This window comes from Pseudonocardia sp. (assembly GCF_035305885.1).
Lineage (GTDB): Bacteria > Actinomycetota > Actinomycetes > Mycobacteriales > Pseudonocardiaceae > Pseudonocardia.
In genome coordinates, this window is sequence record NZ_DATGOP010000086.1 from 1 (window position 1) to 51,819 (window position 51,819).

Consider the following 51,819-nt stretch of genomic DNA (forward strand, 5'->3'; position numbering starts at 1 on the left):
GCCGCCGCTCGTAGAACGAGTTCAGATACGTCCCCGGCATCGCGTGCGGCTCCCCCTCATCGAGGTTGCCCCGCAGCCCGATGTGCCCGTTGGACAGCGCGAACACCGACTCGACCTGACCCATCCGGTCCAGGTCCAACCACGGCTCCCGCACGACCCACGGCTCGACCGCGAAGACGCGGCCTGGATCGGGGCTCATGAGGTGCCCTCCAGCAGCTCGGCGAGGTCGGTGACGACGACGTCGGCGCCGTGCTCCTTCAGCGCCTCGGCCTGCCCGAGCCGGTCGACCCCGACCACGAAGCCGAACCCGCCCGCCCGGCCGGCGGCGACGCCGGCCAGGGCGTCCTCGAACACGACGGCCTCGTCCTTGCCCACCCCGAGGTCCTGGGCGGCGGCGAGGAACGTGTCGGGGGCGGGCTTGCCGGGCAGCCCGCGCTCCTTCGCCGTGATCCCGTCGACGCGGTGGTCGATGAGGTCGGCGAGCCCCGCGACCTCGAGCACCTGCTTCGCGTTCGCCGAGGACGACACGACGGCCGTGGCCAGCCCGGCCTCCTTGACCGCGCGCAGGTAGCGCACCGATCCGGGGTAGACCTCGACCCCGACGGTGACGATCTTCTCCTGGACCAGCGCGTTCTTGCGGGTGGCGAGCGCGTACACGGTCTCGGCGTCCGGGGGGTCGTCCGGGCCGCCCGCGGGCAGCTCGATGCCGCGGGAGCGCAGGAACGAGTCCGTGCCCTCCAGCCGGGGCTTGCCGTCGACGTAGGCGGCGTAGTCGGTGGCGATGTCGAAGGGCCGGAACTCGGTGCCCTCACGTTCGGCGCGGGCCCGCAGGTACTCGTCGAACATCTGCTTCCACGCCGCGGCGTGCACGCTCGCGGTGTCGGTCAGCACGCCGTCGAGGTCGAAGAGGCACGCGCGGGTGCCGTCGGGAAGGCCCAGCATGTGGGCACGGTACCGAGCCCGCGATCACTCGGGGAGCCGGAGCCGGCGACTCGTCCGGCGGATCGCGGCGACCCGGCGGCTACGCGGGCAGCCGGATCGTCCGGGCGGTCGCCGCGCCGCCGGTCACCCGCACCTCGCACCCGCCCTCGACGGGCCGGGCGGCGAGGGTGAGCAGGCCGCCCTCGGGCCGCGGTTCGATGTCGCGCTGCACGACCTCGCGCACCGCGGCGAGGATCTGCATCGGGGTCACCGGGATCGGGTGCAGGGTGGGCTCGACGTCCACCGCCACCTGCAGCCGCCTGCCGAACCGGGCCTGTTCCAGCTGCAGGTACCCGTGCACGGCGGCGAGCTCGTCGCCGAGCGTGCTGCCGCCCACCCGGTCCGCGGCCCGCGACAGGTCGGCGAACCCGATCAGCAGGTCCCGCGCCCGCCCGGGGTCGGTGCGGATCAGCGCGGCGATGGTGTTCAGCGAGTTGTAGACGAAGTGCTGCTCCAGCCGCCGCGTCATCCCCGCCTCCTCGGCGGGCGGCTCTGGCGCCGGCTCCTCCTCGACCGGGGCGGACGGCTCGTCGGCGGCCGCGGGTGGCTCCTCGGGCGCGGGTGGCGCCTGGGGCGCCTCGGCCGGGGCGCTCGGCGGCTGTTCGGCCGCGGGCGCGGGCTCCGGGGGGTTCGCCCACCGGTCGTCGCGGACCTCGGCGGGGTCGACCAGCCCGCGCCAGAACGGGCGGCGCATGCGGCCGCCGCCGATCCAGCCGGAGAACTCGGCGAGGCCCACCAGCTCCGGGCGGGCCCACCGGGCGTGGCGGGCTGCCGCGGGTGGCACCGCGTCGAGGAACGCAGGCGCCTGCTGCTCCCGTTCGGCCAGCGCCTCGGCGAGCCGGCGCCGCTCCCCCAGCGACACCCCGACACGACCCACGTAGTGCAGCGCGCCGGGACGCTCCTGCACCGGCGCGCCGAGCAGGAGTGTGCCCACCGTCTCGGGCCGGTGCGGGTCGGCGGGCGTCCAGCCGCCGACGAGCACCTGCCGGGTGCGGGTGACGGGCACGCGCAGCCAGAACCGCGACCGCCCGCCCGGGTGGTAGCGGCCCCGCAGGTGCCGGGCGTGCAGCCCGTCGGCGCCCTTCTGCTCGGCGATGGCGAGCATCGTGTCGATCTCGGTGGCCGGCAGCGGCGAGGTGGTCCACACCGGCGGGCTGGGGAAACCGAGCCCGTCGAGCAGGGCGCGGCGCTCGGCGTAGGGCAGCTGGGTGGTGCTGTGGCCGTCGAGCCACAGCAGGTCGGCGACCTGGTAGTCGACGGGGATGCGCCGGATCGTGGCCTCGGTCGGGCGGTGGCGGGCGCTGCGGCGGGCGATCAGCCGCGGCCGCACGGCGTGCTCCTCGCCGCGGGCGACGAGCGTGCCGTCGAGGACCATGCCGCCGGGCGGCGAGCGGCGCAGCAGCGGCTCGGCGAGCTCGGGGTAGGCCGACGTCATCGAGTTGTCGGCACCGGAGAGCAGCCGCACCCGCCGCCGCCCCGGCTCCACGTAGGCGATGCAGCGGTGGCCCGTCCACGCCACCTCGACCACCCAGTCGGAACCGCTGGGCGGGTCGCCGGTGACGGTGGCCGGCTGCATCGGTGGGACGAGGGCGGGCACGCCGCTGCGAGTCCCCCGCTCCGTCACGGACTCACCGTAGCCGCCCCTCGACTGCACGTCGCCGGGCACGTGGGGGACGATCGAAGCATCATGACCCTCACCGACCGGCTTCCGCCCACCGCCGACCCCGACGCCCTCGTCGAGGCGTTCACCGACTGGGCGTTCTCCGAGCGCGGCCTGTCGCTCTACCCGGCGCAGGAGGAGGCGCTGCTCGAGCTGGTGACCGGGGGGAACGTGATCCTCTCGACGCCCACCGGGTCGGGGAAGTCCCTCGTCGCGGTCGGCGCGCACGCCGCGGCCCTCGCCCGCGGGGAGCGCACGTTCTACACCGCGCCGATCAAGGCGCTGGTCAGCGAGAAGTTCTTCCAGCTCATCGACGTCTTCGGCGCCGAGAAGGTCGGCATGCTCACCGGGGACGCCGCCGTCAACGAGAAGGCCCCGATCATCTGCTGCACGGCGGAGGTCCTGGCCAACATCGCGCTGCGCTCCGGACCCCGCGCCGACATCGGCTCGGTGGTCATGGACGAGTTCCACTTCTACGCCGACCCGGACCGCGGCTGGGCGTGGCAGGTGCCGCTCATCGAGCTGCCGCAGGCGCAGTTCCTGCTGATGAGCGCCACGCTCGGGGACGTGTCGTTCTTCCGCGACGACCTCACCCGGCGCACCGGCCGCGACACCGCGGTGATCACGTCGGCCGAGCGGCCCGTGCCGCTGCACTTCCGGTACGTCCTCACCCCGCTGCACGAGACGATCGCCGAGCTGCTCGCGGGCGACGAGGCCCCGATCTACGTCGTGCACTTCACCCAGGCCGCGGCCGTCGAGCGGGCGCAGGCGCTGATGAGCGTCAACGTCTCCTCCAGGGAGGACAAGCAGGCCATCGCCGAGCTGATCGGCCGGTTCCGGTTCACCGCGGGCTTCGGCAAGACGCTGTCGCGGCTCGTGCGCCACGGCATCGGCGTGCACCACGCCGGGATGCTCCCCCGCTACCGCAGGCTCGTCGAGACGCTCGCCCAGGCCGGGCTGCTCAAGGTCATCTGCGGCACCGACACCCTCGGCGTGGGGATCAACGTGCCGATCCGCACGGTGCTGTTCACGGCGCTGTCGAAGTTCGACGGCAAGCGCACCCGCCTGCTCAAGGCGCGGGAGTTCCACCAGATCGCGGGCCGAGCGGGCCGCGCGGGGTTCGACACCGTCGGCACGGTCGTCGCCGAGGCGCCCGAGCACGAGGTGGAGAACGCCCGCCTGCTCGCCAAGGCGGGCGACGACCCCAAGAAGCGCCGCCGCGTGGTGCGCAAGCAGCCGCCGGAGGGGTTCGTCGGCTGGTCGCAGACGAGCTTCGAGAAGCTGCAGAAGGCCCAGCCCGAGCCGCTCACCAGCCACTTCCAGGTCACGCACGCGATGCTGCTCAACGTGATCTCCCGCCCGGGCGACGCGTTCGCGGCGATGCGCCACCTGCTGGAGGACAACCACGAGCCGCGGGCCCGCCAGCGCAAGCACATCCTGCGCGCGATCGCGATCTACCGGGCCCTGCGCGCGGCCGGGGTGGTCGAGGAGCTGCCCGAGCCCGACGAGGAGGGCCGCCGCGTCCGGCTCGTCGGCGACCTGCAGCTGGACTTCGCGCTCAACCAGCCGCTGTCGCCGTTCGCGCTGGCCGCGATCGAGCTGCTCGACCGGGACTCGCCCGAGTACGCGATGGACGTGCTGTCGGTGATCGAGGCGACGCTCGACGACCCGCGCCCGGTCCTGCAGGCGCAGGAGAAGAAGGCGCGCGGCGAGGCCGTCGCGGCGATGAAGGCCGAGGGCATCGAGTACGAGGAGCGCATGGCGCTGCTCGAGGACGTCACCTACCCGAAGCCGCTCGACGAGATGCTGCACGCGGCGCTCGAGACCTACCGCCGCGGCCACCCGTGGGTGGCGGACGCGCACCTGTCGCCGAAGTCGGTGGCACGCGACATGTACGAGAAGTCGATGACGTTCGTCGAGTACATCGGGCACTACGGCCTCGCCCGCTCGGAGGGCCTCGTGCTGCGCTACCTCGCCGACGCCTACCGCGCGTTGCGCCAGACCGTCCCGGACGAGGCCAAGACCGAGGAGCTCGTCGACGTCGAGGAGTGGCTCGGCGAGCTGGTGCGCCAGACCGACTCCAGCCTGCTCGACGAGTGGTCCGCGCTCGCCGCCGGCGCGGGTGCGGGCGAGGAGCCCGAGCCGGAGGCGCTCGACGAGACCCCCACCGCGGTCACCGAGAACAAGCGCGCCTTCCGCGTGCTGGTCCGCAACGCGATGTTCCGCCGGGTCGAGCTCGCCGCCCTGCACCGGTTCGACGAGCTGGGCGAGCTCGACGCCGAGGCGGGTTGGGACGCCGAGGCCTGGCGCACGGCGCTCGAGCCGTTCTTCGCCGAGTACGGCGACGACGGCATCGGCACCGGGCCCGACGCCCGCGGACCCCAGCTGTTCTCCGTGGTCGAGGAGCCGGAGCGCTGGATCGTCCGGCAGGTGCTCGACGACCCGGAGGGCCATCGCGACTGGGCCATCACCGCGGAGATCGACCTGGCCGGCTCCGACGAGGTCGGCGAGCCCGTCGTCTGGGTCACCGCCGTCGCGCCGTTCGGCGCCTGACCCCGCTCCCCGACGCCTGCCTCCCCGCGCCCGCCCCGGCGCTTCAGGAATGTGGCTTTCCTGAAGCGCAGCGTCATGAATGTGGCTTTCCTGACGGCGGCCTGACGCCCGGGCCGCCGTCGGGGCGGGCTCGGCCGCGACACGCCGTCCATGATCGGTTGACGATTCGTAAGCGTCAATGAATGATTGACGGTGTGAACTACGAGGAAGCGGTGCGTTGGCTCGACCGGGTGGACCCGGTGGTCGCACGGCCCGACCGGTCGATCACCGCGCGGCTGGACCGGCTCAAGGAGCTGTCCAAGGACGGCGGGCTCACCCGCGACGCCGCGGCCGCGTGGTACGCGCTCGTCGGGGAGATGCGCAGGCTCGCCGACTACTACGAGCGCGACCTCATCCGCAGGCTCCGCGCCGACGGGCTCACCTGGGCGCAGGTCGCCGACGCGGTGCAGGCGCAGCTGTCGAGCCGGCAGGCCGCCCAGGCGAAGTGGAAGCGGCTGCTCGACCCCGGCCGCCGCACCACCACCGGCAACATGCGCCGGGGCGGCCGGCGCAAGCAGACCTCAACCGATCCCCGGCCGTGAACGGCGCGGAGCGGTAGGCTCCGCGCCAAGATCGCCCAGTTCCGGGGCGGTCCTTGACGAGCGGGAGCGCGGGCCATGGGCGAGGAAGCGCGGGCGCTCGGCGCCGCGTGGGCCGCCGCCGTGCAGGCGGCGGGCTTCGTGCCGCTCCCGCGTCCGGCGCTGCACGCCGCGCTCGTCGACCGGGCCGAGCGGATGCTCCACGCCGCCTCCGCGGACGGCGACCCGGCCACCGCGCGGGCCGTCGGGCGCTGGCTGGTCGACACCCACTTCACCAACCCGGCCGCGCTGGAACGCACGATCGGCGTCCTCGGCCCGGCGCTGGCGCGCATCGACCCCGACCGCGGGGCCACCGCGCTCGCCGCGCTCGCCGCCGGGTACTCCGCCGCGCTGCAGGAGCGCACGCGCGCCGAGCAGGAACGGATCACCACGGCCGCGTTCGCCGCCCGCGCCGCCGCCGAGCAGGCGCGCTGGGCGAGCGAGGCCCGCTTCGGCGCGCTCTTCGCCGACGCGGCCATCGGCATCGCGATCGCCACCGCCGACGGCGAGATCGTGGAGGTCAACCGCGCGCTCTGCGAGATGTTCGGCCGCGCGCCCGGCGACATCCTGCACCGCGACATGCACGAGTACGTCTCGGAGGACGACGGCGAGCTGCTGCAGGTGGTGCGCGCGATGCAGTCGGGCGAGCGCGAGCACGCCCGGCTCGAACGGCCCTTCCCGCACGCCGACGGCACCACGATCTGGACCGAGCTCGTCCTGTCGCTGGTCCGCGCGCCCGACGGGGCACCCCGCTTCGTCGTCGCCATGGTCGCCGACGACACCGAGCGCCACCGGCTCGAGACCTCCCTGCGCCACCAGGCCCTGCACGACCCGCTGACCGGCCTGCCCAACCGGACCCTGTTCTTCGAGCGGCTCGAGGCCGCGCTCGACGCCGGCAGGCGGGTCGGCGTCTGCTACCTCGACCTCGACGACCTCAAGGCGGTCAACGACACCCTCGGCCACGAGGTCGGCGACCAGGTGCTGCAGGCCGTGGCGCACCGGCTCGCCACCGAGATCGGCGAGGACAGCGGCGTCGGCGCGGGGCGGAGCCTGGTCGCCCGGATGGCGGGCGACGAGTTCGTGGTCCTCGTCGAGGGGCCCGAGGCCGAGCCGCTGCGCGTGGCCGAGCGGGCCCTCGACGTCGTGCGGCGCCCGGTCGTGTCCGGCCCGCACCGCATCGTGGTGTCGGCGAGCATCGGCGTCGTCGAGCGCGCCGACAGCGGGTCGGGCAAGGGCGAGCTGGTCGGGGCCGCCGACCTCATGCGCGCGGCCGACACCACCCTCCAGTGGGCCAAGCAGGACGGGCGCAACCGGGTCGCGGAGTTCGACGCCGAGCGCCACCGGGCCGCCGTGGCCCGCTTCGAGCTGTCGGCCCGCCTCCCGGAGGCGCTCGACGCCGGCGAGTTCGTGGTGGAGTACCAGCCGCTCGTACGCCTGTCCGACCAGCGGCTGGTCGGGGTGGAGGCGCTGGTGCGCTGGCAGCCGCCCGGCGGCGACCGCATCGGTCCGGACGCCTTCATCCCGGTCGCGGAGGAGACCGGGCTGATCGTGCCGCTCGGGCGCTGGGTGCTCGGCGAGGCCTGCCGGCAGGCCGCCCGCTGGCGCGACGAGAACCCGGACACCCAGCTTTTCGTCAGCGTCAACGTGGCGGCCCGCCAGGTCCGCGAGCCCGGCATCGTCGCCGACGTCACGCGCATCCTCGCCGAGTCCGGCTGGCCGGCGCACGCGCTGCAGCTGGAGCTCACCGAGGGCGACCTCATGGGCACCACCGGGGAGCCGCTCGACGCGCTGCGCGACCTCGCCGCGATCGGCGTGCGCATCGCGATCGACGACTTCGGCACCGGCTACTCGAACCTCGCCTACCTGCGCACGCTGCCCGTGCACGCGCTCAAGCTCGCCGGGCCGTTCCTCACGCGACCGTTCTGCACCGGCGGGGACCAGGAGGACGACTGCGACGAGACCGACCTCGAGGTGCTCGAGCTGCTCATCGAGCTCGCCCACACGCTCGGGCTGTCGGTCACCGCCGAGGTCGTGGAGACCGAGGCCCAACTGGAGCGGCTGCGCAAGCTCGGCTGCGACACGGGGCAGGGCTGGTACTTCGCCCCGCCCGTGCCCCCGTCGGCCGTGCCCCCCATGCTCCGCGGGCCGCTCGGACCGGCCTGATCGTCCCGCCGCCTGATCGTCCCGCCGTCAGAGGCGCTTGAGGCCGCTCAGGACGCGGCGCATCAGCTCCAGGTCGGGCCCCTCGACGCCGGTGCTGCGGTGGACGGCCACGCTGCCCCCGGCCGCGAGGTCGCCGACGAGCACCCGCGCCACCCCGAGCGGCACGCCGACGTGGGCGGCGATCTCCGCCACCGAGCGCGGCTCCTGGCACAGCCCCAGCACGGCGTGGTGCTCGCCGGTGAGGCCGGCCGGCGCCGCGTGCGGGACCGCGGACACGAGCGTCTCGATCGACAGCTCGTAGGCCGCGCGCGTGCGGCCGCGGGTGAACACGTACGGGCGCACGAACGCCGACCCGCCCGCGACCGGCTCGTCCTCGGCCGGCTCCTCCTGCGGCGCGGGCCGCGGGACCGGCGAGGGCGCCGGTCGCGGCGTGGGCCTGGGCGGGGGCGGCGGGGCCTCCGGGCGGGAGGCCGCGGGGTCCGGGCGGCGTTTGCGCCTGCGGGCGCCGCCGAAGCGGGCCCCGGTCAGCCCGACCACGGGCCCGTCCGGCTCCTCGGCCGCCGGTCGGTCGTCCGCCGGCGCGGGCTCCGCCGCGGGGGCGCCGTGCTGGCGCGCTCCGGCGTGGTGGGCCGGTGGGTCGGCCGCCGGCACGACCGGGAGGGCGGCGGTGTCGGCCTCCGCCTCCTTCTTCTGCCTGGCCGCGCGCTTGCGCCGCTGCGCGCCGCCGAACCGAGCGCCTGTGGTGCCGATCGCGGGCCACGACTCGTCGTCGTCCGCGGGATCGTGCACGGTGTCCACTTCGTGGCCTCCCCCGTTGCTCCGAAGTGGGTCAACCATGTCGACAACGCGTTACGATCACGTTACCCAGCCGTTCCGCCGCCATGACGTTTGGTGATCATCTGATCACGTGCAGTGAGTGACGGCGCCGCCCGCGTGGCGGTGGGACGATCAACGGCATGACGCATCCCATCCGGATCGGTGTCCAGCTGCAGCCTCAGCACGCCGATTACGCGCAGATCCGCGCCGCCGTCGCCGAGGCCGAGGCCGCCGGGGTCGACATCGTGTTCAACTGGGACCACTTCTTCCCGCTGTCCGGCGACCCCGACGGCAAGCACTTCGAGTGCTGGACGATGCTCGGCGCGTGGGCCGAGTCCACGACCCGGGTCGAGTTCGGCGCCCTGGTGAGCTGCAACAGCTACCGCAACCCCGATCTGCTCGCCGACATGGCCCGCACCGTCGACCACATCTCCGGCGGTCGGCTCGTCCTCGGCATCGGCGCGGGCTGGTTCCAGCGCGACTACGACGAGTACGGCTACGAGTTCGGCACCGCCGGCCGCCGGTTGGCCGACCTCGCGCAGGCGCTCCCCCGCATCCGGGCCCGCTGGGCCAGGCTCAACCCCGCCCCCACCCGCGACATCCCCGTGCTGATCGGCGGCGGCGGGGAGCGCAAGACGCTGCGCTACACCGCCGAGCACGCCACCATCTGGCACAGCTTCGGCAACGTCGAGGTGTTCCGGCGCAAGTCGGAGATCCTCGACCGTCACTGCGCCGACGTCGGCCGCGACCCGGGTGAGATCGAACGCTCCGTCGGCGTGTCCCGGCCGCCGCAGGAGGTCGCCGACGACCTCGTCGCGGCGGGGGCGAGCCTGTTCACGATCGGCGTGAGCGGCCCGGACTACGACCTCGGCCTGGTCAAGGAGTGGGTCGCCTGGCGCGACGCCAGGAGCTGACGCGCGCCCGGGCGCGGCGTCGGTGCTCCTAGGCGGGCACCGACGCCCGCTGCTCGGCGTCCCGCTTGGCCACCTCGGCGCGCACCAGCGGGATGACCTCCCGCCCGAACTCCTTGGCGTCCTCCAGCAGGTCGTAGCCGCGCGCCGAGAGGATCCGCACGCCCAGGTCGTAGTAGTCCATCAGCGCGGCCGCCACGGTCTCCGGGGTGCCGACGAGCGCCGTGGAGTTGCCCGCGCCGCCGGTCACCTTCGCCGTGACCGTCCACAGCGCACGGTCGTGCCGCTCCCCCTGCTCGGCGATCGCGAGCAGCCGCTGCGAGCCCGCGTTCTCCGGGTCGGTGAGCTTGTGCCTGCGGGTGAGCTGCACGCCGCCCTTCGTCCGCTCCTGGATGCGGGCCACGGTGGCGTAGGCCTTCTCCCACGCCTCCTCCTCGGTGCGGCCGAGGATCGGGCGGAACGCCACCTGGAACGTCGGCGCGGGCCGCCCGGCCGCCGCGGCGAGCTCGGTGATCGTGCGGATCTGCTCGGCCGTGCCCGCGAGCGGCTCGCCCCACAGGGCGTAGATGTCGGCCTCCTCCGCGCCGACCCGGTACGCCGCCTGCGACGACCCGCCGAACGAGATCCGCGGTCGCGGCTTCTGCAGCGGCTCGACGTCGAGGACGAAATCGGTGAACCGGTAGTGCTCGCCGTGGAAGTCGAACGGCTCGCGCTCCGTCCACGCCTTCTTGAGGATCTGGATGGCCTCGCGCGTGCGGTCGTAGCGGCGGTCCTTGGGCAGTGTGTCGCCCTCGCGCTGCTGCTCGTGGTCGTTGCCGCCGGTGATCACGTGGATGGTGGTGCGGCCGCCGCTGATGGCGTCCAGGGTGGCGATGGTCTTCGCCGCGAACGTCGGGTAGGACACGTTCGGGCGGTGCGCCACGAGCAGCTGCAGCCGCTCGGTGCGGCACGCGATCAGCGCGGCCGCCTGCGCCGGGTCGGGGCTGCCGCTGCCGTACGCGGTGAGGACGCGGTCCCAGCCGTACTCCTCGTGGGCGCGGGCCAGCGCGACGGTGAACTCGGGGTCGAAGGCGGGGCCGGACCGCGGGCGCGTCTCGGTGCCGTCGTTGGTGGCCCCCATGCCGAGGAACTCCACGGGCATGTCGTGCTCCTTGCCGGTGCTGCGGGTGGGCGGGCTGCTGCGTGATCCGGGGCGTCAGGAGCCCGGACACGCCGCCGACCACACCCGACCGAGGTCGACGTGCCGTCGACACACCAGCGGAACGCGGATGGCCACGACCCCACTCCAGCACCCGGGATGCCGGCCGTCAACGGCCTGCGCACTGGTCGCCGCCGCGATCCCGACCTAGAGTCGAGGCGTCGGCGCGACGCGGCGCGAGCCCCCGACCCCCTGCGGAGGACCCGCCTTGAGCTCTGCGATCGCGATCGTCGGCGCGGGCCCGCGCGGCGTCGGGATCCTGGAGCGGCTGGCCGCGAGCGCCCCCGAGCTCGGCCCCGACGGCCTCGACGTGCACCTCGTCGACCCCTTCCCGCCCGGCCCCGGCCGGATCTGGCGCCACGAGCAGTCCCCCCTGCTCGCGATGAACTCGATGGCCGCCGACGTCACGATGTTCACCGACGAGACCGTCGTGTGCGAGGGGCCGATCGCGCCGGGCCCGTCGTTCTGGGACTGGGCGAGAACGCTGCGGGAAAGCGGCGACCCCGACGGCGTTCTCGGCCCCGAGCTCGCCACCGAGCTGCGGCGGGTCACCGCGTCGACGTTCCCCACCCGCAGGCTGCAGAGCGCCTACCTGTCCTGGGTGCTGCGCGAGGTCGTCGCCGGGCTCCCGCCCGGGATGCGCGCGCACCTGCACCGCACGCGCGCCGTCGACCTCACCGAGGACGGCGAGGCCCAGCTCGTCCGGCTGGAGAACGGCCGCGTGCTGCGCGTCGACGCCGTGGTGCTCGCCTCCGGCCACCTCGACGCCCTGCCCACCGACGACGAGCGCGCGCTCGCCGCCCGCGCCGCCGAGGAAGGCCTCGTCTACCTCCCGCCCGAGCAGACCACCGACTCGGACCTGTCGGTGCTCGCGCCGGGCGACACGGTGCTCGTCCGCGGCCTGGGGCTCGCGTTCATCGACCTGCTCGTGCTGCTCTACGAAGGGCGGGGCGGGCGGTTCGAACGCGACGGCCAGGAGCTGCGCTACGTGCCGTCCGGGGCGGAGCCGCGCCTCGTCGCCGGCTCCCCGCGGGGCATGCCCTACCACTGCAAGCCCCACTACGACCTGCGCGCGGGGCGCCCGCCGCTGCCCCGGTTCCTCGGGCCGGCCGCCGTCGACGCGCTGATCGCCTCCGGCGGCCCGGTCGAGCTGCGCACCCAGGTGTGGCCGCTCATGGCGAAGGAGATCGCCTGGGGCTGGTACCACGAGCTGTTCTGCGGCCACCCCGACCGCGTTCGACTGCCGTGGCCGCGGTTCGCCGACCGGTTCGCCGCGCTCGACTGGGGCTCGGACGCGATGACCGAGCTCATCGCCGACGCCGTGCCGGACCCGGTGGACCGCATCGACTTCGCCGCCCTGGACGCGCCGCTCGCCGGGGTCCGCGCCCCCGACCTGGCCGCCCTGCAGCCGCTCGTGCGCGACCGGATCAGCGAGGACCTGCGCCAGCACACCGACCCGGCCCACACCCCGCACCTCGGGGCGTTCGTCGCGATGCTGTCGGTGTACTCCGACGTCACCCGCCTCGCCGGCTCCGGCGTGCTGTCGCCCCGCTCGCGCGCGGTCGACCTGGGCCGGTGGCAGAGCTTCTTCAACGGGGTCGCGAGCGGCCCACCGGGGTTCCGGGTGCGCGAGCTGCTCGCGCTCTCCCGCGCGGGGTACCTCGACTTCCTCGGCGCCGGGATGCGGGTCGACATCGCCGACGGTGGCCCCGGCGGCACCGCGTTCCACGCCACCAGCGCGAGCCTGCCGGACGCCCCGCCGGTCACCGCGCGGGTGCTCGTGGACGCGCGGCTGCCCGAGCCCAGCGTGTCCCGCAGCACCGACCCGTTGATCGCGGCCCTGCACGCCCGCGGCGCGGTCAGCGAGGAGGTCCTGCGCGACACCGACGGCACGCTGCTGCGCAACACCGGGCTCGTCCGTGTCCGGCCCGCCGACGGGGCCCTGATCGACGCCGCGGGGCGGGTGCACCCGCGGCGGTTCGCCGTCGGCCCGCACACCACGGTGAAGGTGGCCGGCGCGTTCACCCGGCCGGGCATGAACTCCCAGAGCCTGCGCTACAACGACGCCGTCGCCCGCGCGGTGCTGCGCAGCATCTCCGGCGCGGACGCCGCGGCGGCCTAGCCCCCGCAGCCGGGCCCGTCGACCGCCGTCGATCACTATCGTGCGATCGACACCGACGTCCGGAGGCACGATGGCCCAGCCGATCTCCCCACACCCGCAGCCGGCGGTGCACCCGCAGATGGCACTGCTGAGCGACGCGGTCACCCGCTCGATCAGCCCGGAGAACCCGACCGGTGCCCCGGGCGCGGGCGGCGGCGCCACCGAGGGCACCGGCGCCACCGCGGCGCGCGAGCTCGGCCGCGGCTGGAAGGTCTCGCCATCCATCGAGGTCCCGGCGGGCACCACCGCCCGCCTCGCCGAGATCGACGGGCCGGGCACGGTGCAGCACATCTGGATCACCGTGCACCCGTCGCACTGGCGCAGCCTGCTGCTGCGCATGCACTGGGACGGCGACGACGAACCGGCCGTCGAGGTGCCGCTCGGCGATTTCTTCGGCCAGGGGTGGGGCGAGTTCGCCCAGCTGTCGTCGCAGGTCGTCGCGGTCAACCCGCACGGGGGGCTCAACTGCTACTGGCAGATGCCGTTCCGCACGGGCGCGCGCATCACGCTGGAGAACCTCGGGGCGGACCCGGCGATCGTGTACTTCCAGATCACCTACGCGCTGGGCGGGGTGCCGCGGGAGGCGGCCTACCTGCACGCCCAGTGGCGCCGCGACAACCCGCTGCGCAAGGGCGACACGCACGTGCTCGTCGAGGGCGTCACCGGGCGGGGCCACTACGTCGGCACCTACCTCGCGTGGGCCCCGAACTCGAGCGGCTGGTGGGGCGAGGGCGAGGTGAAGTTCTACCTCGACGGCGACGAGGAGCTCCCGACGATCTGCGGCACCGGCACCGAGGACTACTTCGGCGGGGCGTGGAACTTCGACGTCCCCGGCCAGGGCTACACCGCCTACAGCACCCCCTACCTGGGCCTGCACCAGATCCTGCGCCCCGACGGCTGCTACCGCAGCCAGCAGCGGTTCGGCATGTACCGCTGGCACCTGCCCGACCCGATCCGGTTCGAGCGCGCGCTCCGCGTGGACGTCCAGGCGCTCGGCTGGCGTTCCGGCCACCGCTACCTGCAGCTGCAGGACGACATCGCCTCCGTGGCCTGGTTCTACCTCGACCGCACCTCCACCCACCGCCCGCCCACGCCGGACGCCGACCACCTCGAGGTCTGCTGACCTGCCACACTGGCCCGGTGGCGGCGACGCGGAGCGCGGGAGTGGTGCTGCACCGGCCGGGCCCGGAGGGCACCGAGGTCCTGCTCGGGCACATGGGCGGGCCGTTCTGGGCGCGCAAGGACGAGGGCGCGTGGTCGATCCCCAAGGGCGAGCACGGCCCCGAGGAGGACCCGCGGGACGCCGCGGCCCGCGAGTTCGCCGAGGAGCTGGGCGTCCCGCTGCCGGAGGGGCCCCTGGTCGAGCTCGGCGAGGTGCGCCTGTCGGGCGGCAAGCGGATCACCGCGTTCGCCCTCGCCGCCGACCTCGACGTCGACGAGATCGAACCCGGCACGTTCACCATGGAGTGGCCGCCGCGGTCGGGGCGGGTGCAGGAGTTCCCCGAGATCGACCGCGCCGCGTGGTTCGACCTCGACACCGCCCGCCGCAAGATCACCAAGGGCCAGCTGCCGCTGCTCGACCGGTTGCCGGCGCTGCTCGCCGGGTAGCGGAGGACGCATGGCATCCCTCTTCTCCGGACTCCTGCGCGGCGGCGCCGCCGGCGCCGCGGGCACGGGCGCGTACCTCGCCGCCGGCTACCTCGACGGCTCGGCCGCACGGCCGCGCGGGCGCACGGAGCTGCTCACGACCGGCGCCGCCGGGCTCGGCGTGGGCGCGCTCGCCGGCGTGCTGCGGGCCGCGGGCATCCGCCCGCCCGGCCTCGTGAGCGGCCCGCTGCTCGGCCTCACCGCCGTCGCCGCGAGCGCCGGACCGTCGGCCGCGCTGCGGGCCGTCGACCCGCGCCGCGGCGGCCGGGACCGGCTCGCCGCGCTCGTCCCGGCGCTGGTGTACGGGTTCACCACGCACTCCACCCTCGTGACGGTGTCGCGGGTCGCAGAGGGTCGCGAGGACGTCCCGCAGGCCAGCGCCGCCGCGCTGGGGCGGGCCGCCGCGCTCGGCGCCGCCAGCGGGTCGCGCAGCGCCACCGGCCTCGCCGCCGTCGCGCTCACCTCCCGACCGGACGACGCCGGGACGCTGGCGTCCCGGCTCGGCGGCCGCACCGCCACCGCGCTGTCGAGCCTGGCCGCCGCGGGCGAGCTGGTCGCCGACAAGCTGCCGAACGTGCCGAGCCGCCTCGCGCCGCTCGGGCTGGTCCCCCGGGTGGCCGCGGGTGCGGCGTCCGCGGTGGCGGTCGCCCGGCGCGACGGGCACGACCCGACGCTGCCCGGGCTCGTCGGCGCGGCCGTCGCGATCGGCACCGCCGTGCTCGGCGTGCGGCTGCGCGCGGCCGCGCAGCGGCGGTTCGGGTCGGACCGACCCGGCGCGATCGCCGAGGACCTCCTCGCCGCCGCGCTCGGCTGGCTCGGCGCCCGCCGCCGCGTCGCCCTGCCGCCCGAGACGACCGCGCGGGCGCTCGCCCGCTGACCGCCGATCACCGGAAGTGAACCGACGCCTCGGAGGTTGAGAAGGACATGGCTGGTATCACCCGAGGCTTCGTCGGCAAGCGCCGAGAACGCGACCCGCGGCTGCCCCCGGGGCAGTACGACGCGCGGGACGAGTGGCCGGTGCTGCACGCCGAGGCCACCCCGCACATCCCCACCGACCGGTGGACGTTCACCATCGAAGGGCTCGTCGAGAACACCGTCACCTGGAACTGGGACGAGATCCACGCGCTCCCCCGGTCCCGCTACGAGGGCGACATCCACTGCGTCACCACGTGGTCCAAGCTCGGCATGACCTTCGACGGGGTCTCGGTCGACACGCTGCTCGCCGCCGCGCGGCCGCTGCCGTCGGCCACCCACGCGATGGCGGTGTCGCACACCGGCTACACCACCAACCTGCCGCTCGACGACCTCACCGGCGGCAAGGCGTGGGTCGTCTGGGCAGCCGACGGCAAGCCGCTCGACACCATCCACGGCGGGCCCGCCCGGCTGCTGGTGCCGCACCTGTACTTCTGGAAGAGCGCGAAGTGGGTGGCGGGCCTGCGCCTGATGGACCACGACGAACCGGGCTTCTGGGAACGCAACGGCTACCACGACCGCGGCGACCCCTGGGCCGAGCAGCGCTACCAGGGCGACTGATGACGCTCACCCCCGGCGGCACCACCCACCGCCGCACCCTGCGCTGGCAGACCGCGAAGGTCGTCTCGGTGCGCGACGAGACCCCGCGCGCCCGCACCTTCCGGCTCGCCCTCCCCGAACCGCGGCCCCACCTGCCCGGCCAGTACTACGTCGTGCGGCTGACCGCCCCCGACGGCTACACGGCGCAGCGCGACTACTCCGTCGCATCCGCCCCGGACGACAGCGGCGAGATCGAGCTGACCGTCGAGCGGCTCGACGACGGCGAGGTCTCGGAGTTCCTGCACGAGGTCGTGGTGCCCGGCGACGAGCTGGAGGTGCGCGGCCCGATCGGCGCCTTCGGCTGGGACGGCAGCGGGCCCGCGCTGCTCGTCGGCGGCGGGTCCGGCGTGGTCCCGCTGATGGCGATCCTGCGCCACGCGCGCCGGCTGGGCCGCTCCGAGCTCGTGCGGTTGCTCGTCTCCGTGCGCTCGCCGGAGGACCTCTACTACGCCGACGAGCTGCCCGGCCCCGAGACGACCGTCATCTACACGCGGCAGGCACCGCCGGGCACGCAGCGGCCCACGGGGCGCCTCACGGTCGCCGACGTCGCGCCGCTCGTGCGCGGCGACGAGACGGCGTACGTGTGCGGCTCGGCCGGCTTCGCCGAGACCGCCACGGCCGCGCTGCTCGAGGCGGGCGTGCCCGCCGAGCGCATCCGCGTCGAGCGCTTCGGCCCGTCGGGCTGACCGGCCAGGAGTTGGCCACCTCGACCACCTCGGCCTGCCGGCGCAGCCACGACCGGTAGGCGGCCACGGCGCGGGCGCGGCCGCCGCCCGTGCGCCGGTGGTCGAAGGGTTGCCCCAGCGGGTCGGGCGGCCGGCGTAGCGCGCCCTCCGGCTCGTGCCGGCCGGGCCGCCGCGCCTGCCGGTGAACACGCCTGCACAGGGTCCCCGTGATCAGTCCCCCGCGATCACCGTCGGTCGTGCGCATCCGGCGTCCACGGGCGCACGTAGCCGAGTTGTTGCGCAGATCGTTAGGTTGTCAGGACGAAGGGCGACCCCTGACAGGAGGCTGCGATGCCCGACCGCCCGCAGGTCCTCGTGGACCGTGCCAGTCCGGTGCCGCTGTACTTCCAGGTGGCCCGCCAGCTCGAGCAGGCGATCGAGTCGGGTGAGCTGCCGCCGGGTGCGCGGCTGGACAACGAGATCGCGCTGGCCGAGGAGCTCGGCCTGTCGCGGCCGACCATGCGGCAGGCGATCCAGTACCTGGTGGACAAGGGGCTGCTCGTGCGCAAGCGGGGCGTGGGCACCCACGTCGCGCGGGCAAGGGTCCGCCGCCCGGTGGGCCTCACCAGCCTGTTCGACGACCTCGCGAGCTCCGGTCAGCGCCCGAGCACCACCGTGCTGTCGTTCACCGTCGAGCCGGCGTCCGGCGTGGTGGCCGAGTCGCTCGAGGTGCCGGAGGGCACGTCCGTGATCACCGTGGAGCGGCTGCGCCGCGCGGGCGGCGAGCCGCTCGCGATCATGCGCAACCACCTGCGCGCCGACCTCGTGCCGCTGCAACCGGAGTCCCTCGAGCGGCGCGGCCTCTACGAGCTGCTCCGCGAGGCCGGGGTGGCGCTCGCGTCCGCCACCCAGAGCATCGGCGCCCGCCGCGCCACGGCCACCGAGGCCGAGCTCCTCGAGGAACCGCGGGGCGCGCCGCTGCTCACGATGCGCCGCACCGCCTTCGACGACCGCGGGCTCGTGGTCGAGTTCGGCGATCACCTCTACCGCGCGTCGCGCTACTCGTTCGAGGTGGCGCTCACCGGACGCTGACCCGGCCGTGCCCGATACGCCGCTCCGGGGGATCGCGGCGGCCACGGTGCGTGGCGGGACCACTCGATTCCTCCGACTGCAGAACCCCTTCGGGTGGATTTCACCCGCTTCCCGCGACGAACCCGGCGTGACAGGACAAGCTGTGCCCATGCGACGCACGCTTCTGGCAGCAACAGCCCTGGTCAGCCTCGTGATCGGCGCGGTGCTGGCGCTGCTCGCGCCGGCCGCCGTCGCCGGCGAGTCCGGCAGCGCACCCGGCAACCGGGGCTGGGTCGCCGGCAGCTACTCGAGCGCCGACGACTGACCACCGGCCACAACCCCATATCGACCGACCGTCCGACGACGCCGACCCGGGGCCACCCGGCCCCGCGCAGACCGCCGCCGCTCCCACCCCCTCCGGTGCGGCGGCGGTCCGCTTTTCAAGCCCCGTGCCCCCGGCTCCCGCCCGCCATCCGCCGGTACACCTCGGCGGCGGCGCGGGAGAACCCGTCCGGCACGCCGACCGCGGCGAGCGCGGCGGCCGCCTCGTCCATCTCCCCCGCCCAGCGCCACGCCTTGGCCGCCGCGCGGGCCTGCAACGCCGCCACCTGCTCGGCCAGGTCGACCCCGTCGCGGGACAGCTGCTCGCCGAGCGCGTCCCGCACGCCGTAGGCGTCGGCCGCGTCGGACAGCGCGCCCCACACCGCGGGGAGGGCCTTGGTCTGCAGCGCGTAGCAGGCCTTGAGCGCACTGGCCGGGCCGAGGTCGCCCCCGAGCACCTTGGCCGTGAACGGGGAGCCGTCGAACAGGTCGGCCACCGCAGGCGCCTCCCGCCCGGACAGCCACAGCACCGTGCGGCCCCGCTCGTACGCGGGGCGCCCGATCACGGCCCCGTCGACCACGCGGTGCTCGCCCAGCAGCCGGCCGATCTCCTGCACGGTGGCCGGGGCGACGGCGTTCGCGTCGACGTACAGGGGCGGGTCGGCGCGGCCGGCCAGGGCGGCCGCGACCTGCTCGGCGACCTCGAGCGCCGCGTGCGGCGGGCAGATCGAGACGATGACGTGCGCGCGCCGGGCCAGCTCGGCCACGTCCGGCACGGCGACGAGGTCGGCGATCTCGGCGCGTTTCGAGGTGGCGTGGCTGCGGCCGGCGGCCGCCCAGATCACGGTGCCCGCGCGCGGCTTCAGCGCCGAGCCGAGCGCGGCACCCATGGCGCCGGGGTGCAGGATCCCGACGACCGGGCGGTTCGGGAGAGGTGAGTCCACACCGGCATCATCGCGCCCGCGCGGGCCGGCCCGTCACCCACCCGCGATCAGCCGCTCCACGTCGGAGCGCACCTCGAGCAGCCACGGCGCCACCCCCGGCACGACCAGCGCCGCGAGCAGGAACACCGCCACCGTGAGCGCGGGCGCCACGAGCCACACCTCGACCGGTCCCCCGGTACGGAACCGCAGCGGCCGCGGGCTGCCGACCGGGTACCAGCGGCGCCCGCGGATCGGCAGCGGCCACAGCAGCGGGGCCCCGGACTCGGTGATCGCGTCGCCGACCGAGTGCACCACCATCCCGAGGGTGACGGCCGTGCCCAGCCACCCGGCCGTGCCCGCCGTCCCGCCCGGAACCGCGTGCTCGATCGCGTAGGTGAGCCCGGCGGCGATCACCAGCGACGGCGGCCCCGGCACCAGCGCGTCGAGCCCCTTGATGGCCAGGGCGATGCACACGAACAGGCTGCCGACCAGCACCGGCGTGCCGAACCGCGCCGACGCCAGGTTGATCGCCATCCCGAGCAGCACCGCGCCGAGCACGGTGTGGGTCAGCCCGCGGTGGGAGCCGCGCCCGGTGTCGCGGCGGCCTCGGGTGAGGTCGTAGACGACCCGCGACAGCGGCCGCACCACCCGGCTCGCGACGAACGACGCCGCCGAGAACCGGCGGGTGGCCATCGAGGACGGGTGGTCGAGATCGGGCAGGAGCGCCGCGCCCGCGCAGACCGCGGTGAAGGTCAGGACGGTGCCCGCGTCGGCCTGCTCCCCGAGCAGCTGGGGGGCGAGCCCCGCGACCGCGAGCCCGAGGGCCGCTCCCGACAGCGCGTGACTGACCCCCAACACGCGGCGACGTTAACCCGCCCGGGCGACGAGATCGGCCCTGCCACGCCGGGGGTGCGCTGTGATCAACCGCGCACCCCTCCCGGCTCCGGACGGGCCCGCTACAGGTGCAGGTGCTCCAGCAGCCGCTGCGCGGCGAGCGTGGGCGTGAGCTCCCCCTCGCGCACGGCCCGCTCGATGCCCGGCAGCGCCGCCCGGACACCTTCGTCGGACTGCAGCCGGTCGAGCAGGGTGTCGCGGACCACCCGCCACATCCACTCGACCTGCTGGTCGGCGCGGCGGCGCTCCAGCTCACCGGCGGCCTCGAGGGCGGCGCGGTGGTCCAGCACCGCCTGCCACACCTCCTCCATCCCGGCGCCGGTCTGCGCGCTGCAGGTGAGCACGGGCGTGGTCCACGCGGCGCTCGCCGGGGTGAGCATGCGCAGCGCCCCGCGCAGCTCCCGGGCCGCCGCGCGGGCGTCGGCCTCGTGCGGGCCGTCGGCCTTGTTGACCGCGACGACGTCGGCGAGCTCGAGGATGCCCTTCTTGATCCCCTGCAGGGAGTCGCCGGTGCGGGCGATGGTGAGCAGGAGGAACGTGTCGACCATGCCGGCCACGGCGACCTCGGACTGGCCGACCCCGACGGTCTCGACCAGCACGACGTCGTAGCCGGCGGCCTCCATCAGCACGATCGTCTCGCGGGTGGCGCGCGCGACCCCGCCGAGCGTCCCGGCGCTCGGGGACGGCCGCACGAAGGCGTTGTCATCGCTCGCCAGCCGCGCCATGCGGGTCTTGTCGCCGAGGATCGATCCCTTCGTCCGCGTCGAGGAGGGATCGACCGCGAGCACGGCCACGCGGTGCCCGGCCGCGGTGAGCCGGGTGCCGAGCGCCTCGATGAACGTGCTCTTCCCGACGCCGGGGACGCCGCTGATCCCGACCCGGCGCGCCCCGCCCGCGTGCGGCAGCAGCTCCATCAGCATCTGCTGCGCCGCCTGCCGGTGGTCGGGCCGGTGCGACTCGACGAGCGTGATCGCCCGCGCGAGCACCCCGCGCGAGCCCTCCAGCACGCCCTTCACGAGGGCGGCGACGTCGACCTCCCGTGGCACTAGCCGTGCAGCTTCGCCATGAGGGTGCCGAGCAGGTCGACCGCGGCCTCGGCGATCACCGTGCCGGGGCCGAAGACCGCGGCGGCGCCCGCCTCGCGCAGCGCGGCGTGGTCGCCGGGCGGGATCACCCCGCCGACGACGATCGTGATGTCGTCGCGGCCCAGCCGGGCCAGCTCGTCGCGCAGCTCCGGCACGAGCGTGAGGTGGCCGGCCGCCAGCGAGCTCACGCCCACCACGTGCACGTCGGCGTCGACGGCCTGGCGCGCCACCTCGGCGGGGGTGGAGAACAGCGGGCCCACGTCGACGTCGAAGCCGAGGTCGGCGAAGGCGGTGGCGATGACCTTCTGGCCCCGGTCGTGCCCGTCCTGGCCCACCTTGGCGACCAGGATGCGGGGCTGGCGGCCCTCCGCGGCGGCGAACTCGGCGACGAGCTCGCGGGCCCGCTCGATCGCCGGGTTCGACCCGGCCTCGTGCGCGTACACACCGGAGATGATCCGGATCTGGCCCGAGTGGCGCGAGAACACCTTCTCCAGCGCGTCGGAGATCTCCCCCACCGTCGCCTTGGCCCGGGCCGCGTTCACCGACAGGGCGAGGAGGTTCTGCTCGTCGGTGCGGGGCGCCCCCTCCGCGACGAGCGCGGCGGCCTCGGTGAGCGCCGAGAGCGCGGCGTCGACCTCGCGCTGGTCGCGCTCCTCGCGCAGCCTGCGCAGCTTCTCGATCTGCGTGCGGCGCACCTCGGCGTTGTCGACCTTCAACACCTCGATCTGCTCGTCGTCCTCGACGCGGTAGGTGTTGACGCCGATCACCGGCTGGCGGCCGGAGTCGATGCGGGCCTGGGTGCGGGCGGCGGCCTCCTCCACCCGAAGCTTGGGGATGCCCGCGTCGATCGCGTTGGCCATCCCGCCCGCGCGCTCGACCTCGGTGATGTGCGCCCAGGCGCGGCGGGCGAGGTCGAAGGTGAGCCGCTCGACGTAGTAGCTGCCGCCCCACGGGTCGATCACCTCGGTGGTCCCGGACTCGTGCTGCAGCACCAGCTGGGTGTTGCGCGCGATGCGGGCGGAGAAGTCGGTGGGCAGCGCGAGGGCCTCGTCGAGCGCGTTGGTGTGCAGCGACTGGGTGTGCCCCTGCGTCGCGGCCATCGCCTCGATGCAGGTGCGGATCACGTTGTTGTAGACGTCCTGCGCGGTGAGCGACCACCCCGACGTCTGGCAGTGGGTGCGCAGCGACAGCGACTTGGAGTTCTTCGGGTCGAACTGCTTGACGAGCTTGGCCCACAGCAGCCGCGCCGCCCGCAGCTTGGCGACCTCCATGAAGAAGTTCATGCCGATGCCGAAGAAGAACGACAGCCGCGGGGCGAACGCGTCCACCTCGAGGCCGGCGTCGATCCCGGCTCGCACGTACTCCACCCCGTCCGCCAGGGTGTAGGCGAGCTCCAGGTCCGCGGTGGCCCCCGCCTCCTGGATGTGGTAGCCGGAGATGGAGATCGAGTTGAACCTCGGCATCTCGCGCGAGGTGTAGGCGAAGATGTCCGAGATGATCTGCATCGACGGCTGCGGCGGGTAGATGTAGGTGTTGCGGACCATGAACTCCTTGAGGATGTCGTTCTGGATGGTCCCCGTGAGCTTCTCGTGCGGCACCCCCTGCTCCTCGCCCGCCACGATGTAGAGGGCGAGCACGGGCAGCACCGCGCCGTTCATGGTCATCGACACCGACATCTCGTCCAGCGGGATGCCGTCGAACAGCTCCCGCATGTCGTAGATCGAGTCGATGGCCACGCCCGCCATGCCGACGTCCCCGGCGACGCGGGGGTGGTCGGAGTCGTAGCCGCGGTGGGTGGCGAGGTCGAAGGCGATCGACAGGCCCTTCTGGCCCGCGGCGAGGTTGCGCCGGTAGAACGCGTTCGACTCGGCGGCCGTGGAGAAGCCCGCGTACTGGCGGATGGTCCACGGCTGGGTCGTGTACATCGTCGGGTAGGGCCCGCGCAGGTACGGCGGGATGCCGGGGTAGGTGCGCAGGAAGTCGACCCCGGCCAGGTCCGCCTCCGTGTAGAGCGGCTTGACCGTGATGCCCTCCGGCGACTCCCAGGCCGCGACGTCGCCCGCCCACTCCTGCGCCCGCGGCGCGTCACCGTCCAGCGGCACCCGGGTGAAGTCGGGGATCATGCCTGCACCTCCAGCGCCCGGTACACCGACTCGATCACGGCCGGCGCGTTGCACCCGTGGTAGAGGTGGCCGTCGACGCCGGCGACCTCGGTCCTGCCCGCGAGCCACACCTGCCGCGCCCCGGCCGCCCGCAGCGCCGCCGCGACGTCCGCGGCCCGTTCGCGGTACACCGCGTCGGTCGAGCAGATCACCGCCACCGGGGCGCCCGCCTCCCGGAACGCCGCGACGACCTCGCCGGTGGTCTCGGTCGGGCCGGCCTCGGGCGTCTCGATCCCGCCCGCCTGCAGCAGGTTGCGGGCGAAGCCCGCGCGCGCCGTGTAGGTCGCGATCGCGCCCAGCGTCGCGAGGAACGCGCGCGGCCGCGACCCGGTCTCGGACAGCAGCGCGTCCGAGCGGTCCCGGAACGCCTCGTACGGCTCGGCGGGCCGGAACCGGGGCAGCCCGCCCCGGGGTGAGGGGTCGGGGACCGGATCCCGGCGGGGCTCGGAGAGGTCGGCGTAGTCGCTCACCCCGACGACGGGTGGGGTGCGCTGCGCGGCGAGCTCGGCCCGGCGCTCGCGCACGGGGGTGACGGCCTCGGCGACCATGCCCGAGTCGAGCGCGGCGAGCGCCCCGCCCGCGGCCTCGATCTCCTGGAAGAACGCCCACGCCGCCGCGGCGAGCTCGCGGGTCGCCGACTCCACGAACCAGGACCCGCCCGCGGGGTCGATCACCCGAGCCACGTGCGACTCCTGCACCAGCAGGGACTGGGTGTTGCGCGCGATCCGCCGCGAGAACGGGCTGGTCGGGCCGACCGCGGCGTCGAAGGGGGCCACGGTCACCGCGTCGGCGCCGCCCACCCCGGCCGCGAAGCAGGCGATCGTGCCGCGCAACAGGTTCCCGTGCACGTCGCGGCGGGTCAGCATCGTCGGCGAGGTGACCGCGTGCTGGAACTGCGGGAGCGCCTTCCCGCACGCCTCGGTGGCCCGGGACCAGAGCAGGCGCGCCGCGCGCAGCTTGGCGATCGTCGGGAACTGCTCCGTCGTGGCCGCGTAGCGGAACTCCAGCAGGCCCGCGGCGGTGGCGAGGTCGAGCCCGGCGCCGGTGAGCGCCCGCAGGTACGCCACCCCGGCCGCGAGCGAGAAGCCGAGCTCCTGCGCGTTGGACGCGCCCGCCTCGTGCACCGGCAGCGCGTCGACGACCACGACCCGCACGGTCGGGAACTCGCGGGCCGTCGTGAGGGCGGTGGGGACGACCGCGTCGGCGTCCGGGCCCTCCCCGGTGCGGGCCCGCCGCCCGACGGGGTCGAGCCCGAGCGTGCCGGTGAGGTTGCGCCCGACGCCGCGCGCCCCGGCGAGGTCGAGGAACGCCTCGGCCGCGGCGAGCTCGGTGTCGGCGGTGTCGCCGGCGGCGTCGAGCACCACGGGGGTGCGGTCGAGGTGCACCCCGTCGAGCACGGCGGGAAGGTCGGCGACGGCCGTGCCGCCGGCCCCGACGGCCAGCCAGATCGCCGACGCCCCGTTCTCGAGGTCGGCGAGGAGCGCGGCGCGGGCCGCGGCGGGGTCCGGGTCGGCGTGGCGCTGCCGGACCTGCCACCCATCGGGGGCGGGCCCGTTCGCGCGCCCGCCGCGCACGTAGGGGGCGGCGCCGGGGACGCCCGCACCCTGGGTCGGGGCGTCGTCGGGCGTGTAGAGCGGCAGCTGCCGGACGCCGTCGAGCGTGTGCCGGGTCAGGGCCTCGAACCCGTGGCCGGGCGCGGCGCCCTCCGGCAGCCGCCCGGCCTTGGCCGCCACCCGGTCGACGAGCGCGAGCCAGTCGGCCCGGTCCGGCGTGGGGAACTCGGCGGCGAGCGCCAGCTCGTCCGGCTCGGTGGGCGCCTGCGCGTCGAGCGCGTCACCCTCGACCTGAGCCGTACCCGTGCGGGTCGTACCGCTGGGGGTCTCCTGCAGCCTCTCGGCGTCCATGCAGCGCCACACCTTCCGCATCCCCGGGCAGCAACCCTGCAGCCGGGCCCGACCGTGGGGAGTCTAGGTCGCTGGAGGCGGTGCGGCCTGGTGTCGGCGGCGTGATCCGACCCACGGAGGGCTCAGGCGAGCACGATCTCCTCGCCGGTCACCTCGATGCTCCGCTCGGGCAGCGGGGTGCTGGCCGGACCGTCGACGACCGCGCCGTCGGCGACGGCGAACTTGCTGCCGTGGCAGTTGCAGTTGATCGTGCCGTCGACCACCTCGGTGACCGGGCACCCCTGGTGGGTGCAGGTGGCGGAGAACGCCCGGAACTCGCCGGGGCTGGGCTGGGTGACCACCACGTCCTGCTCGCGGAACACCGCGCCGCCGCCGACCGGGATGTCGGCCGTGCTCGCCAGTGCTCCGCCGCCTGCCGGGGCGGCGCCCTGGGCGTCCGGGGTGGCCGGGGCCGCGGGCGCCTGGCCGACCGGGTAGGTGGTGCACGCCGACAGCGCGGCGGCGCAGGCCGCACCGCAGGTGCCCGCGACGAACAGGCGCCGCGGGACGGGGCTGGGGTGGACGGGTCGCAAGGTGGGGGTTCCCTTCTTAGAACGTGAGGCCCGAGGTCGAGAAGAACCACGCCGCGGAGGTGGCCCACACGGCGGTGAGCGTCGCGAACAACAGGCCGCCCAGCAGCGGCAGGGCGAGGCGCGGGCTCTCCCGCTGCTGCAGCACCAGCATCTTCGTGACGAACACGCCGTACAGGAAACAGCCTGCCAGCGAGTGCACGAGCACCCGCGGGGTGGCCTCGGAGAAGCCGAACGCGTAGAGGCAGTGCACCGCCACCGGGACGGTGAGCAGCACCGCCGCTCGCCCCGACCAGCGGTGCAGGCCGGCCACCCACGCCGGCGCGCCGCCCGCCGCGCGCCAGCGCCTGCCGAGCCGGCCGTAGAGGGCGGCCGCGGACCACAGCTGCGCGAGCGCCAGCACGGCCGCACCGGTGGCGAGCCACGACTTGGCGGCGATCCCGGAGGAGAACCCGGCGATGTTGAGCGCGACCGCGGCGGGCTCGTGGGAGCGGCCGTAGGCGCCGAGGCCGACGGCGACCAGCGAGCCGACGGCCATCGCGACGACGAGGCCGAGGCCGCCGCCGGAACGCCGGGCCGCGCGGCGGCGCGGCTCGCCGACCCGCGGGCCGGTCGGGCGCGGCATGGTCCGCTCCTCGTGGACGCCGGGCGGCGGTCCGACCCGGCGGGTGGCCTGGTCGAGCGGGACGCCGGCGGCGGGGCGGCTCATCGCCCGACCACCGGGGTGGACCCGTCGAGGGCGGTGACCGTGATCGGCACGCCGTCGATCCTCGTCGCGGCCGGGTCGTCCGGGTCGAGCTCGGGGGCGGGCCTGCGGGTCCCGCCCGCGTTCGCCACGCCGGTGACGTCGCCGTCGGTGTCGACGATCCAGCCGATGCGGGTGAGGACGCCGCGCACGTTCGCGCGGCCCTCGTACAGGCCGGCGGGCGCCTCGACGCCCTCCGCGGCGAACGGCAGCTCGTCCCCGGCGACGGTGACCGTGCCCAGCGCCGCGGCCTCGGTCACCGTGGCCTCGATGCCCTGCTTCCCGTCGGCCCCCGACAGCCGCAGCTCGTCGCCGGTGAGGGTGCCCTCGTACCAGGCCTCGACCTTCTTGCCGTCGCACACGTAGGCCACGGCCCTCCCGTCCTTCACCGCCAGCGCGACGGTCACCTCGTTGCCCGCGGAGCGACCGGTGTAGGCGGCCTCGACGACGGCGGGCGCGGCCGGCTCGGGGCCGGGCGCGGCGTGGGGATCCGCCTCGGCCGGAGCCGGTGCCCCCACCTCCGCCGGCGGCGCGGCGGCCGCGGCGCCGGTCACCGCGGGCGGGGCGACGACCGCGTTGTTGACGAGCACCAGCCCGCCGCCCAACGCGGCGACCGTCGCGAGTGTGAGCAGTGGTGCGAACCTGGCCACGGCACTCCCCCGGTGATCGTCGGGGCCCGGTCGATCCGGGCGCGCTCTGGATCCACACGGATGCGGGGCGCGATCGGTTCAGCGGATCCGGCGTTGGATTCCGGGGTGAACCGGTCGCGCCGTTCGGCCGTGTCCGGTGTGGGAGCCCGTCCGCTAGGGTTCCGCCCCCGACCTGACTGCCCCGGGAGCCCACCGACCATGCCGCCCGCCCGTGATCGTGACGAGGCACTGGTGCACGCCGTCTACTCCGAGCACGGGCGAGCCCTGCTCGCCTATGCCACCCGGCTCACCGGCGACCGTGCCGCTGCGGAGGACATCGTGCAGGAGACCCTGATCCGCGCCTGGCGACACCCCGAGGTGCTCACCAACGGCAAGGGGTCGGCCAGGGGCTGGCTGCTCACCGTGGTCCGCAACCTGGTGACCGACCGGTACCGGGCGAAGGCCGCCCGGCCGCAGGAGGTGGCGGAGAACCCGGACGCGCCCCCGATCGTGCGCGACCACGCCGACAGCGTCGTCGCCTCCGTCACCGTGATGGCGGCACTCGAGGAGCTGTCGGAGGACCACCGGGGCGTGCTCGACCAGATCTACTTCAAGGGCCGCAGCCTGGGCGAGGCCGCCACGGCGCTCGGCATCCCGGCCGGCACCGTGAAGTCGCGGTCGTACTACGCGCTGCGCGCGTTGCGCCAGGCGCTGGCGGGAACGATGTCCGAGGGCGCGGGTCGGGAGGTGCCGGCATGAACCGCCACCGGGCCGACGACGAGCGGCCGGGCCCCTACGGAGGGGCGCACAACCCCGAGGAGCTCGGCGCCCACGTGCTGGGCCTGCTCGACGCGGCGCAGTCCCGCGCGGTCGAGGAGCACCTCGCCGGCTGCCCGGCGTGCCGACGCGAGTGGGAGGAACTGCGCGGGATGGTCGACCTGCTCGACGACGTGCCCCCCGAGGCGTTCCTCGACGGGCCGCCGGACGCCGACCTCGTGCTGCAGCGCGCCGTGCGGCAGGTGCGGGCGGAGGTGACGGGCCGACGCAGGAGGCGGCGCTTCCTACTCGCGGGCGCGGCCGCCGCCTCGCTCGCCGTGGTGCTGACCGGCGGTGTCCTGATCGGGCGCGAGACCGCTCCGCCCCCTCCGGCCGCCGCGGTCGCCGCGCCCGACGCGGTACAGCTCACCGGGACCGGCGCCCCCGGCGTCTCGATGACCGCGACGCTCACCCCGGCGGCGGGCTGGGTGCGCCTGTCCACCTCGGTGAAGGGCATCCCGGCCGGCGAGCGGTGCTACATCGTCGTGGTGGCACGCGACGGCACCCGCGAGATCGCCGGGAGCTGGCTGGTCTCGCCCGGCGGGTGGCGCGACGGGATCACCCTCGACGGCTCCGCCATCGTGCCCCTCGACCAGGTCGCCGAGATCGTCATCGAGAACGAGGCGGGCCAGGAGTTCGCCAGCGCAAGGGTCTGAGGCACGAGATCCGCACCACCCCCGCCCCACCCGATCTTCTACGTGCTGTAGAACTACTACAGGCCGTAGAAGTTCGGGGAGGCTCGGGTGGACGCACTGGACCTGGCTCGCTGGCAGTTCGGGATCACGACCGTCTACCACTTCCTGTTCGTCCCGCTGACGATCGGGCTCTCGGTCGTGGTGGCCGGGCTGCAGACGGCGTGGCACCGCACCGGGCGGACCGAGTACCTGCGCGCCACGAAGTTCTTCGGGAAGCTCTTCCTGATCAACTTCGCGATGGGCGTGGTCACCGGGATCGTCCAGGAGTTCCAGTTCGGGATGAACTGGAGCGCCTACTCGACGTTCGTCGGTGACGTGTTCGGGGCGCCGCTCGCGCTGGAGGCCCTGCTCGCGTTCTTCCTCGAGTCCACGTTCATCGGGCTGTGGATCTTCGGCTGGGACCGGCTCCCCCGCCGCGTGCACCTGGCCACCATCTGGGCCGCCGCGATCGGCTCGAACCTGTCGGCGTTCTTCATCCTCGCCGCCAACGCGTGGATGCGGCACCCGGTCGGGTTCGCCGTCGACCCGGCCACCGGGCGCGCCCACCTGACCGACCTCGCCGCGGTGCTCACCAACCCGCAGGCGATCTCGACCTACCTGCACGTGGTCAGCGCGTCGTTCGTCGTCGCGGGGCTCTTCGTCGTGGCCGTCAGCGCCTACAAGCTGCTGCACCGCGACCGCGCCCCGCACCCGGACGAGCCCGGCCTGTTCCGCCGCACGCTGCGCGCGGGGCTCGTCACCACCGCGGTCGCGGGGGCGGTCGTGGCTCTCTCCGGGGATAACCAGGCCAAGCTCATGGCCCGCTACGAGCCGATGAAGCTCGCCTCGGCGGAGGCGATCTGGGACACCGAGCAGGCCGCCGGGTTCTCCCTGTTCGCGATCGGCGACCACGAGATCGGCGAGGTGGGCGTCGGACGCAACATCGTCAACCTCGAGGTGCCCTACCTGCTCAGCGTGCTGGCCACCGGCTCCCCCGCCGGCGAGGTGGCGGGCATCAACGACCTGCAGCGGCAGTTCAGCGAGCAGTTCGGCCCCGGCGACTACACCCCGCTCATCCCGGTCCTGTACTGGTCGTTCCGGCTGATGATCGGGCTGGGGCTCGCCGGGGTCGGCGTCGGCGTCGTCGGGCTGTGGCTCACCCGGCGCGGGGCGCTGCCACGGCAGCGGTGGGTGTACCGGGTCGCGATCGCCGCGCTGCCCGCCGCGCTCGCGGCCAACATCTTCGGCTGGATCCTCACCGAGATGGGGCGCCAGCCCTGGACGGTGGTCGGGCACCTGCTCACCGCCGCGAGCGTGTCGCCCGGGGTGAGCCTCGGCGAGGTCGCGGTGTCGCTGTCCGCCTTCACCCTCCTCTACGGCGTGCTCGCCGTCGTCGAGGCGCGGCTCCTGCTCCGGTACGTGAAGGCCGGGCCCGACCACGTCATGCCCTACCCGCGGGAGGGCGAACCCGAGCCCGACCACGTCACCGCGTTCGTCTACTGACCCTCCCCACCGAGGAGTGAAGCCATGGACCTGCCCACCGTCTGGTTCGTCGCGATCGCGGTGCTGTGGACCGGCTACTTCGTGCTGGAGGGCTTCGACTTCGGGGTCGGGATGCTGCTGCCGGTCCTCGGCCGCGGCTCGGACGCCGACCGCAGGGTCGTGATCAACGCGATCGGCCCGGTCTGGGACGGCAACGAGGTGTGGCTGATCACCGCGATCGGCGCGATGTTCGCCGCGTTCCCCGCCTGGTACGCGGGCCTGCTCAGCGGCTTCTACCTACCGGTGCTGCTCGTCGTGCTCGCGCTCATCGCGCGCGGCGTCGCGTTCGAGTACCGGGGCAAGGTCGACGACCCGCGCTGGCGGGCCCGCTGGGACGCCGCGATCGTCACCGGCAGCGCCGTGCCCGCGTTCTGCTGGGGCCTGGTGTTCGCGAACGTCGTGCGCGGTGTCCAGCTGGGCCCGGACCGGGTCGTCCGCTCCGGCCTCACCGACCTGCTCAACCCGTACGCGCTGGTCGGCGGGGTGGCCACGCTCGCGCTGTTCGTCCTGCACGGCGCGGTGTTCCTCGCGCTGAAGACCGACGGCCCGGTGCGCCGCCGGGCCCGGGCCGTCGCCCGGCTCGCCGCCCCCGCCGCCGCGGCCGCGCAGTTCGCGTTCCTCATGTGGACCCAGGCCGACCACGGCACCCCCGCCACCGCCGCCGTCGCGCTCGCCGCCGTCGGCGCGCTGGTCGCAGGCGGCGTGCTCGTGGCGCGCCGCCGGGAGGGCTGGGCGTTCGCCGCCACCGCGGTGGCCGTCGCGGCCACGACGGCGGTGCTGTTCGGCTCGCTGTTCCCGGTCGCGCTGCCCTCGCTGGTGGACCCGGCGTTCGACCTCACCGTGGCCGACGCGGCGTCGGGCCCCTACACGCTGGGCATCCTGTCGTGGGTCGCGGTGTTCTTCCTGCCGCTGGTCCTGCTCTACCAGTCCTGGAGCTACTGGGTGTTCCGGCGACGCGTGACCAGGGCGCACGTGTCGTGAAACCCCTCGACCCGCGCCTGGTCCGCACCACCGCGGCGGTGCGGGCGCACCTGGCCCTCACGGTCGCCTGCGGGTTCGCCGCCACCGCGCTGATCCTGCTGCAGGCCTGGCTCGTGGCGCACGCGATCGGCAGCGCCACCGACGGCGCGTTCGAGGCCCTCGCCACCACGGTGGCCGCCGTCGGCGTCGTCGCGCTCGCCCGCGCCGCGCTCACCTACGGCGCCGAGACCGCCGCCCTGCGCAGCGCGGCCCGCGTCAAGTCCGACCTGCGACGCCGACTGGTCCGGCACGTCGCGGCAACCGACCCCGCCGCGGCCGACGCCGGCGAGCTCGCCACGCTCGCCACGCGCGGCCTCGACGCCCTCGACGACTACGTCGCCCGCTACCTGCCGCAGCTCGTGCTCGCGGTGCTGGTGCCGGTCGCCGTGCTCGTCGTGGTGTGGCGCGCCGACTGGATCTCCGGCCTCGTCATCGCGCTCACGCTGCCGCTGATCCCGCTGTTCATGGCGCTCGTCGGGATGCACACGCAGGCCCGCACCCGCAGGCAGTGGGACCTGCTGCAGCGCCTCGGCGGCCACTTCCTCGACGTCGTGGAGGGCCTGCCGACGCTGGCGGTCTTCCGCCGCGCGAAGGCCGAGGCCGCGCTCATCCGGCGCGTGACCGGCGCCCACCGGGAGGCGACCATGGGCACCCTGCGCGTGGCGTTCCTGTCGGCGTTCGTGCTGGAGCTGCTCGCGACCCTCTCCGTCGCGCTGGTGGCCGTCGAGATCGGGTTGCGGCTGCTGTACGGGCGGCTCGACCTGGAGACCGCGCTGCTGGTGCTGATCCTCGCCCCCGAGGCCTACCTCCCGCTGCGCGAGGTGGGAGCCCGGTTCCACGCGAGCATGGAGGGGGTCAGCGCGGCCGAGCGGGTGTTCGCCGTGCTGGAGCGGCCCACCCGGCCCGCGCCGAGCGCGCCGGTCGAGCCGGCGCGGCGCCCCGCCGTGCGTTTCGACCGCACCGGCCTCACCTACCCGGGCCGCGACGCGCCCGCCCTCGACGGGGTCGACCTCGCGCTCGTCCCCGGCACGACCACGCTCGTCACCGGCCGCAGCGGCGCGGGCAAGTCCAGCCTGCTCGCGCTGCTCCTGCGGTTCGCCGAGCCGACGGCCGGCCGCGTGCTCGTCACCGCGGCCGACGGCCGCGAGGTGGACCTGGCAGACGTCGACCCGGACGTGTGGCGGAGTCGCATCGCCTGGCTGCCCCAGCACCCGTACCTGTTCGACGCCTCGGTGACCGACAACATCCGCCTCGGCCTCCCCGACGCCCCCGACGACGCCGTGCGCCGGGCCGCGATGCTGGCCGAGGCCGACCAGGTCATCCGCGCGCTCCCGGACGGCTACGCGACCCCGCTCGGCGAGCGCGGGCACCGCCTCTCGGCGGGCCAGCGCCAGCGCATCGCGCTGGCCAGGGCGTTCCTGCGGAAGGAGGTGCTGGACGCGCCGATCGTGCTGCTCGACGAGCCCACCGCGCACCTGGACCCGGAGCACGCCGCGGCCGTCCGCACCGGGGTCGCTCGCCTCCTGCGCGGGCGGACCGGGGTGATCGTGGCCCACGACGAGGGCTGGGCCGACCTCGCGGACGAGGTCGTGCGCCTCGACGCCCCCGCGCTGACCGGGAGCACCCATGCGTCCTGACCGGCCCTGCGCACCCCTCCGACGAGCGGCGCGCTCGTCGGAACCCGTCCGACGACCGACGCACCGTTCGTCGGATCCGCTGCTGCGCATGATCGCGCTCGCGCGCCCGCGCGGGGCGCGGTTCGCGCTCGGCGTGCTCGCCGGCGCGGCCGCGACGGCCTCCGGCGTCGCCCTGCTCGTCGTCGCCGCGTGGCTCATCGCCACCGCGGCCGCGTCCCCGCCGATCACCGCGCTCTCCGTGGCGATCGTCGCGACGCGGGCGCTGGGTGTCACCCGCGGGGTGGCCCGCTACCTGGAGCGCCTCGTCACCCACGACGCGGCGCTGCGCACGCTGGCCGACGCGCGGGCCCGGGTGTACGAGCGGCTCGCCCGCACCGAGCCGGTGCACCGCTTCCGCACCGGCGATCTGGTCTCCCGGCTCGTCAGCGACACCGACGCCACCCAGGACCTCCTCGTGCGCGGCCTCGCGCCGCCGCTCGCCGCGCTGGTCACCGGCGCGGGCGTGGTGGCGGTGAGCACCGCGCTGCTCGTGCCCGGCGGCCTGCTGCTCGCGGCCGGGCTGGCGCTGGGCGGGGTGGCCGTTCCGCTCGCTGCCGCGGCCGCCGGCCGCGGTCCGGGCAGGCGGCGCGCCGCGGGGCGGGCCGCGCTGTCGACGGCCCTGGTCGACGCCCTGCACGGCGGCCCCGACCTCGTCGCGTACGGCGCGATGCCCGCCGCCCTCGACCGGGTCGAGGCCGCGGACGCCGAGCTGACCCGTGTCGAACGCCGCGACGCCGGCCTCCTCGGCCTCGGCGCGGGCGTCTCCGCGCTGCTCGCCGGGCTCACGCTGTGGGGCACGCTGCTCGTGGGTGTGGCCGCGGTCCGGGACGGGTCGCTCGCCCCGGTCCCGCTCGCCGTGCTGGTGCTCACCGCGCTCGCCGCGTTCGAGATCGTCGCCCCGCTGCCCGGGGCGGCGGCCCGGCTCGGGGCGGTGCGCGCGGCGGGCGCCCGCCTGTTCGACGTGCTCGACACGCCACCCGCGGTCGCGCCCGACCGCGTCCCGGCCCCCGCCCCGCCGGGCGGCGTCCGACCGGGGCGGGGCCTGCGGGTGCGCGGCCTGCGGGTGCGCTACGGGCCGGGCGAGCCGTGGGCGCTCGACGGGGTCGACCTCGACGTCCCCGCGGGCAAGCGGGTCGCGCTGGTCGGCCCGAGCGGATCGGGCAAGAGCACCCTCGCCGCGGTGCTGCTGCGCTTCCGCGACCCGGACGCGGGCACCGTGCACCTGGACGGGGCCGACCTCACCGCGCTGCCGATCGACGAGGTCCGCGCCCGGGTGACCGGCATGCCCCAGGACCCGCACGTGTTCGCCGGCACCGTGCGGGCCAACCTGCTGCTCGCCCGCCCCGACGCCACCGACGCCGAACTGCGGGCCGTGCTCGCCCGGGTCGGGCTCGACGAGGACCTGCTCGACACCGAGGCCGGCCCGCACGGCACGCGGCTGTCCGGCGGCATGCGGCGCAGGCTCGCCCTCGCCCGCGCGCTGCTGGTGCCGACCACCGGTGCGGCCGGGCCGCTGCTCGTGCTGGACGAACCCACCACCCACCTCGACCCGGGCACCCGCGCGGACGTGCTCGACGACCTGCTCACCGCGACCGCGGGCCGCTCCATGATCTTGATCACGCACGACCTGGAGGGCCTGGAGCGGGTGGACGAGGTGGTCGTGCTCCGCGGCGGGCGGGTGCTGCAGCGCGGAACGCCCGCCGAGCTGCGCGACCGCCCGGGATGGTACCGGCGCGCGCTGCTCGGGACGGGGCCGAACCGGGACCTCCCCGCGGCGCCGTCGCAGCGACCTGCCACCATCTCACCCGCCGGTTGAGAGCGGTAGGGGTTCGCCGCCCCGCTGCCACCGGCGGTCCGGAAGATCTCGACCACGGGGTTTCGTCGTGCGCTCTGTCCGCTCCCTCGCCGCGGTGTTCGCCACGGTGCTCGCCACCGGTCTCGCCGCCTGCTCGACCGGCCCGAGCGAGCCGACGTCGATCTCCGAACGCGTGCTGCGGGCGGTCGAGGACGACCCCGCGTTCACGTGGGAGAAGCAGCAGGTCCCGCTCGAACTCGGGGTCACGCACACCCAGCACAGCCTCGACCCGCACGACCCCGACGAGGCCGTGGAACGGGGCAAGGACATCCTCGAGGACGGCAGCGCGATCTGGCAGAACATCCACCTGATGGGCTTCGGCACCGGCAACCCGGAGCCGGAGCCCGGCGAGTACGACTGGGACGACCTCGACCGGCGCATGGAGCTGGTCGAGGAGACCGGCGGGAGGACGATCCTCACGCTCTGCTGCGCCCCGGACTGGATGAAGGGCGGCGAGGCGGGCGAGACCGACTGGTCGACGCTCGAGGACGAGCCGCTGCCGGAGCACTTCGGCGACTTCGCCAACCTCGCCGCCGAGGCGGTGCAGCGCTACCCGCAGGTGGAGCGCGTGCTGGTGTGGAACGAGCTCAAGGGGTTCTACAACCACGCGGAGAACCGCTGGGACTACGAGGGCTACACCGAGTTCTACAACCAGGTCTACCGGGCGGTGAAGGCCGTGCGGCCCGACGTCGAGGTCGGCGGCCCCTACGTGGTGCTGATCAGCCTGAGCCACGGCGCCACCGACGCCTCGCGGGAGGTCACCGGCCCGTGGGGCGCGGCCGACCAGCGCAGCCTCGACGTGGTCGAGTACTGGCTCCAGCACAACGAGGGCGCCGACTTCCTCGCGGTGGACGCCGCCACCGAGACCCGCGACGACGTCCTGCCGTCGGTGCTGGAGGGTGTGCAGAAGTACGCCGACCTGGACCGGTGGCTGCGCGAGCGCACCGACCTGCCGATCTGGTGGGCCGAGTTCTACCCCGACGTCCCGGAGGACGCCGAGCCGGGCGCGGCGAGCCCGGCCAGCGCCGCCGCCACCCTCGCCGCGGTGGCCGCCTACGCCCGGTCCGGCGCGTCGGGCGCCCTGCTGTGGGGCCCACAGGGCGACCCGAAGCTGGGCTACGCGTCGCTGTGGACCGACGCCACCCAGGAGGACGGCGGGCGGCCGACGCCGCTCACCGAGCCCTGGCAGTGGCTGGTCCCCCGCCTCGCCGAGGGCGACGTCGAGATCGGGCACTCGGCGACGTCGCCGCTGCTGGTGTTCCGCGCCCCCGACGGCGCGGTCGTGGTGAACGCGAGCGAGCAGGCGGTGACCGTCGCCGACGAGCCCGTGGGGCCGTGGTCGATCACGGTGGTGCCGCGTACCACCTGACCCGCCCGGCGGGGGCCTGCGCGGTCAGGGCTTGCGCGCGACCCCACCCAGGAGCAGCTCGTCCTCCTTGGCGGGCGCCGCCATCAGCGGGCCGTCGGGCCACCAGTCCCGCAGGCGGCTGACGCCGGGCTCCACGAGCTCGAGGCCCTCGAAGAACCGCTCGACCTCCGCGCGCGGGCGGAAGATCACGGGCCTCAGGTCGCTACGGGAGAAGACGCCTTCGACGAAGCGGGCGAGCTGGCTGCCCGCACCGTCGTCCTGCGGGTCGCAGAAGTGCGAGAGCACCAGGTAGGAACCGGCCGGGAGCAGCTCGAGGTAGCGCTGCACGATCCGGTGCGGCCGCTCGGTGTCCGGCACGTGGTGCATCGTTCGGCTGTGGATCACCGCGACCGGCTGGTCCGCCTCCAGGTACTTCTTCACGGTCTCGTGGCCGAACACGTCGTCGGGCCGCGCGGGGTCGGCCTCGACGAGGTGGGTGAGCTCGTTGTCGGCGAGGATCGCCCGGCCGTGGGCCTGAACCAGCGGGTCGTCGGCGACGTAGATGACACGCGTGTCGGGGTTGAAGCGCTGCGCGATCTGGTGGGTGTTCTCACCGAGCGGCATCCCCGCACCGAGGTGCATGATCTGCTCGATGTTCGCCGACTTCACCAGGAACCGGACGGCGCGCCCCAGCCACGCCCACTCCTCGCGCACGACCCGGGTGAGCTCCGGCGTGACCGCGTGGATCTCGTCGACCACCGCTCGGTCGGCCGCGTAGTTGTCCTTGCCCCCGCAGAACGCGTCGTAGACGCGCGCGAGGTTCGGCTTCGAGGGGTCGATCCTGCGCGACGGCGGCACGGGTGGGTCGTCGGGGTCGAACCCGGGCGATTCGAGGGCGGAGCCGGACGTCACGCGTCGTACCGTAGCGGGCCCGCGTGCGCGCGGTCATCCCCCACCGGGTGACGCTGCGGGATCACCTGGTAGCACAGCGACACGAGCACGTGACGTGGGCGGACGCCGTCAGCCCTCGGGGGCGGGTTCCCCGCCCGGCAGGGCGAGCGTGGGCGGGGTGTTGGGCAGGATCGCGTCGATGTAGGACTTCGCCGCCGCGGTGGTGCCGACGTCCTTGCCCGCCCGTTCCGAGAGGAACCAGCGGTGCTCGAGGATCTCGTGGAAGATCTCCGCGGGCGCGAGCCGGTCGGACAGGGACTCCGGCACGAGCGCCATCACCTTGTCGTACACCTCCGCGCGCCACCGGTGCCCCGCGACGGTCTCGGGGATGGAGCGGCCCTCCTTCTGCTCGAGGTAGCCCCGGTAGCTCGTCAGGTCGTTGAGCAGCCGGCGCGCCTGGTTCTCGGTGACCTCGAGCCCGGTCAGGGCGAAGAGCCGGTTGCGGTGCCGCCCGGTCTCGGCCACCTGGGTGTGCACGCGCAGCCGCACCCCCTCGTCGGTGGTCTTCAGCTCGATCTCGTCGACGTCGAAGCCCAGCTCGTTGATCCGGTCGACCCGGGCGGCCACCCGATAGCGCTGCTCGTCGGGCCGCAGCAGCTCCTCGCGGGTGAGCTCGTCCCACAGCGCGTGGTAGCGCCGGGGCAGCTCCGCGGCGATCTCGACGGGGTCGACGTCGTCGGGGAGCAGCCCGCCCGCCTGCAGGTCGAACAGCTCCCCGCCGACGCGCTCGGCGGCGTAGGAGATGTCGAAGTCGCGCTGCCCGGCCGTGAGCGACGGGTGCAGCTCCGCGGTCTCGGCGTCCACGAGGTAGGCCGCGATGCTGCCCGCGTCCGGCCGGAACAGCGTGTTCGACAGCGAGCAGTCCCCCCAGAACAGCCCGGCGAGGTGCAGCCGCACGAGCAGCTCCACCATCGCGTCGATGAGCTGGTCGACGGGCCGCGCCGCGTGGCCGTGCGCGAACACGTACCGGTAGGACATCGAGTAGTCCAGGAACCGGGTGACGAGGATGGCGTCCTGCGGCGTGTCCCCACGCGGCGCGCGCTCGACGCAGACGCCGAGCGCGGACACCGCGGGCAGCCCCATCTCCTCCAGCCGCCCGAGCAGCCGGTACTCGCGCCGGGCGAGGCGCTCGTCGATCTCCTTCAGCGCGTAGACGTGCCCGTCGGACTCGACGAACCGCACCACGTGCCGCGAGATGCCGCGATGGGCGACCTCGAGCAGCCGCTCGTCCTGCCACTCCTCCAGCGGCTCGTCCCACGGCAGGGTGAGCAGCCCGGCGGCGTGCTCGGCCGGGGGCCGGAAGATGAAGCGCACCCCGCCAGTATCGGTGACGCGATCAGGCCTTGGGGCCGCCCGCGACGTAGAGCACCTGGCCGTTGACGAACCCGGAGCGCTCGCTCACGAAGAACGACACGGCGTTGGCGATGTCCTCGGGCTGCCCGGCGCGGGCCACCGGGATCTCCGCCGCCCGCGCGGCGACGTAGGTGTCCCAGTCCTGCCCGAGGCGCTCGGCCGTCGCCTTCGTCATGTCGGTGGCGATGAACCCGGGCGCGACGCAGTTGACCGTGATGCCGAACTTGCCCAGCTCGATCGCGAGCGTCTTGGTGAAGCCCTGCAGGCCCGCCTTGGCCGCGGAGTAGTTGGCCTGCCCGCGGTTGCCGAGCGCCGAGGTGCTGGAGAGGTTCACGATGCGGCCGAACCGCTGCTCGACCATGTACTTCTGGGCGGCGCGCGACATCAGGAACGACCCGCGCAGGTGCACGCCCATCACGGTGTCCCAGTCCTGCTCGGACATCTTGAACAGCAGGTTGTCGCGGGTGACGCCGGCGTTGTTCACCAGCACCGTCGGGGCGCCGAGCTCGGCGGCCACCCGCGAGACCGCGGCCTCGACCTGCGCGGCGTCGGAGACGTCCGCGCCCACGGCGAGCGCCCGCCCGCCGGCCGCCTCGATCGCGTCGACGGTGCCCTTGGCCGCAGCCTCCTCCAGGTCGACCACCGCGACGGCCAGGCCGTCCTCGGCAAGCCTGCGCGCCGTGGCCGCGCCGATCCCCCGCGCCGCTCCCGTCACGATCGCCACGCGCTGCCGGCTTTCCGTCATCTGCTTCGTCTCCTGTCACGTTCGAAGTCGTCGTCGACACCGGGAGTCTGGGCCACCGCGGCGGAGCGCGCCAACGCCCCGTGATCCACGTCGCTCGCGACCACCACCCGGCGCGCGAGCCTCCCACGGTTTCGCCGCCCGCACCCCGGGAACGCCGATGCGGTGACACGCATCGGAACGCCGACCCCGAAGGTGCGCGCATGACCGGCTTCCTCGGGCCGGGCGACCCCGGCTCGTTCGACGAGTTCCTCGCCCGCTTCCTCGGACCCGGGGTGCGCGGTCCCGTCCGCCGCGTCGACCTCACGCGGCTGATGAGCGCGGGCGCCCGCGAGCTGGTGGCGACCGCCGCGCAGATCGCGATGGACCGCGGCGACCCGGACCTCGACTCCCAGCACCTGCTGCTCGCCTCCACCCAGCTGCAGCCGACCCGCCAGTGGCTCGAGCGGGCGGGCGCCGACCCGGACCGGATCGCGCAGCTGCTCGACGAGCGGCTCAAGCGCGGCGAGCCGACCGGCCGTCCCCCGGCGCTCACCCCCGCCGCGAAGCGCGCGCTGCTGGACGGCCACCAGGTGTCGCGCTCGCTGGGCTCGAGCTACATCGGCCCCGAGCACGTGCTGCTCGCCATCGCCGCGAACGACGAGTCGGCCGCGGGCAGGCTGCTGGCGGAGGCCAGCTTCGGCGCGGGGGCGCCGAGCGCCCCGCGGGCGGGCGCGCGGCCGGGGCCCCGCACCCCCGGGCGCGGCGAGGCCCGCGGCGCCCCGACGCCGACCCTGGACCAGTTCGGGCAGGACCTCACCGCCGCCGCCCGGGAGGGCCGCCTGGACCCCGTGGTCGGGCGGGCCGACGAGATCGAGCAGACGATCGAGGTCCTCTCACGCCGCACGAAGAACAACCCGGTGCTCATCGGGGAGGCGGGCGTCGGCAAGACCGCCATCGTCGAGGGCATCGCGCAGCGCATCGTCGACGGCGACGTGCCCGACACCCTCGCCGGCCGCCGGGTGGTGGAGCTGCAGCTGTCGGGCGTGGTGGCGGGCACCCGCTACCGCGGCGACTTCGAGGAGCGCATGCGCACCCTCATCGAGGAGATCCGCGCGAGCAGCGACGAGCTGATCGTGTTCATCGACGAGCTGCACACCATGGTCGGCGCGGGCGCAGGCGGCGGAGGTGAGGGCGGCGGCGCCATGGACGCGGGCAACATGCTCAAGCCGGCGCTGGCCCGCGGCGAGCTGCACGTCATCGGCGCCACCACGCTCGACGAGTACCGCACCCACATCGAGTCCGACGCCGCGCTCGCCCGCCGCTTCCAGCCGGTGGTGGTGTCCGAGCCCAGCTGCGAGGACGCGATCGAGATCCTCCACGGCCTGCGCGACCGCTACGAGGCCCACCACCAGGTCCGCTACACCGAGGACGCGCTGCGCGCCGCCGTCGAGATGTCGGCCCGCTACCTCACCGACCGGTTCCTGCCCGACAAGGCGATCGACCTGATGGACCAGGCGGGCGCGCGGGTGCGGCTGCGCAACCGCACGCCGTCGGGCGACCGCCGCGGGCTCGAACAGCGCCTCGAGCAGCTGGAGCGGGACAAGGACCAGGCCGTCGCCGACGAGGAGTACGAGCGCGCCTCCCAGCTGCGCGACGAGATCGCCGAGCTGCGGGCGCGGCTCGCCGACACCGGGCCCGCCGACGGCGGCGTGCCGGAGGTGGGCGTCGCCGACATCGCCGAGGTGGTGTCGCGCTCCACCGGCATCCCGGTCGCACAGCTCACCGAGGCCGAGCGCGACCGGCTGCTGCGCCTGGAGGAGGAGCTGCACGCCCGTGTGGTCGGGCAGGACGAGGCCGTCACCGCGGTCGCCGAGGCGATCCGCCGCTCCCGCGCAGGGCTCGGCGACGAGGACCGCCCGGTCGGCAGCTTCCTGTTCCTCGGCCCGACCGGGGTCGGCAAGACCGAGCTCGCCCGCGCGCTCGCCCAAGCGCTGTTCGGCGACGACGACCGCATGATCCGCCTCGACATGAGCGAGTACGGCGAGCGCCACACGGTCGCCCGGATGGTCGGCGCCCCGCCCGGATACGTCGGCTACGGCGAGGCCGGCCAGCTCACCGAGGCCGTGCGGCGCCGCCCGTACTCGGTGCTGCTGCTCGACGAGATCGAGAAGGCGCACCCGGACGTGTTCAACGTCCTGCTGCAGGTGCTCGAGGACGGCAGGCTCACCGACGGCCAGGGCCGGACGGTGGACTTCCGCAACACCGTGGTGATCATGACGAGCAACGTGGGCTCCGAGCTCATCACCAACCAGGGCGCGACGCTCGGGTTCGGCAGCAGCCGCGACATCGGCACCGAAGCCGACTCCGCCGCGCTGCGGGACAAGATCATGCCCCGGCTGCGGGAGGTGTTCCGCCCCGAGTTCCTCAACCGCATCGACGAGATCATCGTCTTCCGCCGGCTGGACCGGGACCAGCTCGTCACGATCACCGACCTGCTGCTCGGCGAGACGCGCGAGCGGCTGGCCGCCCAGGACGTCACCGTCGAGTTCACCCCGGCGGCCGTGCGGCGGATCGCCGAGCTCGGCTACCAGCCCGAGTACGGCGCCCGCCCGCTGCGCCGCACGATCCAACGGGAGGTCGACAACCGGCTGTCGGACCTGCTGCTCGCCGGGCGGCTCCCGGCGGGGGCGCACGTGAAGGTGGACGCCCGCGACGGCGAGCTGGAGCTCCAGCCCTCGGCGTAGGCCGGTCAGGGACGCAGGCGCGCGACGACCTCCAGGTCGGCCACCAGGGCGGCCAGCGCCTCGTCCCGGGACTCGGGCGGCCCGCGCAGGATCGAGCTCGGGTGCACGGTCGGCACGAGCGACCGCCCCTCCCACCCCACGACGCGGCCGCGCTGCTCGGTGATCCTGAAGCGGGGGCCGAGCAGCGCCTTGGCCGCGACGGCGCCGAGGGTCGCGAGCGCGGCGGGCCGCACGGCGGCGAGTTCGCCGTCCAGCCACGGCCGGCAGGCGCGGATGTGCGTCGCGCCAGGCGTCTTGTGGATGCGCCGCTTCCCGCGCTCGGCGCGCGCGAACCGGAAGTGCTTCACGGCGTTGGTGAGGTAGACCTCGTCACGGTGGATGCCCGCGCGCTCGAGCGCGGTGTCGAGCACCCGCCCGGCGGGACCGACGAACGGCGCGCCCTCGACGTCCTCCCGGTCACCGGGCTGCTCCCCCACGAGCACCAGCCACGCCGACGCCGGGCCCCGCCCGAAGACGGTCTGGGTGGCGGGCCCGTGCAGCTCGCAGCGGGTGCAGCCGGCCGCGTCGCGGCGCAGCCGCGCCAGGTCGGGTCGATCGGGGGTCACCCGACGGCGCTTACCCGTTTCCCGGCGTTCCAACCACGGGAATTGCCCGCGAATAGCCGAGCGCATTCGCGGATTCGGACGCAGATGTTTGTCGATCGCGAATCCCAGGTATCCGCCCGGGGAGTCACTCGTTCGAGTGAGCGCAAATCAACCGAAGGAGAGTGCGGTGGACAGCACCGTGATCGTCCTCGTCATCGTCGTGGTGGTGTTGCTGCTCGCGCTCGTCGCCGTCGGCATGGTGCTGGCGCAGCGTCGCCGTTCGGAACGGCTGCAGGAGCAGTTCGGACCGGAGTACGAGCGCAGCGTCGACGAAGCCGGCAGCAGGCGCGCCGCGGAGGCGCAGCTGGCCGAGCGCGAGAAGCGCCACCGGAAGCTGGACATCCGCGACCTGAGGCCCGAGGAACGCGAGCGGTTCGCCGCATCGTGGGCCGACATCCAGCGCGAGTTCGTCGACGACCCGCACCGGGCCGTCCGTGACGCCGACCTGCTGGTGCTCGACATCATGCGCACCCGCGGTTATCCGGTCGGCGACGACGGCGGCGACTTCGAGCGCCGCGCCGAGGACATCTCGGTCGAGCACCCGGACGTGGTGCAGCGGTACCGGGAGGCCCACCGGGTCCGCACCGCCACCGAGCGCGGCGACGTCGACACCGAGAACCAGCGCGAGGCCGTGACCTCCTACCGGTCCCTGGTCGACGCGCTGCTCGGCACCCGCGGCCACGACGGGGCCACCCACGACGGGGGCGCGCCGACCGCCGGGACCCACGCCGACACCCGGGCGAACGACGCCCGTGCGCACGACGCCCGGGCCCACGACGGAGCCCACCAGCCCGCCCACGACCCCGCCCACGACCGGGGCGACTACGACGGAGGCGCCTACGACCGGGGTGCCTACGACCGGGGCGCCCAGAACGGCACCTACGGCGGCGGAGCCGACCACCGCGAGCCGAACCAGCCGCCGAGCAAGGAGTGGACCCGATGATGATGCCGGACCAGAACGAGCGGGCCCACGGCCGGGACGACCAGCCGATTCCCCACCCGGGCCAGGCGCGGCCCGAACCCGGGCGGACGGCAGCCCAGCAGACCCAGCAGACCCAGCAGGCGCCGGCCGGGCACCCGCCGCCGGATCAGACCGGGGTCGGGCAGATGCCGCCCCAGCAGCCCCGTTCCGGACAGGTGCCCCCCGAGCAGCCCCGCCCGCAGCAGCCGCCGTCCGGGCAGCCTCGGCCCGAGCACGGGGCGCCCGACCACGGCCGGTCCGGGCACCCGCCGCCCGGGCAGCCGGGCGGCTCCGGCCAGGACGGGCGCCCCGAGCGCCTCGTCCCCGCGGACCGCGCCGAGGCCTACGGGTCGCGGTGGGACGCGGTGAAGGGCGCCTTCGTCGACGACCCGCGCGCGGCGGTCGCCCAGGCCGACGCGCTCGTCGGAGAGCTCCTCGACGAGCTGGAGACCGTGTTCCGCGAACAACGGCGACGCATCGAACAGAGCCTCGACGCCGACGAGACCTCCACCGAGGACCTGCGCCTCGCGCTGCGGCGCTACCGCAGCTTCTTCGACCGGCTGCTCTCCGTCTGAGGAACAGCTCACCCCCTCCGGCCCCGCAGGATCCCCCCTCACCTGCGGGGCCGGCCCTCGTCGGGCGCAGCCGGTTGGGGCCGAGGGCGCGTCACCCGCGGTCCCCCGGGGTACGCCCGCGGTGTGGAGCACCCGCGGCAACCGACGGCACTCGTGCTCCGCGCGCTGCACCTCGGCGACCTGCTCGTCGCGGTGCCTGCGTTGCGGGCGCTGCGCAGGGCCCTTCCCGAGCACCGGATCGTGCTGGCCACGCCCGGAGCACTCGCCCCGCTCGTCGGGCTCGTCGGCACCGTCGACGAGCTGCTGCCGACCGCGGCCCCCGAGGAGCTGACCTGGCCCGCAGCCCCCGACGTCGCGGTCAACCTGCACGGCACCGGCCCGCAGAGCCACCGCGCCCTGGACGCGACCCGCCCGGCGCGACGCATCGGCTACCGGGCGGAGGGCTGGCCGGGCCCGCCGCCCGACGAGATCGCCGCGAACCACACCCACGAGCGGGAGCGCTGGTGCGCCGTGCTCGCCGCGCACGGGATCCCCGCGGACCCGGCGGACCTGCGGTTGCCCCCTCCCCCCGGCTCGCGGCTCCGCCACGGCCACGCCCCCGTTCTCGTGCACGCGGGCGCGCGCTTCGGGGCGAAACGCTGGCCCGCCGCCCGCTTCGCCGAGGTCGCCGCGGCGCTGCACTGCGCCGTCAGCCCCGTGCTGCTCACCGGCACCGCCGACGAGCGGGATCTCGCGCTCGCCGTGGCCAGGCGGGCCGGGATCGCCGAGGCCCGCGTGCTCGCCGGGCGCACCGACCTGGCCGAGCTGTGCGGGCTCGTCGCGGGCAGCGCGCTCGTGGTGAGCGGCGACACGGGCATCGCCCACCTCGCCGCCGCCTTCGGCACGCCGTCGGTGACGCTGTACGGGCCGGTCGGGCCGCAGCGGTGGGGCCCGCCGGCGGACGGCCCGCACGCCGTGCTCGACGTGCCGGCGGCCCGCCGCGGCGACCCGTTCGGCGACGATCCGGACCCGGCGCTGCTCGCGATCGGCGTGGGCGACGTCCTGCGCGCGGCGGCCGCGCTGCGCGGACGCTACGTCCCCGGCCTGCTCACGACGTGACCGTCAGCCGCGCCCGCCTGCGCGCCGACCTCGTCTGCGCCTGCGACGGCTGCACCCACCGGTTCCCGGTGCGCCGTACCGTCGCCCCGCCCCCGCGGGCGACGAACCCGGCCGCGCCCAGCACGGCCTCGGCGACGGCCTCGTCCACCCCCGCACCGGCGGCGAGCGCCGCGGCGACCCCGCCGGCGAAGTGGTCCCCCGCCCCGCAGGGATCGGCCTCGGGCACCACGGGGGCGGCCGGTTCCGACGAGCCCCCGTCCCGGTGCCGCACGACGGCGCCGTCGCGTCCCAGCGTGACCGCCACGGCCCCGGCGCCCCAGCGCCCGACGAGCCGCCCCGCGAGCGCGAGGGCCTCGTCGTGGCCGCGCGGCGGGGCGCCACCGGCCGCGTCGCAAGCCTCACCGAGGTTCGGGGTGACGACGGTGACGCCGGGCACCGGCTCGGGGCCGCGGGGATGCGGGTCCCACACCACCGGTACGCCGCGGGCCGCGGCGCGCCGCAGCGCGGCGCGCACCCGCCGGTCGGCGGCGACGCCCCGACCGTAGTCCGAGACCAGCACCGCGCCCGCGGCGGCGCACACCCGCCCCAGGTCGAGCCCGTCGGCGAACCCGGCCACCGGCTCGCCGCGGCCGCGGTCGGTGCGCAGCAGCGTCCGCCCACCCGCGCGCATGCGGCACTTCACGAGGGTGCCCCCGTCCGCCGGGCCCACGAGCAGCTCGAGCGGGGCGTCGTCCAGGCCGTCGAGGAGCCCGGCGAGCCGCCTGCCCGGCTCGTCGGCGTCCAGCGCCGTGACCAGCCGCACCGGGGTGCCGCGCCCGGCGACGAGCGCGGCGGCGAGCGCCGCCCCACCCGGGCGGGCCGCCTCGTCGACCACGTCGAGCACCGGTGCGGGCGCGTCGGGGCAGAGCCGTTCCACCGTGCCGACGACGTCCACGTCGAGGATCGCGTCGCCGACGACCACGATCGGCCGGGCGCTCACGGCGCACCCCCGGCCGCCTGCACGCCGCCGCTGCGTTCGCGCACCGCCCGGTCCGCGCGCTCCACCGGCCGGTCGCAGGTGGGCCCGAGGACGTCCCGCCCCGGCGTGGTCACGGCCTGCCCGCCTTGATCCTGCCCACGATCGCGGTGGTGGAGTGGTCGGACAGGTAGTCGAGCACCCGGACCTCGCCACCGAGCCGCTCGACGATCGGCGTCTCGGGCAGCATCTGCGGCGTGTAGTCGCCGCCCTTGGTGTAGACGTCGGGGCGCACGGCCTCGATCAGCTCGGCCGGGGTGTCGTGGGCGAACGAGGTCACCAGGTCGACGCACTCGATGGCGCCGACGACGCCGGCGCGGTCCTCGAGCGGGTTCACCGGCCGTTCGGGGCCCTTGAGCCGGGCCACGCTGCCGTCGTCGTTGAGCGCGACGACGAGCAGGTCCCCGAGCGCACGGGCCTGCCGCAGGTACGCGACGTGGCCGCGGTGCAGCACGTCGAAGCAGCCGTTGGTGAACACGATCCGGCTGCCGCGGCGGCGGTGCTCGGCGACGATCGCCAGCAGGTCGCGGTGGCTCACCAGGCCACCGCGGTCGCGTTCGGCCAGCCGGGCGGTGAGGGCGCCCGTGGTGCACACGGCGGTGCCCGCCTCCCCCACGACGACGTCCGCGGCGCACTGCGCCAGCCCGAGCGCCCGCTGCGGGTCGATGCCGGTGGCCCGGGCCGCGGCGACGGCGGCGCTGAACGTGTCCCCCGCCCCGCACGCGCGCGCCTGCGGGCCGGGGCGGGCGCTCGCCCACTGCGCCGGCTCGGCCGGGTCGGCGGGCAGCCGCACCGCGCCGTCCTCGTCGAGGGTCACGATCACCTCGGTGCGGACCTCCCCACCGCCCGCGGCCCGGGTGAGCGCGTGCCGGCGCGCGAGCACCCACTCGGCGCGGCCGGAGCCCACCGGTTCGGGCTCGGCGATCAGCGCCGCGGCCTCGTCGATGCTCGGCGTGAGCAGGTCGGGGCGCAGCACCGCCCACGCCCCGGGCCGGTGGGCGTCCACGACCAGGAGCGGGATCCGCGCCCGCAGCCGCGACAGCGCCGCCCGCACCCGCCGGTCGCCGGTGCCGAGGCCGTAGTCGGCGACGACCACCGCGTCGGCGGGCTCGGCGAGCACCACCTCGAGCGCGCCCACCAGCGCGGCCGTGGTCGACGGCCGCGGCGCGCCGTCGGGGGCCGCGTCGTAGCGGGCGAGCGTCTGGCCCCCGCTGGTGATCCTGCGCTTGACCGCCGTGGCCCGGCCCGGTGCGGTGACGCAGTGCGCCGTGCCGACGCCGGCGGCGGTGAGCAACGCGGAGAGCTCGACCCCCGCCGGGTCGTCGCCGAGCACGGCCACCAGGTCGACCCGCGCCCCGAGCGCGGCGAGGTTGGCCGCGGTGTTGCCGGCCCCGCCGGGCTGCGTGCGGGACTCGCTCACCTCGACCACCGGCACCGGCCCGTCGCGGCCCAGGCGCCGCGCGGGCCCGGAGAGCCACCCGTCGAGCAGCGCGTCGCCCAGGACCACGACCCGGGGCGCCCGGTCGGCGATGCGGCCGGCGAGCGCGGCGGGTGCGGCCGGGGCGGTCAGGGCGTCGCGGGGACTGCGCATGGGTCCTCCTCGGGGAGGTCGTGGGTCGCGGTGGCGTGACGGGCGAGGTCGAGCGCGGCCGCGGCGACCGTGCCCGGCGGGACGTCGAGGCACTCGTGCCCGTACGGGCACCGCAGCTGCCGGCAGGGCGAGCACGGCACGGCGCGCCCGAGCAGCGCGGCCGCCGTGCTGCGGGGCCGCAGCTCGTCGGGCGTCTCGGTGCCGGCGTAGGCGACCGCGACGGGGGTGCGGACGGCGTCGGCGAGGTGCATGCCGCCGGAGTTGTTGGTCACGGCGACGGCCGCGCGATCGATCAGCGCCGTGCACACCGCGAGCGGCACCGGCGGCACCGGCCGGACGTCGGGGTGCGCCGCGGCCGCCACGACCCGCGCGACCAGCTCGGCCTCCTTCTCGGCGCCGGTGACGAGCACCGGCAGCCCGGCGCGGGCGAGCTGCGCGGCGGCCGCGCCGAACCGCTCCGCCGGGTAGCGGCGCGCGCTGCAGGACGCGCCGGGGGCGAGCAGCGCGAACGGACGATCGGCGAGGTCGGCGGCGAGGTCGGCGGCGCGGTGCCGCGCGTCCGCGGGCACCGTGAGCGCCGTCCAGCGGCCACGGTCGGGCACGCCGATCGCGGCGAGCAGGTGCAGCGCGCGGTCGACCTGGTGGGTGCCGTCCGGCGGCGGGGTCACCCAGTGGGTGGCGACCGCGCCCCCGAACTCGCGCGAGTGCACCACCCGGGTGCCGATCCCGGCGAGCAGCCCGAGGTGCGTCACCGGCCACGGCGACTGGGAGAACGAGGTGAGCACGAGCAGCACGTCGTAGCCGCCCGCGCCGATCCGCTCCAGCAGCGCGTGTTCGGCCCCGGCGTCCGCCCCGCCCGCGCCGGGCAGCTGCTGCCACGACGCGGAGGTCGCGAGCGTCCCGTCGAGCTCGGGGATCATCGGCGCGACCTGCGCGCCTGCGGGGGAGGCGAGCAGGTCGATCCCGGCGTGGGGGGCGGCCGCGCGCAGCGCCCGCAGGGCGGGCGTCGTCGTGACGACGTCGCCGATGTTGTCCGCGCGCACCACGAGGATGCGCCGGGCGCGGTCGAGGTCCACCGGCCCGCCGCGGTCGGCGCCGGGGTGTCGGCCGGGTCGGGCGGGCATCACGGCCACGACGGCTCCGTCGAGGCGCAGACGACCATCTCGCGCACCTCGCACCCGTCGGGCCGGGTGAGCGCGTAGAGCACGGCGTCGGCCACCTCGGCCGGGTCGCCCAGCTGGGCGTCCGGTCCCGGCCGGTACTGCTCGGGGCGGCCGTCGAAGAACGCGGTGGCCATGCCCCCGGGCACGAGCAGCGTCACCCCGACCGTGCCGGCGAGCTCGGCGGCGAGCGCGCGGGTCAGGCCCACGACCCCGAACTTCGAGGCGCAGTAGGCCGACGCGTCCGGCAGCGCACGCACCCCCAGCGTGGAGGCCACGGTCACGACGCGGCCGCGGGAGGCGGTCAGCGCGGGCAGCGCGGCCCGGATCACCGCGGCCGTGCCGAGCAGGTTGACCGCGACCACGCGTTCCCACTCGGCGGCGGGGACCTCGGCCAGGGGCCCGCAGCGGTCGGTGCCCGCCGAGGTGACCACGCCGTCGAGCCCGCCCGCGTCGGCGATCAGGCGGCCGATCGCGGCCTCGCCCGCCCGGCCGTCGGCCAGGTCGACGACGGCCGACGGCGCGTCCCCGAGCCGCGGGTCCGCCTCGACCGGCACGCGGTCGAGCAGCAGCGGGGTGCCGCCCGCGGACGCGACCGCCCGGGCCACGGCGCGGCCGAGGCCCGACGCGGCGCCGGTGACGAGGACGGTCCCGACGGGCCTGCGGGACCGGGCCCCGGTGGCCGGGGCGGGAAGCGTGGAGGTCATGCGGATCCTTCCTCGGCCCCGCCCGCCGACACCGGTGCCGACACCAGGTCGCGCACGGCGGACAGGGCCTCCTCGGGGGTGACTCCGGTCAGGCAGGGGTGGCCCGGCACCGGGCAGATGCGGGCCCGGGTGTCGCGGCACGGCGCGTCCTGGTCGCCGAGCAGCACGTGCGGCACCCGGTGCGGCCGCCACCGCACGGCGGGCACGACGGGCGCGAAGAGCGAGACGACCGGCGTGCCGACGGCGGCCGCGAGGTGCGCGGCCCCGGTGTTGCCGACGACGACCACCGCGGCGCCGGCGAGCACGCCGGCCAGCTGGGCGAGGTCGGTGCGCCCGCCCAGGTCGAGCGCGTCGGCGCCCGCGACGGCGGCGGTGAGCTCGCGCTCCCCCGCGCCGCCGGTCACGACCACGGGCAGGCCGTCGCGGGCGAGGAGCCGCGCGAGGCGCCGGTGGTGCTCGGCGGGCCAGCGCCGCGCGGGGACCGCCGCCCCGGGGTGCAGCACCGCGTACGGCCGCCCGGCGAGCGCCCCGAGCAGCGGCTCGACCGCGGGTCGGCGGTGGACGGCGAGCCGCCCGTCGTCGTCGGGGGGCGGGGCGAATCCCGCCGCCGCGGCGATGGCGAGGGCCCGCTGCGGCTCGGGGACGTCCTCGGGGAGGTCCTCGCCGGGCCGCAGCCGCACGTCGAGCAGCGAGCCGGGGTAGTCGACCGACGCGCCGGTGATCCGGCCGATCCCGGCCAGGCGCAGCAGCAACGCCGTCGGCAGCGGGGACTGGTGGAACGAGGTGAGCACGACGGCCTCGTCGAACGCGTGCGCGGCGAGCCGGGCGACGAGCTCGTCCACCTCGACGGCGCTCACCGGCGGCGCGGGCGCGAGGACCCACGGGCCCGCCCACGCGAGCACCCGCCGCACCCCGGGCAGCAGCCTGCCCGCCGCCGCGCCGTCCGGGCCGCAGAGCAGGGTCACCTCGGCGCCGGGGGCCGCGGCGACCGCCCGGACGGCCGGCCCGGCGAGCAGCACGTCGCCCGCGCCGTCGAGGCGCACGACGAGCACGCGGCGGCTCACCGCTCCCCCAGCAGGTGGCGCACCGCCGACACCAGGTCGGGGCGCACGGTGGGCGCCGCGGCGATCTCCTCGCGCCGGGTGACCGGCGTGGGCACCAGCACGGCGGTCGCGCCCGCGGCGGTGGCCGCCTCGACGTCGGCGCCGATGTCGCCGACGACGGCGATCCGGTCCGGGGCGAGGCCGAGCCGGCGCGCCGCGGCGAGCACCATGCCCGGCCGGGGCTTGCGGCAGGCGCAGCCGTCCGCCGGGCCGTGCGGGCAGACCTGCCACACCGCGAACGGGCCGAGCAGCTGCTCCACCCGCCGGTTGACCCGCCGGGCCTCGGCCGGCGTGAGCAGCCCGCGGGCGATGCCGGACTGGTTGGTGACGACGCCGACGCGGACCCGCGCCGCGCGCAGCAGGCGCAGCGCCTCGCGCGCGCCCGGCATCGGCCGCACCCGCGCGGGGTCGGCGTTGTAGGGCACGTCGACGACCAGCGTGCCGTCGCGGTCGAACAGGACCGCCTCCGGTGCGCGGGATCGCGCCCGGGCCCGTCCGCTCGTGGAGCCTGCGGTCACGCAGACAGGACTGTCCGCGCCCGGCGCGGGTAAACCGGCGCGGCCGGCCCTTCTACGGAGCGCAGCGACCACTGCTCGACTACTACTTTCGGTAGCTGGAAGGGGCCTGGACAGGCCGTCGCCCGTCGGCTCTCCTGTGGTCGAGGCCACCGCGGCAACTACGGTGACCGCAGGGGGAAGCGGCGGCTCCGGCGGAGCCACGAGCGGGAGGGGCGCACATGGGGACATTCCCGTCCGATCTGGCGATCGCGAAGGCGGCGACGCTGAAGCCGCTGGTCGACGTCGCGGCCGAGATGGGGATCGGGCCGCACCTGGTCACCCCGTACGGCCGGGAGGTCGCCAAGATCGAACTGGATGCGATCGACGAGCTGGCCGATCGTCCCCGCGCCAAGTACGTGGTGGTCTCGGCGATCACCCCGACTCCGCTGGGGGAGGGCAAGACGACCACGACGGTGGGGTTGGGTCAGGCGTTCCGCCACATCGGCAAGCGGGCGACG

Annotated in this window: 47 protein-coding genes; 24 read left to right on the plus strand and 23 right to left on the minus strand. The window is 75.5% G+C overall.

What is annotated here, in order from left to right:
- The 3 genes from VKZ81_RS18095 to VKZ81_RS18105 form a co-directional block, all read right to left on the minus strand.
- Positions 1-199, minus strand: a 199-nt coding sequence (locus tag VKZ81_RS18095; RefSeq protein WP_324242766.1) for a hypothetical protein, incomplete at its 3' end; no start/stop codon positions are given.
- Positions 196-942, minus strand: coding sequence for a beta-phosphoglucomutase family hydrolase (locus VKZ81_RS18100; RefSeq protein WP_324242767.1), 747 nt, complete (start codon positions 940-942; stop codon positions 196-198). The genes VKZ81_RS18100 and VKZ81_RS18095, both read right to left, overlap by 4 nt.
- A gap of 79 nt (positions 943-1,021) precedes the next feature.
- Positions 1,022-2,605, minus strand: a complete 1,584-nt coding sequence (locus tag VKZ81_RS18105) for an ATP-dependent DNA ligase (protein ID WP_324242768.1) — start codon at positions 2,603-2,605, stop codon at positions 1,022-1,024.
- 63 nt (positions 2,606-2,668) lie between these two features.
- Here VKZ81_RS18105 and VKZ81_RS18110 point away from each other — a divergent pair, with 63 nt between their 5' ends.
- From VKZ81_RS18110 to VKZ81_RS18120, 3 genes are all read left to right on the plus strand, one after another.
- Entirely contained in the window at positions 2,669-5,194 is a 2,526-nt protein-coding gene (locus VKZ81_RS18110; RefSeq protein ID WP_324242769.1) for a DEAD/DEAH box helicase, read from the plus strand.
- Between the two features lie 182 nt (positions 5,195-5,376).
- Positions 5,377-5,775 (plus strand): hypothetical protein, encoded by a 399-nt coding sequence (locus VKZ81_RS18115; RefSeq protein ID WP_324242770.1) that lies wholly within the window; start codon positions 5,377-5,379, stop codon positions 5,773-5,775.
- Between the two features lie 75 nt (positions 5,776-5,850).
- A complete protein-coding gene (locus VKZ81_RS18120; protein WP_324242771.1) occupies positions 5,851-7,974 on the plus strand; it encodes a putative bifunctional diguanylate cyclase/phosphodiesterase in 2,124 nt (707 codons plus the stop codon).
- Between the two features lie 27 nt (positions 7,975-8,001).
- Here the strand turns inward: VKZ81_RS18120 and VKZ81_RS18125 are convergent, their stop codons facing one another.
- On the minus strand, positions 8,002-8,772 hold the full coding sequence (locus tag VKZ81_RS18125; protein ID WP_324242772.1) for a DUF742 domain-containing protein: 771 nt from the start codon (positions 8,770-8,772) through the stop codon (positions 8,002-8,004).
- Between the two features lie 158 nt (positions 8,773-8,930).
- On the opposite strand from VKZ81_RS18125, the gene VKZ81_RS18130 reads away from it, so the two are divergent.
- Positions 8,931-9,704 carry an LLM class F420-dependent oxidoreductase gene (locus VKZ81_RS18130; RefSeq protein ID WP_324242773.1) on the plus strand — a complete coding sequence of 258 codons (774 nt, stop codon included), beginning with the start codon at positions 8,931-8,933 and terminating at the stop codon, positions 9,702-9,704.
- Positions 9,705-9,732: 28 nt separating this feature from the next.
- Here VKZ81_RS18130 and VKZ81_RS18135 read toward each other — a convergent pair whose 3' ends face one another.
- Positions 9,733-10,842, minus strand: coding sequence for an LLM class flavin-dependent oxidoreductase (locus tag VKZ81_RS18135; RefSeq protein WP_324242774.1), 1,110 nt, complete (start codon positions 10,840-10,842; stop codon positions 9,733-9,735).
- Positions 10,843-11,107: 265 nt separating this feature from the next.
- Here VKZ81_RS18135 and VKZ81_RS18140 point away from each other — a divergent pair, with 265 nt between their 5' ends.
- From VKZ81_RS18140 to VKZ81_RS18175, 8 genes are all read left to right on the plus strand, one after another.
- Positions 11,108-13,021, plus strand: coding sequence for an FAD/NAD(P)-binding protein (locus VKZ81_RS18140; RefSeq protein WP_324242775.1), 1,914 nt, complete (start codon positions 11,108-11,110; stop codon positions 13,019-13,021).
- Between the two features lie 118 nt (positions 13,022-13,139).
- Positions 13,140-14,183 carry a glycoside hydrolase family 172 protein gene (locus VKZ81_RS18145; RefSeq protein ID WP_324242776.1) on the plus strand — a complete coding sequence of 348 codons (1,044 nt, stop codon included), beginning with the start codon at positions 13,140-13,142 and terminating at the stop codon, positions 14,181-14,183.
- 17 nt (positions 14,184-14,200) lie between these two features.
- Positions 14,201-14,668 (plus strand): NUDIX hydrolase, encoded by a 468-nt coding sequence (locus tag VKZ81_RS18150; RefSeq protein WP_324242777.1) that lies wholly within the window; start codon positions 14,201-14,203, stop codon positions 14,666-14,668.
- Between the two features lie 10 nt (positions 14,669-14,678).
- The gene (locus VKZ81_RS18155; protein ID WP_324242778.1) at positions 14,679-15,584 is read left to right on the plus strand and encodes a DUF4126 family protein; all 906 of its coding nucleotides are present in this window, start codon (positions 14,679-14,681) and stop codon (positions 15,582-15,584) included.
- Between the two features lie 47 nt (positions 15,585-15,631).
- Positions 15,632-16,240, plus strand: coding sequence for a sulfite oxidase-like oxidoreductase (locus VKZ81_RS18160; RefSeq protein ID WP_324242779.1), 609 nt, complete (start codon positions 15,632-15,634; stop codon positions 16,238-16,240).
- Entirely contained in the window at positions 16,240-16,965 is a 726-nt protein-coding gene (locus VKZ81_RS18165; RefSeq protein ID WP_324242780.1) for a ferredoxin reductase, read from the plus strand. Before VKZ81_RS18160 ends, VKZ81_RS18165 begins: the two co-directional genes overlap by 1 nt.
- Before the next feature lie 330 nt (positions 16,966-17,295).
- Positions 17,296-18,036: a GntR family transcriptional regulator gene (locus VKZ81_RS18170; RefSeq protein ID WP_324242781.1), complete on the plus strand. Its 741-nt coding sequence runs from the start codon at positions 17,296-17,298 to the stop codon at positions 18,034-18,036.
- Positions 18,037-18,184: 148 nt separating this feature from the next.
- A complete protein-coding gene (locus VKZ81_RS18175; RefSeq protein WP_324242782.1) occupies positions 18,185-18,340 on the plus strand; it encodes a hypothetical protein in 156 nt (51 codons plus the stop codon).
- 115 nt (positions 18,341-18,455) lie between these two features.
- On the opposite strand, the gene VKZ81_RS18180 is transcribed toward VKZ81_RS18175, so the two are convergent.
- The 8 genes from VKZ81_RS18180 to VKZ81_RS18215 form a co-directional block, all read right to left on the minus strand.
- Positions 18,456-19,280 (minus strand): DUF1932 domain-containing protein, encoded by an 825-nt coding sequence (locus VKZ81_RS18180; protein WP_324242783.1) that lies wholly within the window; start codon positions 19,278-19,280, stop codon positions 18,456-18,458.
- A gap of 33 nt (positions 19,281-19,313) precedes the next feature.
- Positions 19,314-20,117, minus strand: coding sequence for a metal-dependent hydrolase (locus VKZ81_RS18185; protein WP_324242784.1), 804 nt, complete (start codon positions 20,115-20,117; stop codon positions 19,314-19,316).
- 98 nt (positions 20,118-20,215) lie between these two features.
- A complete protein-coding gene (gene meaB / locus VKZ81_RS18190) occupies positions 20,216-21,199 on the minus strand; it encodes a methylmalonyl Co-A mutase-associated GTPase MeaB (protein ID WP_324242785.1) in 984 nt (327 codons plus the stop codon).
- Positions 21,199-23,361 (minus strand): methylmalonyl-CoA mutase, encoded by a 2,163-nt coding sequence (scpA, locus tag VKZ81_RS18195; RefSeq protein ID WP_324242786.1) that lies wholly within the window; start codon positions 23,359-23,361, stop codon positions 21,199-21,201. The genes meaB and scpA overlap by 1 nt, the downstream gene beginning before the upstream one ends.
- A complete protein-coding gene (locus tag VKZ81_RS18200; protein WP_324242787.1) occupies positions 23,358-25,304 on the minus strand; it encodes a methylmalonyl-CoA mutase family protein in 1,947 nt (648 codons plus the stop codon). Before VKZ81_RS18200 ends, scpA begins: the two co-directional genes overlap by 4 nt.
- Before the next feature lie 122 nt (positions 25,305-25,426).
- Positions 25,427-25,876 carry a Rieske (2Fe-2S) protein gene (locus VKZ81_RS18205; protein ID WP_324242788.1) on the minus strand — a complete coding sequence of 150 codons (450 nt, stop codon included), beginning with the start codon at positions 25,874-25,876 and terminating at the stop codon, positions 25,427-25,429.
- A 16-nt stretch (positions 25,877-25,892) separates the two neighbouring features.
- Positions 25,893-26,582, minus strand: coding sequence for a DUF6529 family protein (locus tag VKZ81_RS18210; RefSeq protein ID WP_324242789.1), 690 nt, complete (start codon positions 26,580-26,582; stop codon positions 25,893-25,895).
- The gene (locus VKZ81_RS18215) at positions 26,579-27,268 is read right to left on the minus strand and encodes a hypothetical protein (protein ID WP_324242790.1); all 690 of its coding nucleotides are present in this window, start codon (positions 27,266-27,268) and stop codon (positions 26,579-26,581) included. The genes VKZ81_RS18210 and VKZ81_RS18215 overlap by 4 nt, the downstream gene beginning before the upstream one ends.
- Before the next feature lie 198 nt (positions 27,269-27,466).
- Here VKZ81_RS18215 and VKZ81_RS18220 point away from each other — a divergent pair, with 198 nt between their 5' ends.
- From VKZ81_RS18220 to VKZ81_RS18250, 7 genes are all read left to right on the plus strand, one after another.
- Entirely contained in the window at positions 27,467-28,006 is a 540-nt protein-coding gene (locus VKZ81_RS18220) for a sigma-70 family RNA polymerase sigma factor (RefSeq protein ID WP_324242791.1), read from the plus strand.
- Positions 28,003-28,719 carry an anti-sigma factor family protein gene (locus VKZ81_RS18225; protein WP_324242792.1) on the plus strand — a complete coding sequence of 239 codons (717 nt, stop codon included), beginning with the start codon at positions 28,003-28,005 and terminating at the stop codon, positions 28,717-28,719. Before VKZ81_RS18220 ends, VKZ81_RS18225 begins: the two co-directional genes overlap by 4 nt.
- An 87-nt stretch (positions 28,720-28,806) precedes the next feature.
- A complete protein-coding gene (locus tag VKZ81_RS18230; protein ID WP_324242793.1) occupies positions 28,807-30,240 on the plus strand; it encodes a cytochrome ubiquinol oxidase subunit I in 1,434 nt (477 codons plus the stop codon).
- A 24-nt stretch (positions 30,241-30,264) separates the two neighbouring features.
- A complete protein-coding gene (gene cydB, locus VKZ81_RS18235) occupies positions 30,265-31,260 on the plus strand; it encodes a cytochrome d ubiquinol oxidase subunit II (RefSeq protein ID WP_324242794.1) in 996 nt (331 codons plus the stop codon).
- The gene (gene cydD, locus VKZ81_RS18240) at positions 31,257-32,936 is read left to right on the plus strand and encodes a thiol reductant ABC exporter subunit CydD (protein WP_324242795.1); all 1,680 of its coding nucleotides are present in this window, start codon (positions 31,257-31,259) and stop codon (positions 32,934-32,936) included. The genes cydB and cydD overlap by 4 nt, the downstream gene beginning before the upstream one ends.
- 88 nt (positions 32,937-33,024) lie before the next feature.
- The gene (gene cydC, locus VKZ81_RS18245; protein ID WP_324242796.1) at positions 33,025-34,791 is read left to right on the plus strand and encodes a thiol reductant ABC exporter subunit CydC; all 1,767 of its coding nucleotides are present in this window, start codon (positions 33,025-33,027) and stop codon (positions 34,789-34,791) included.
- A 67-nt stretch (positions 34,792-34,858) separates the two neighbouring features.
- Positions 34,859-36,199, plus strand: a complete 1,341-nt coding sequence (locus tag VKZ81_RS18250) for a hypothetical protein (protein WP_324242797.1) — start codon at positions 34,859-34,861, stop codon at positions 36,197-36,199.
- Between the two features lie 24 nt (positions 36,200-36,223).
- Here VKZ81_RS18250 and VKZ81_RS18255 read toward each other — a convergent pair whose 3' ends face one another.
- The 3 genes from VKZ81_RS18255 to fabG form a co-directional block, all read right to left on the minus strand.
- A complete protein-coding gene (locus VKZ81_RS18255) occupies positions 36,224-37,090 on the minus strand; it encodes an SAM-dependent methyltransferase (protein ID WP_324242798.1) in 867 nt (288 codons plus the stop codon).
- 108 nt (positions 37,091-37,198) lie between these two features.
- Positions 37,199-38,443, minus strand: a complete 1,245-nt coding sequence (locus VKZ81_RS18260; protein WP_324242799.1) for a DUF4032 domain-containing protein — start codon at positions 38,441-38,443, stop codon at positions 37,199-37,201.
- A 22-nt stretch (positions 38,444-38,465) separates the two neighbouring features.
- On the minus strand, positions 38,466-39,227 hold the full coding sequence (gene fabG, locus VKZ81_RS18265; RefSeq protein WP_324242800.1) for a 3-oxoacyl-ACP reductase FabG: 762 nt from the start codon (positions 39,225-39,227) through the stop codon (positions 38,466-38,468).
- A gap of 200 nt (positions 39,228-39,427) precedes the next feature.
- Here fabG and VKZ81_RS18270 point away from each other — a divergent pair, with 200 nt between their 5' ends.
- A complete protein-coding gene (locus VKZ81_RS18270) occupies positions 39,428-41,950 on the plus strand; it encodes an ATP-dependent Clp protease ATP-binding subunit (protein ID WP_324242801.1) in 2,523 nt (840 codons plus the stop codon).
- Positions 41,951-41,955: 5 nt separating this feature from the next.
- Here VKZ81_RS18270 and VKZ81_RS18275 read toward each other — a convergent pair whose 3' ends face one another.
- Positions 41,956-42,621, minus strand: coding sequence for a UdgX family uracil-DNA binding protein (locus VKZ81_RS18275; protein WP_324242802.1), 666 nt, complete (start codon positions 42,619-42,621; stop codon positions 41,956-41,958).
- Positions 42,622-42,721: 100 nt separating this feature from the next.
- On the opposite strand from VKZ81_RS18275, the gene VKZ81_RS18280 reads away from it, so the two are divergent.
- The 3 genes from VKZ81_RS18280 (at position 42,722) to VKZ81_RS18290 (ending at position 45,228) form a co-directional block, all read left to right on the plus strand.
- Positions 42,722-43,537 (plus strand): hypothetical protein, encoded by an 816-nt coding sequence (locus VKZ81_RS18280; RefSeq protein ID WP_324242803.1) that lies wholly within the window; start codon positions 42,722-42,724, stop codon positions 43,535-43,537.
- Complete coding sequence (locus VKZ81_RS18285) at positions 43,534-44,130, plus strand: hypothetical protein (RefSeq protein WP_324242804.1); 597 nt, start codon at positions 43,534-43,536, stop codon at positions 44,128-44,130. The genes VKZ81_RS18280 and VKZ81_RS18285 overlap by 4 nt, the downstream gene beginning before the upstream one ends.
- 123 nt (positions 44,131-44,253) lie before the next feature.
- The gene (locus tag VKZ81_RS18290; RefSeq protein ID WP_324242805.1) at positions 44,254-45,228 is read left to right on the plus strand and encodes a glycosyltransferase family 9 protein; all 975 of its coding nucleotides are present in this window, start codon (positions 44,254-44,256) and stop codon (positions 45,226-45,228) included.
- Here VKZ81_RS18290 and VKZ81_RS18295 read toward each other — a convergent pair.
- From VKZ81_RS18295 to VKZ81_RS18320, 6 genes are all read right to left on the minus strand, one after another.
- Positions 45,218-46,207: a PfkB family carbohydrate kinase gene (locus VKZ81_RS18295; RefSeq protein ID WP_324242806.1), complete on the minus strand. Its 990-nt coding sequence runs from the start codon at positions 46,205-46,207 to the stop codon at positions 45,218-45,220. The two genes, VKZ81_RS18290 and VKZ81_RS18295, sit on opposite strands and share 11 nt — an antisense overlap.
- A gap of 109 nt (positions 46,208-46,316) precedes the next feature.
- Positions 46,317-47,834, minus strand: coding sequence for a D-glycero-beta-D-manno-heptose 1-phosphate adenylyltransferase (rfaE2, locus tag VKZ81_RS18300; RefSeq protein WP_324242807.1), 1,518 nt, complete (start codon positions 47,832-47,834; stop codon positions 46,317-46,319).
- Positions 47,810-48,958 (minus strand): glycosyltransferase family 9 protein, encoded by a 1,149-nt coding sequence (locus VKZ81_RS18305; protein ID WP_324242811.1) that lies wholly within the window; start codon positions 48,956-48,958, stop codon positions 47,810-47,812. The genes rfaE2 and VKZ81_RS18305 overlap by 25 nt, the downstream gene beginning before the upstream one ends.
- The gene (locus tag VKZ81_RS18310) at positions 48,958-49,701 is read right to left on the minus strand and encodes an SDR family oxidoreductase (protein ID WP_324242808.1); all 744 of its coding nucleotides are present in this window, start codon (positions 49,699-49,701) and stop codon (positions 48,958-48,960) included. Before VKZ81_RS18310 ends, VKZ81_RS18305 begins: the two co-directional genes overlap by 1 nt.
- The gene (locus VKZ81_RS18315; protein ID WP_324242809.1) at positions 49,698-50,765 is read right to left on the minus strand and encodes a glycosyltransferase family 9 protein; all 1,068 of its coding nucleotides are present in this window, start codon (positions 50,763-50,765) and stop codon (positions 49,698-49,700) included. Before VKZ81_RS18315 ends, VKZ81_RS18310 begins: the two co-directional genes overlap by 4 nt.
- Positions 50,762-51,322, minus strand: coding sequence for a D-glycero-alpha-D-manno-heptose-1,7-bisphosphate 7-phosphatase (locus VKZ81_RS18320; RefSeq protein WP_414709405.1), 561 nt, complete (start codon positions 51,320-51,322; stop codon positions 50,762-50,764). Before VKZ81_RS18320 ends, VKZ81_RS18315 begins: the two co-directional genes overlap by 4 nt.
- Before the next feature lie 218 nt (positions 51,323-51,540).
- Here VKZ81_RS18320 and VKZ81_RS18325 point away from each other — a divergent pair.
- Positions 51,541-51,819: formate--tetrahydrofolate ligase (locus tag VKZ81_RS18325; RefSeq protein ID WP_324242810.1), on the plus strand; the 279-nt coding region annotated here is incomplete at its 3' end.

What these genes read in the sequence shown, in the direction of transcription:
- scpA (WP_324242786.1), bottom strand. Translation starts at nt 23,361, where the DNA reads ATGATCCCCGACTTCACCCGGGTGCCGCTGGACGGTGACGCGCCGCGG.
- VKZ81_RS18220 (WP_324242791.1), top strand. Translation starts at nt 27,467, where the DNA reads ATGCCGCCCGCCCGTGATCGTGACGAGGCACTGGTGCACGCCGTCTAC.
- rfaE2 (WP_324242807.1), bottom strand. Translation starts at nt 47,834, where the DNA reads ATGCGCAGTCCCCGCGACGCCCTGACCGCCCCGGCCGCACCCGCCGCG.
- VKZ81_RS18130 (WP_324242773.1), top strand. Translation starts at nt 8,931, where the DNA reads ATGACGCATCCCATCCGGATCGGTGTCCAGCTGCAGCCTCAGCACGCC.
- VKZ81_RS18115 (WP_324242770.1), top strand. Translation starts at nt 5,377, where the DNA reads ATGATTGACGGTGTGAACTACGAGGAAGCGGTGCGTTGGCTCGACCGG.
- VKZ81_RS18145 (WP_324242776.1), top strand. Translation starts at nt 13,140, where the DNA reads ATGGCACTGCTGAGCGACGCGGTCACCCGCTCGATCAGCCCGGAGAAC.
- cydB (WP_324242794.1), top strand. Translation starts at nt 30,265, where the DNA reads ATGGACCTGCCCACCGTCTGGTTCGTCGCGATCGCGGTGCTGTGGACC.
- fabG (WP_324242800.1), bottom strand. Translation starts at nt 39,227, where the DNA reads ATGACGGAAAGCCGGCAGCGCGTGGCGATCGTGACGGGAGCGGCGCGG.
- VKZ81_RS18270 (WP_324242801.1), top strand. Translation starts at nt 39,428, where the DNA reads ATGACCGGCTTCCTCGGGCCGGGCGACCCCGGCTCGTTCGACGAGTTC.
- VKZ81_RS18200 (WP_324242787.1), bottom strand. Translation starts at nt 25,304, where the DNA reads ATGGACGCCGAGAGGCTGCAGGAGACCCCCAGCGGTACGACCCGCACG.
- VKZ81_RS18275 (WP_324242802.1), bottom strand. Translation starts at nt 42,621, where the DNA reads ATGCGCTCGGCTATTCGCGGGCAATTCCCGTGGTTGGAACGCCGGGAA.
- VKZ81_RS18165 (WP_324242780.1), top strand. Translation starts at nt 16,240, where the DNA reads ATGACGCTCACCCCCGGCGGCACCACCCACCGCCGCACCCTGCGCTGG.
- cydC (WP_324242796.1), top strand. Translation starts at nt 33,025, where the DNA reads ATGATCGCGCTCGCGCGCCCGCGCGGGGCGCGGTTCGCGCTCGGCGTG.
- VKZ81_RS18120 (WP_324242771.1), top strand. Translation starts at nt 5,851, where the DNA reads ATGGGCGAGGAAGCGCGGGCGCTCGGCGCCGCGTGGGCCGCCGCCGTG.
- VKZ81_RS18175 (WP_324242782.1), top strand. Translation starts at nt 18,185, where the DNA reads ATGCGACGCACGCTTCTGGCAGCAACAGCCCTGGTCAGCCTCGTGATC.
- VKZ81_RS18170 (WP_324242781.1), top strand. Translation starts at nt 17,296, where the DNA reads ATGCCCGACCGCCCGCAGGTCCTCGTGGACCGTGCCAGTCCGGTGCCG.
- VKZ81_RS18110 (WP_324242769.1), top strand. Translation starts at nt 2,669, where the DNA reads ATGACCCTCACCGACCGGCTTCCGCCCACCGCCGACCCCGACGCCCTC.
- VKZ81_RS18310 (WP_324242808.1), bottom strand. Translation starts at nt 49,701, where the DNA reads ATGACCTCCACGCTTCCCGCCCCGGCCACCGGGGCCCGGTCCCGCAGG.
- VKZ81_RS18285 (WP_324242804.1), top strand. Translation starts at nt 43,534, where the DNA reads ATGATGATGCCGGACCAGAACGAGCGGGCCCACGGCCGGGACGACCAG.
- VKZ81_RS18155 (WP_324242778.1), top strand. Translation starts at nt 14,679, where the DNA reads ATGGCATCCCTCTTCTCCGGACTCCTGCGCGGCGGCGCCGCCGGCGCC.
- VKZ81_RS18160 (WP_324242779.1), top strand. Translation starts at nt 15,632, where the DNA reads ATGGCTGGTATCACCCGAGGCTTCGTCGGCAAGCGCCGAGAACGCGAC.
- VKZ81_RS18210 (WP_324242789.1), bottom strand. Translation starts at nt 26,582, where the DNA reads ATGAGCCGCCCCGCCGCCGGCGTCCCGCTCGACCAGGCCACCCGCCGG.
- VKZ81_RS18225 (WP_324242792.1), top strand. Translation starts at nt 28,003, where the DNA reads ATGAACCGCCACCGGGCCGACGACGAGCGGCCGGGCCCCTACGGAGGG.
- VKZ81_RS18135 (WP_324242774.1), bottom strand. Translation starts at nt 10,842, where the DNA reads ATGCCCGTGGAGTTCCTCGGCATGGGGGCCACCAACGACGGCACCGAG.
- VKZ81_RS18100 (WP_324242767.1), bottom strand. Translation starts at nt 942, where the DNA reads ATGCTGGGCCTTCCCGACGGCACCCGCGCGTGCCTCTTCGACCTCGAC.
- VKZ81_RS18305 (WP_324242811.1), bottom strand. Translation starts at nt 48,958, where the DNA reads ATGCCCGCCCGACCCGGCCGACACCCCGGCGCCGACCGCGGCGGGCCG.